Raw genomic sequence first — 57,671 nt, 5'->3', positions numbered from 1 at the left:
CGTGCATTCGCGCCAGTTGCCGTTCCAGCATCGACGGATACGGCTCCATCAAGCGTTCCACGCAGCAGGCACCCTCGGGGCTGACAATCGGCCGAATACGCGCACGCTGGCGAATCAGCGGGTCATCGCTGATGCGTCGTTCCACCAGCAGCAGGTTGCGGCTGTGTTGCGACAGCGCCAGGGCGTCCTGGGCGGTTTCCGTCAGCAGCAGGTCGATCTGGCTCAGGCCGAACAACTCATCGCCCAACGTAAGACCCAGCTGCAGTTGCAAGGTAATGCCACTGTCGGCCACCTCGATCTGCAACTGATGGCCCAGGGCCCGGAGCAGCTCGCCACAGCAGATGGCGTTGGTCAGGTAGTCATCACCGCTGTCTTCGGTGTGGAAGAGCATCAGGGTGCTGCCGTCGTTCAGCGTGTGCAGATCGCTCTCATACAACGAGGCGGCCTGGTCCAGGCAATCGCGGTAACGGTCCAACAGTTCCGTCAGGCGCGCGCGCGGCAGGCGCCGCAACTGGTCCTGGGCACCCAGCTGTACCGCCAGCACCGCGCTGTGCTGTGGCTGGCTCGGCACGACCGGCTGTGGCTTCACTGCCGCGCCGCTCTCGGGCCGTGGGCTTTCCCGCAGGTCGGCGAACGGGTCTTCGTCGTCGTCCAGTTCGTCTTCCACGTTGCTGACAATATGCCGCGGAGCCGGCTTGGGTGTCGGCGCCGCCGCGGTCTCGTCGAAGCTCGGGTCGCGCAGGTTGCGGACCTGGAACTCCGGCTCGACGTCCTCTTCTTCCTCGACGTAGTCATTCTCGTCGTAGTCGATTTCCGGCTCCGGCTCGGGCTCCGGTTTGACCGGGGCGAAGCGCGAATGCAACTGGCGCGCGAGATCGCCGATTTCATCCTGGCGCTGGGTCGCCGGGGTGTGTTCGTCCATGTCCCGCAGCCAGACCCGCAATTGCAGCAGCGGCGTGGAGATATGCCGGCCCAGGCGCAGGCTCAAGGCCAGGGCCAGGGCCAGCAGGATCGCACTGAGAATGCCCATGCTTTGCAGGCTGATGGTCATCGGCTGTTGGAATTGCGCCATGTCCAGGCTGATGCGCAGATGCCCGGCGGTCACGTCCTGGAAGGTGATCTTGGTCTGGTACAACCCTTCGGCTTCACCCAGCAGGCCGTTTTTCGGACGCTGGCCGGCTTCGGCGAGGATGCGGTTATCCACGCTGTAGATGGCCGCGTGGGCCACCAGCGGGTTCTTCGTCAGGTTGTTCAGCAGCACGTTGAGGCTGAGGATGTCGTTGGACACCAGCAGTTCCGTGGCAGAGGTGGCTGTCTGGGTGGTCAGGCTCTGGCCGAGGGCATCGGCCTGCTGGTGCATGGCTTCCTTGAACTGCAATCCCATCACGCAGGCGTAGATGACCAGCGCCAGCGCGACGAGGATCACGTTGTGGCTGGCGATGCGCAAGGCGAGCGGTACACGGCGGTGACGCAAGGCCCGGAAGATCAGCAGGAAGAAGTTATCGGTTTTGACTGGCGTGGGCCGGTTCACTGAGCTCGGCTCTTTTGTCCGTGAAGTTGACGCGCAGTATAGCGAGAGGCCCTAGACCGGCAAAGCGCTGGCTGTGCCCGATGGTCAGTGAAAGTGGGTAGAATGCGTTTTTTTTAACGAGCGGGGGTGCGCTTTGCGCGAAATCGTCCTGATCAGCATCACCGGAGAGGACCGTCCGGGTCTGACCGCAGCCATTACTGGCGTGCTGGCACAAGGTGCTGTGAACATTCTCGATATCCGCCAGGCGGCTATCCACGGCAGTCTGGCGTTCGGCATCCTGGTCGAGTTTGCGGACGCCGCGCGGGCCGCGTCGATACACCTGGACATTGAGGCCAGCCTTCCCGGGCGCGCGCAGCAGGTGCGTTTCAGTCGGTTTTCCGAGGCTGAGCATCAGGACTGGCTGGCGACATCGGGCGGCAAGCGCCATGTCGCGACCCTGATGAGCCGCCAGGTCACCGCCGAGCAGTTGCAGCGGGTGATTGCGATCACGGCGCGCCACGGTCTGGAAGTCGAGCGGATCGACCGTTTGTCGGCGCACACGCCGTCCGCCGCCCCGTCGGCCCTGAGCAAGAGCTGCTTCGAAGTCTCTCTGAACGGCGAATTGACCGATCCGCAGGCCTTGCGCCGCGAGTTCCTGAACGCGGCCCAGGAGCTGAATGCCGATATCGCCCTCCAGGAAGACTCGCTGTTCCGTCGCCACCGTCGCCTGGCGGTGTTCGACATGGACTCGACCCTGATCGAGGCCGAAGTGATCGACGAACTGGCCAAGGCGGCCGGCGTGGGCGAACTGGTCTCGGCCATCACCGAGCGGGCCATGGCCGGCGAGCTGGATTTTCGCGCCAGCTTCAAGGAGCGCCTGGCGCTGCTCAAGGGCCTCGACGTCAGTGTGCTGGACGCCATCGGCGCCTCGCTGCGCCTGACCGAAGGCGCCGAAGTGCTGTTCGCCGAGTTGAAGCGCCTGGGCTACAAGACTGCAATCCTGTCGGGGGGCTTCACCTATTTCGCCAAGCAATTGCAGGCGAAGTTGGGTATCGATTATGTCTTCGCCAACGAACTGGAAGTGGTGGACGGCAAATGCACGGGCGTGGCCATCGAGCCGATTGTCGATGCCCAGCGCAAGGCCGATCTGCTGCGTGAGCTGGCCGAGAAGGAAGGCCTGAGCCTGGAGCAGACCATTGCGGTCGGTGACGGCGCCAATGACCTGCCGATGCTGGCGATTGCCGGATTGGGCGTGGCGTTCCGCGCCAAGCCGCTGGTCAGGCATTCGGCCAAACAGGCGATCTCGACACTGGGCTTGGATGGGGTGTTGTATCTGCTGGGCGTGCGGGATCGCTGAAGCCGGCTACAGGATTTTCCACAGCGAGCCGAAGTCGTCTTCGGCAACGCCCAGGCCACCGGCACTCGGATCGGTCTTGGGTGTCACCGGTTGTTCGAGCAGGCGGTACTCGAACTGATTGAAGCTGCCGGTGCTGGCCAGACGCTTGTTCAGCCCGGCCCGGCGTTCTTCACCGTTGCTGTTGATGATCACCTTGTGTCCTTCCTGGAACGGCAGGCGTGGTGCCAGCAGCGTGGCCGGTACGCCGATGGCGCTGATTTCCGGCAATAGCAGGGCCCGCAGGTACTGACTGTGGCCTTCGCCGCCGCGCAACAGTTGCAGGCCGCAAGGCTGGGCATGGGGCGCCACCAGCTCGATGCCCATCTGCGTGCCGCCGCTGCGCACCTGGCGGATCCAGCGCACCACGGCGACACTCCAGCCCTGGCTTGAGGGGTCCTGGACCCCGACCATTTCCCCTGCCTGCAATTGCGCGGGTACTTCCTTGGGCCAGGCCAGGCAGTAGCCGCCGGGGCTGTGGTTGATGATCTGCAGGCCATGGGTCGGGAAATCTTCGGCGCTATTGAAAGCGGCCTGGCTGCTGTCGGCATCACTGACGTGATACTGGATTTCCTCGTAAGGCAGCAGGGTGTCGGCGCTGCCGGCGCGCTGGGCGTCGAAGGCGTGGTTCCAGGCATCCTTTTCCGCGCTGTTGGACAACTGCACGGTGAATTGCGCGGCCTTGCTGGCCGTCGGGATCTTGAGGATATCGCTGAAGGAGCGCTGGCCGCCGAGGTAAAAGTGCAGCGCGCTCATGCCGACACACAGGGTCACGGTGCCCTGGCCCGGGGTGCGCTGGAAGGTCCGTTCGGCGGCTTCGCCCCAGGCGGCGCTGAGGTGTTGCAGTACGTCGAGGCTCAAACCGCTGGGGACTTGCAGGCGCGATTGGCCGCGCAGGTCGGCGGGCAGCGCGAGGTAGTCCTTGATGGCCTCGACCAGGGGCAGCGTGTCGATGCCGATCAGGTTCGGCAGTTGCTCGACCGCGAACAGCGACGTGTAGCGTGGCGGCGCGTCGCTTCCGGGGGCGACGGAGAACAGGCTGGACGCCTGCTCGGCACCTTGCAGCCGGACCTGGGCGCTCCAGGGTTCGAGCACCTCTGCCAGCCGGGCAATGTTGTTCTGGCGCATCTGGTTACTGCGCGCGCACCCCAGCAGCAGGGCGACAATATAGGTATTCTCGACGCTCAGGGGCAGCGGCTGACTGGCCTGTTCGTCGAACACCGGCGTGTTTTGCACTTGATGGGCAAGGGCCACCTGATAGAGCTGGTGCACCTCGAACCAGAGGCCTTCCGGTACCGGGCAATAGAGTTGGCTGGCGCGCACCAGCGGGCCGTTGAGGCAATGCAGCGCCCGTTGCAGGGCGGTGGTCAGCAGGGTGCGGTCCTTGCCACCCTTTGAGGCCACGCGCATGGCGATCTGTTTGTAGCCGATGGCCAGGTGGTTTTGCAGGGCCTGGCAGAGATTGGCGACTTTTCTCGGGCGTTCGTCGAGGACGATGGACTGGTTGAGAAAGTGTCGTTCCAAGTGCTTGCAGACGTAGTACACCTCGGGGCGCAGCAGTTCCAGCAGCTGCAGGCGGTTTTCGCTGGGGGTGAGCAACAGGTTGAGTTCGCCCAGGCCCTGATACAGCAGGCGAGCGGTTTCCCCGAGATTGGCTTTCGGCAGGCCGGCGATCCAGCGCTTGAGGTCGCGCGGTGTCGCATCGCAGAAAGACAGGCTCAACTGCGTAGGCGTCGGTGCGCGCAACAACAGATGGGGACTCGGATTGCTCATGTAGCGGTCCAGCTCCGGCAGCGAAACAACCCGGGCCCACTACAGGCCAGGATGACAAAAAAACGATGGCAAAATAATGCCACACCTCTAGCAGGGCCGCGGGACATTTGCAGCCTTACCGGTCCAATCCGACTGTGACCCGCTGTCCCTGCCCTGGTCTTTCGGGCTTGCGAAGGCAGCTCGCAAGCCGTAAGGATCCAGTGTACATCAGGCCTGGATGGGAGCGCCGAGGCCTTGGCCCATGCGCACGGGCGAGCCCGCGACCAGCCCTTCAGTCCATTGTACCTGCTGTGGCCCGAACAGCACGATGGCGGTGGAGCCCAGTTTGAAACGGCCCAGCTCGGCGCCTTTTTCCAGATGAATGGGCTGGCGCGCGGCTTCGTCGTAGCGCACGGTTTTCAGTTCGCGCTTGGGCGGTGTGACCAAGCCGGCCCAGACGGTTTCGATCGAGGCGACGATCATCGCACCGACCAGGACCACGGCCATCGGTCCGCGCTCGGTATCGAACAGGCAGACCACACGTTCATTACGGGCGAACAGCTCCGGGACGTTTTCCGCCGTGGTCTGGTTGACCGAGAAAATCCGGCCTGGCACGTAGACCATTTCCCGCAGGGTGCCGGCCAGGGGCATATGCACCCGGTGGTAGTCCTTCGGTGACAGATAGATGGTGGCGAAGTCGCCGCCCATGAACGGTGCGGCGGCGGCCGCGTCGCCACCGAGCAGTTCCAGCACGCTGTAGCTGTGGCCCTTGGCCTGGAACACCCGGCCGTGTTCGATCGGACCGAGCTGGCTGACCGCACCGTCCGCCGGGCAGAGAATCGCCCCCGGGGTTTCATCCAATGGACGGGCGCCGTCTTTCAAGGCGCGGGTGAAGAAAGCATTGAAGTGCTCGTAGGCGGTCAGGTCCTCGACCAGCGCCTGGGACATGTCCACCTGATAGCGCTTGGCGAACCAGGCGGTAAAGGCGTTCTTGAACCAGCGCACGCGGCATTCGGCGATGCAGCCGGCCAGGCGCGACAGCAGGTGATGGGGCAGCAGGTACTGGCTGAGGATGAACAAACGCTTTTTCATCAAGAATCCTTGGAAATTTCAAATCTCTACGGGGGTGTCGGGGTGGTTGCCCCATTCGCCCCAGGAGCCGGCATAACCTTTGACGCGCGGGTAACCGAGCGACTTGGCGACCAGGTAGGTAAAGCCAGAGCGATGGTGGGTCTGGCAGTGGGTGATCACTTCCTTGTCCGGGGTGATGCCCAGGTCGGTGAGGATCTGCGGCATGTCGCGGCGGATGCGCAACTGGCGCTCCTTGTCCATGCCGGCGGTCCATTCGAAGTTCACCGCGCCGGGGATGTGCCCACCCTTGGCCGCGAGGACTTTCTCGCCGCTGTATTCCAGCGGGCCGCGGGCGTCCCAGATGGCCAGGTCGGCGGCACCGAGGCGGCTTTGCAGGTAGTCGCGGGTGGCGGTGGGTTCGTCGTGCAGGGTCAGGGTGACGGGGCCGCCGACGCTCGCGGGGATGTCGCTGTCGACGGGCAGGCCTTCGCCCAGCCAGGCGTGCAGGCCGCCATCCAGATAGTGGTAACGGCTGTGACCGATCACGTCCAGCAGCCAGATAAAGCGTCCGGCCCAGCCGCCGCCTTCGTCGTCATAGACCACGTAGACCGCGTTCGGGTTATGCCCCAGTTCGCCGAACAGCGCTTCGAGCAGTGCCTGCGGCGGCATCAGGCCGGGGGCCGGTGGCTGGCCCAGTTGGGTGCGCTTGGGATCGACGAAACGGGCACCGGGAATATGCCCGCTGGCATAACGGGCGCTGCTGGTCAGGTCCACCAGGATCAGCTCGGGGACGTCGAGGCGGGGCAGCAGGTCGCCGGGCTCGATCACCAACGGCAAGCCAGAGAAGTCAGGCATGTGAGGTCTCCAGGGCGCAAAAAAGGGAAGATTGTAACGCAGCGTCAGGCGCCACGGTTGGTAAAGGCGTGCAGCGCCTTCTCGATGCACTGTGCGGTTTTGCCGAAGGCCTGCACGGTCATTTCCGAGAAGGGCCCGCCGCCCTGGTCGGCCACCACCAGCATGATCACCCGGCCATTATTGCTCAGGGAGCGCAGCAGCATGTGTTCGCCGGGAAACTGTGCCCGCAGGTTACCGGGCAGCAGGGCGGAGAACTGGGCGTTGTTGGCCGGGGTCAGGCGAATCTGCGCCGGCTGGCTCAGCAGTCGTTGCAGGACCGGGCTCGAGCTGACCTGCAGCACCAGGCTGGCTGACTCTTTCGCCAACCCGGCGATCTGGTGCACCCGCAGGGTGCTCTGGGTCCGGTCGGCCATCAGGATCATCACCCGGCGCATGCCGCAGGTGCTCAGGGCGTCGCGGGCGATGCCGGTCAGGTGCATGGCATTGGTGAACCGGCTGGGTTCGGCGAGCAGTTCGGCACAATGTTTGCGCCAGAGGGCCAGGGCTTCGGGCGAAGGATCCACTGCCGGTAGCAGGCCGCTGTGGACGCGGCGCATGCTGCCGCGCCAGATCAGGGCTTCGGCCGGGTGCCAGAGATCCGGCATGCTGTGCTGGTTGGCGCTTTGTGCCGCCTGCTGGTGCAGTTGTTGCTGCAACTCATCCATGGGCTGTTGCAGGTACAGGCTGGTCAGGTATTGCCAGCGCAGATGGTGCGGACTGTCCCAGGCCTGTTGCGCCGAAAGGGCCAGGCCGTTGGCCAGCAGCACTGTATTGGCGGGTTGGTTCAGCCAGCGACGCAGCTCCGGATCGGCGTCGAGCTGCTGTTGCTGGTGCAGGCGGTGCTCGCTGTCACGGGCGATGTGCAGCGCCCTGGCCAGGGTACGCAATTCGGTTTTCAGCAGATGATAGCCCTGGGTCACCCAGTTCGGCAGGCGCCAGATATCAGCCATTGCCTGGCACAGGTCGAGCAGGCGTACGCCGAACAGTTCCTGTTCGACGGCCGCGGCCGATTCATTCTTGTGAATCACCCGCAGCTCCCAGTCTTCGAGCAGGTTGGGATGCGTCAGGGCCAATGGCCAGAGGGGCGAGAGAAACAACAGGCTGCCCCAATGGATGTCCTGCCAGAGCCGCGCCAGGCGCGCGGCGAACAGGCCGTTGGCCTGTTGGCTGGCGTGCTGGCTGATCAGTTGGAGCTGACGCAAGGCGATGGGAATCTCTTCCGGTGCCTTGGCCGGCAGGCGCGCCAGCAGCTCCTCGGTGCGTTTCAGGCCCAGGCGATTGATCGCCACCTCAAGGTTTTCCGCAGGCTCGGTCATGCTGCCATGGGTGTGCTGGTTGGCCTCGCAGATCACACTCAGCGCCAGGGCCGGGCTGTCCTGCATAAGCTCGGCGATATCGCGCAATGAGCTGCGATTGTCGCGGATGGCGCGGCAGACCCGGTCGTGACTGTCCTGGGGGACGGGCAAGCGCACGGCTTGCAGCAGCTTGACCCAGCCCTGCAACGTGTTGGGTTTTTGTGTGGAGACAGTCGTTTCGTTAGCCATATTCGAGCGCGATCATCATCACTGTTAACAGGCCCGTAATGGGCTGGGCAGGCGCCGCGCAATCGACCGTGCAAGCTGGCACATGGCCGGTTTTCTGGCTTTTCGCCTGAACTGGCTATAGTCTGGCGCAGATTCGCCGATAAGGAGAAGAAGAGATTTATTAACTTCCGAATATGACCTTGAACCCGACTCAGTAAGTGCTCTCTACCTATGGCTAAAATTATCGGCATCATCGTCGTATTCGCGAGCGTGCTCGGCGGGTACGTGCTTTCCCACGGCAAGATTGCCGCGCTGATCCAACCCTTCGAGGTGATGATCATCGGCGGTGCGGCCTTCGGTGCGTTCCTGCAGGCCAACCCGGGCTACATGACGATGCACGTGGTCAAGAAATCCTTGAGCATGTTCAGTTCGCGTTTTACCCACACCTTCTACCTCGAGGTCCTGGGGCTGATCTACGAGATCCTCAACAAGAGCCGTCGCGAAGGCATGATGGCGATTGAAGGTGATATCGAAGACGCCGCCGCCAGCCCGATCTTCGCCAAGTATCCGGCGGTGCTCAAAGACGAGCGCATGACCGCGTACATCTGCGACTACTTGCGGATCATGTCTTCCGGCAACATGGCGCCCCATGAACTCGAAGGGCTGTTCGACATGGAGCTGTTCTCCATGAAGGAAGAACTCGAGCATCCGGCCCATGCCGTGACCGGCGTCGCCGATGCCATGCCCGGCTTCGGTATCGTCGCGGCGGTACTGGGGATCGTGGTGACCATGGCCTCCCTCGGTGAGGGCGACCAGAAGTCCATCGGCCTGCACGTAGGCGCGGCACTGGTGGGTACCTTCTTCGGTATTCTCGCCGCCTATGGTTTCTTCGGCCCCTTGGCGACTTCCCTGACCCACGACGCCAAGGAAGAGCTGAACATCTACGAAGCGATCAAGGCTTCCCTGGTGGCCTCGGCTTCCGGCATGCCGCCGTCGCTGGCGGTGGAGTTCGGGCGCAAGGTCCTGTATCCGAAGCACCGTCCCAGCTTCGCCGAGCTGGAACAAGCGGTTCGCGGTCGCTGAGTCATGGAAAACAATCAGCCGATCATAATCAAGCGCGTCAAGCGCTTTGCCGGTGGGCATCACGGCGGCGCCTGGAAAATCGCCTTCGCCGACTTCGCGACGGCGATGATGGCGTTCTTCCTGGTGCTGTGGCTGCTGTCCACCGCGACCCCGGAACAGAAGATCGCCATCGCCGGCTATTTCAAGGACCCGATCGGCTTCTCCGAGAGCGGTACGCCCTACATCATCGACCTGGGCGGTTCGCCGGTGCTGGCACCGGACAAGACCCTCAACCCGGAAGTCAAATCCGAGCCACAGCCGGACAAGGTCAAGGTCGACACCGACCAGGTCGAGAGCATGGCCGAGCAGGTGGAGAAAGAGCGCCTGGAATTGCTGATGCAGGAGCTGCATAAAAAGGTTGATGAGAGCCCTGAACTGCAGAAATTCAAGGACCAGATCAAGTTCGAGATCACTCCGGATGGCTTGCGTATCCAGATCATGGATGCGGAAAACCGGCCGATGTTCGACTCCGGCAGTGCGCGCCTGAAGCCTTACTTCGAAGATATCCTGCTGGCCATGGCCGATACCATCAAGGCGGTGCCGAACAAGATCAGCGTCAGCGGCCACACCGATGCCAAGCAGTACGCCGGTACCGGCGGCTTCAGTAACTGGGAGTTGTCGGCCAACCGCGCCAACGCGGCCCGCCGTGCCCTGGTGGCCGGCAGCTATCCGGACACGCAAGTGGCGCGGGTGGTGGGTTACGCCTCGTCGTCACTGTTCGACAAGGCCGATCCGTTCAATCCGGTCAACCGCCGTATCGATATCGTGGTCCTGACCAAGAAGGCCCAGAAGGCCATCGAAGGTGAGCAGGGCTCGGATGATGCCCCGCCGGCCACGACCCCGACCGAGGGCCAGGGCGCACCGGGTGAAGTGCCCGCCGATCCGAACGCGTTGCCGGCGGACAAGCAACCGCTACCGGCTCATGAGCTGCGGCAACGCTTGAACATCTTCGAGGACGGTGTGCTGAAGATGGATGAGCCGGGCAAGCCCAAGACAGGCTCATAAGTCAGACAACAAGGCCGCGATGATCGCGGCCTTGTTGTTTCGGTCAACTCAATAGCTGTCTTGCGGCAGGCTGGCGATGATCGAGCGGTAGCTGTTCATCCGCTGCTGCTGCACACGGCCGTCTTCCAGGGCCTTGAGCAGGGCGCAGCCGGGTTCGCGATCATGTTTGCAATCGCGGAAGCGGCAGGTGCCGATCAGGTCGTTGAACTCGATAAAACCCGCCTCGACATCGGCGCGGCTGACGTGACCCAGGCCGAACTCGCGAATCCCCGGGGAGTCGATCAGCTCACCGCCGCCCGGGAAGTGGAACAGCCGCGCGGTAGTGGTGGTATGGGTGCCCTGGCCGGACAGCTCGGAGAGCGGGCCGACACGGGTGTCCACCTCGGGCAGCAGGCTGTTGACCAGCGAGGACTTGCCGACCCCGGACTGGCCGACAAACACACTGATGCGCCCGTCCAGTTGTTGCTGGAGCTGTTCCATGCCGTTGCCGTGATGGGCCGACACTTCCAGCAACGGATAACCCAACTGCCGATAGACCGCCAGCAACGCATTCAGCGCCGGGGCATTCTGCTCGTCGATCAGGTCGAACTTGTTCAGCAGCAGCAGCGGTCGGATACCGGCATGCTCGGCCGCCACCAGGTAGCGGTCGATCAGGTTGGCATGGGGCTCGGGCAGCGGCGCGAAGACAATCACGATCATGTCGACGTTGGCCGCCACCGGCTTGAGCTGGCCACGGCTGTCCGGGCGCTTCAGTTCGGTGGTGCGCGGCAGTTGCGCGACGATCACGCCGATGCCCTGGTTGCCGGCACGCCAGACCACCTGGTCGCCGGTGACCAGCGCCGGCAGGTTGGCCCGCAGGTGGCAGCGGAACACCTGGCCCTTGAGCTCGCCTTCCAGCGCCTCGACTTCGACCTGCACGCCGAAGTGCGCGATCACCAGGCCCGTCTGCTCGGCCCCCAGGTCGCCGCCTTCCAGTGCCTCGACGGCCTGGGATTCGCGTTTGGCGGCGCGTGAGGCGCGTTCGCCCTGGATCTTTTCGATGCGCCAGTTCTGGCGGCGGTTGAGCTGGCGTTTGGCCATGGGTGTTCCGTGTCGTTGAATCGGCGGGGAGGGTCAAGCGGTCGCGAGTTTAGCACGCCCGGCAAGCGCGGCCTGCGCTAAACTGTGCGGCTACGCCGAGGAGCCAACCCATGCAAAACCCACAGAACCTGATCTGGATCGACCTGGAGATGACCGGCCTGAACCCGGACACCGACGTCATCATCGAAATGGCGACTATCGTCACCGACAGCGACCTCAACACCCTGGCCGAAGGTCCGGTGATCGCGATCCATCACAGCGATGCGATCCTGGCCGGCATGGACGAGTGGAACACCCGTCAGCATGGCGGTTCGGGCCTGACCCAGCGCGTGCGTGACAGCCGTATCGACATGGCCGAAGCCGAGGCGCAGACCATCGCCTTCCTGGAACAGTGGGTGCCGAAAGGCAAGTCGCCGATCTGCGGTAACAGCATCTGCCAGGATCGACGCTTTCTCGCGCGTCATATGAAGGCCCTGGAAAACTATTTCCACTACCGCAACCTGGACGTGTCCACCTTGAAAGAGTTGGCCGCACGCTGGGCGCCGGAAGTGCGTGACAGCTTCCAGAAGGGCAGCACGCACCTGGCACTGGACGATATTCGCGAGTCGATCGCCGAGCTGCAGCACTACCGCAAGCACTTCATCAAGTTCTGAGTCACACCGATGATTAGCGCGCTGCGCCCTTTTGGGGCGCGGCGCAAATCAGTAGACTGCCGGCCTTCACCTGCCCGGATCGCCATCATGTTGCTGATGCTCTACCTCGTCGCCATTACCGCTGAAGCCATGACCGGCGCCCTGTCGGCCGGACGTCGTGGCATGGACTGGTTCGGCGTGGTGCTGATCGCCTGTGTCACCGCCCTCGGCGGCGGTTCGGTGCGCGACGTGTTGCTGGGGCATTACCCGCTGACCTGGGTCAAGCACCCGGAGTATCTGGTACTGACCTCGGTCGCGGCCTTGGTGACGGTGTTTATCGCGCCGTTGATGCGTCACTTGCGCTCACTGTTCCTGGTGCTCGATGCCCTGGGCCTGGTGGCCTTTACCCTGATCGGCTGCATGACCGCCCTGGAAATGGGGCAAGGCATGATGGTGGCTTCGGTCAGTGGGGTGATCACTGGGGTGTTTGGTGGAGTACTGCGAGATATTTTCTGCAACGATATTCCCCTGGTCTTCCGCCGTGAACTCTATGCCAGCGTCTCGTTCGCCGCCGCCTGGTGTTTCCTGGGTTGTACCTATTGGCAGTTGCCCAGCGAACAGGCGATCTTGATCACACTGTCCGGTGGTTTTCTGCTGCGCTTATTGGCCATTCGCTTTCACTGGGAAATGCCGAAGTTTGTTTATAACGATCAGGCCTGATAGTGGACCTATATATCTATTGTTTGATCTCTTATTGTTGATCTGTTTCGCAGGCATCGGATCAATAAATTCCGTTTTTATTTAGAAAAGGACTGCGCGTAGCCTTGTGACTCATCAGGAGTAATAAGGATATTGCGATGCTTGAGTCTTTTCCACCTGGCAGCCTCCCTTCGCGCCCCCTTGCGCAGGGCGGAAAGCTACTGTTCGACCCGGACCTGAATCACTATGAGATTTCGGGTGGTGTCTTGAACAAAGACAGCCTGATCTATCTGGAAACGGTTCGGCGCACGTTGAAGAAGTATGATGTTTCTTTACCGGGTCTTTACCTGCAGGATAGGGAAGTCTATGCGGCCCTGGGCGAAAAGGCCTATCTCCTGGGGCGGATTTATACGCAAGGAGTGAATGAGCGGCGCATTATTTATCCTTGCTTTAGAGAACGTTTTGTATTCGACTTCATGCAGGAAATATCGACCTTTTCTCTCTGGAAAGAAATGAGTGAGGAGTCAAAGGCGGAGTATGCAGATCTCAAGTCGAAATTGATAAAGGCGCCCGCCGCCGAAGAACAGCGGATCAACTTTGTGCTGACCCAGGATTTCACGACCCAGGCCAGTCTGGAGGGCGGGGATTTCAGGGGGAAAAAAGAAGAGCTGGGGTTTCTGAATGGACTGCTTTCTCTTTACCAGGTGGGCGTCGCACAGGCAAGGATGAGGGCATTGCGAGGGGTGGTCCTGACGGATGCCGGGGTGTCGACTACGAAAAACAGTCGACGCAAGCGAGCCGTCGGGCATTCGTTGAATCTCCTGGTGGGTGATGATGTTGCCGATATCAGGCTCTATCAGGTTATCGCTTCGCAAAGTGTTACCGACCGTGCGTCCATGCAGTTGCTTTCCACCTACTACAGGCGATGGAAAGGGCGTATCAAGACACGGAAAAACTTTATTGACTTTTTGTCAGCCATCAATCTTCGCTCAATTCCCCTTGGTTACCTTAGCGGGCTTCACCAATTAACGGCATTGAGAGAGCATAACCTGGCCCAAACGCTTCTTTCTCTACCTAACGTAAACTCTGCTGAATGGCGGCGGGTGTTGCTCAGTGTCCACGAGGAGTTTACGACGGTTAGAGGAAGAATCCTGGCCGGTATACTCAGTCCTGGCGCTCGTCCGTATTTAACCTGGGACGCGGCTTATACCCTGAGCAATAGCCGTCTGCTGATAGGCTATGCTTCTTCCACCACGGGGGGCCTGCCTTTTGATGGGGTTCTCAACATTATAGGGCATGGCATCGATATAGAGAGCCGTGTGCTCGGGGATGCAGAAAAGGTCGCGGGTTGGCTATACAGCAATTTACTCGCGACCTATGCCGAGGCCGGGTTTAAAAAATTAAAGGTTGTCAATTTTCAGTCTTGCCATATTTCTCAAAGTCTGGCCACCCACATCACGCTTCTTCTTCTGGAGAAGGCGCTGCCTCATTTTGAAACGGACAAGATTCCCAATGTGCTTGTCGTCAGCAGTCCCACCGCGCCTCTTGTATTAACCGCCGAGCCACCCCTCGGACATCTGTCGAGTCGCTGGCAAGCGCAATATCTGGTTTTTCCGGGTCACGTTCTCAAGGCGTTCAGGTATCTCATCAATACCTACCCCACTATTCAGTTGGCGGTCAAAGAACATTTTGAATGGCCGGGTCATGATCCCGATTTGAGTAATCCTTCATTCATTGAGTACTTGAGGAGTACCAATGTTCTCAAGGTGAGTCGGATATCTCCCATCGCCGGTTCTGAGCTGGAAAACGTATCGCTCAGGTATTTGAGGGGGGTTGTAACGGAGTATTTTAATGTTCGGCAGCGCGGTGTTGATGAATATACCCGGCTCATCAGCGAACATTTTCCCGAAAACGTTGACGCAATTCGCTCATTGGTCACGGTCGCCTCTATAGCGGAGGGATCACAGTTATTGCCCGTCGGTGAAGTCAAGACAATCAGGAAAGTAGTGTTTTTTCTGGCGAGTTTGAAGCTGGCCAGGGCGCGACGTGATTTCGTGGGCGGCTATAATCTGTATACAAGCACGAAATTAAAATTTCTGATCGACCCTTATGATCCTGTCGGTCCGTTAAAAATAAGGAGTTTTACGGATGTGATTTTCAGGCTGTGTGGTAGCCCGGTACCTAGCAGCGAGACGAATTACCAGCTTGCTTACAGGAAGATGTTTTTACTTGATAAGCAGGATTACTTCGAGATGACCAACATCAATATCGATGCGGCCGCTCGTGAGTTTTTCAAGAATATACCCTATGTCAATTTCACTCCGGCGGTGTTCCATTCTTTTCAAGAGGCGAGTCCGCAGTCGAATACTATCGTGGTGGACGCGGCCCTGCGGCAGGGCCTTGTGGGCAGCGAACAGTTTGGCGTGTCGACGCGGGATCTGAGAGCGGTGCTCGAGTCGGGCGAGGAAAACAGAATTCTTCCCGCCATCGATCAGCTGGAAAACAGCCTGAAACGAAAGAAGGCGCTGGTGCAGGACTCGGCGTCCTTGAGAAGCCTGCAAGAGACCCAGGAAAACCTCGGCCGCGCGAAAACCGCCATCGAGAAAAAGCAACTGTCCCCCACCGTCCTGAAGAGCACCGCGCGGGTGGCCGCTGGCTCCAGTCGATTGCTCGGGGCCTTCGGCGTCTTCGTGGACTTCCGCACCCAGCCCTTCCACTTGGACTTTTCTTCGGTCAAGTCGAGCCTGTTCACTACCAGCGACTCACTAGCGGTGGTCAAGGGGGTCTTTGATTTCACCACCGACATCGGGCCGGTACTCGCCTTGCGCCTGGCCTCCAGCGCCTCGCGAGCGCTCTGGCAGCCCCGGCTTGATCATCTGTTCTTCAAGATGAACAAGGTGCTGCTGCCCCTGGATGTACTGTTCACGGCGGTCAGTCTGTATCGCAACATCGAAGGCGCGCGGTTGGCGAAGACCGCGGAAGAGCAGGCGCTCTATATCACCATGACGGTGATCGATGGGGCCTCGTTTGGTGTGAGCCTGGCGGGATTTATCCTGATTGGCGTGCCCGGGGTAGGAGTCGCTCTGATCCTTGTGGGCATGGCCCTGGCCGTTGTGAATATCCTCTTGAATGCCATCGTCAGCCTCGCCCAGCTGGAGAATTATCGCTGGGATGAGAAGGTGGGGCTGTTCTTCAGTAATCTGTTCGGCGCCTCGACGCTGCCGGGGATCCTGACCCAGCAGCAGATGCGCCAGGCGGCGGATCGGCTGTTCGAGGGGAATGCCGATCACACGCAAGGCGCCATCAGCAGCGGCTTGTCTGAAGAAGGTATCGATCTTCTTCTGACGCCGATGATCAATGACGTGGACGATCAGGATCAGACCAACCCGATCAAGGACATCGGGATGGTGAGCCAGGACACCAGTGTTCGCCAGCAGCCCAGGGGCTACACGTTGTCGCCGGCGGGGCTTGGTCCGGCTGATTTGGCCGTTTGGTCGGATGCCAAGGGCAAGGGCAAAAGCGAGCAGGTCTACAAGGGCTGGTACCTGCGCCGTCGGGAGGCTCGCCGGGGGCGAGAGCGCAAGCTGATGGTGACGATGCCTTCCACGCCGAGCACACGGCTGGAGGTACTGGATTTCGGTCCGACACCGACGATCCTGCTGTTCGGTGCCACGCCTCATCTGCTGCTGGAGGCCAATCCGTTCGGCTGGGCAGCGGGAGAGTCTCCGCAGGAGCAGGCCCTCAACAAATACCAGGTCAGGCTGCACCCCGAGACCGCCTACACCCTGCAGTTCAAAAAGAGCGTACTGACCTCAAAAGACTTTGACTCGAACTTTGGCAGCCGAACGGAGTTGACCGTGCCCGAGGGGGCGTTCCTGCGTTTGCCTCAAGTGAGCCTGGACCTGTCCGGCCAGGAGGATGCCCGCGAAACGCTGGCGGAGTTGGACCTGTCCCTGCCTTCGCTGGAGGTCGTCAAGTTCAAGGACAAGAGTACTTTCCGGCTCGACCTGGTGAATGCCGCTGACCACGGCGCCTGCGCGCTGGAGCAGGTGGTGCGGACCGTCCAGCTGCCGGCCTATATCCGCTTCAAAAGCGGAGAAATCCACCCCGTGATGGCGGTGGTGGGGGAAGGCTCACGGATCACGCTGAGAAACTCGACGGGACGTTCGCTGCTGCTGCTAAGGCGGGAGGTTCGCCGTTGCGAGATTGAGATACAGGCATCGGTCAGCGGTTTTGCAGTTTCCGTTTAGATACGAATCTGACGGTTCAATAAAGTTTAAGCACTTTAAGGGAATATAAGTGATGAGTGACAGGAAAGTAATAAAGATTACCGGGCATGCCGCCGCGACGGACTCGAAGCTGGAAAAGGTCGAGTTGATTCTGACGGATACTTCGCTGAGATATTACGACCTCATCACCCGGCTGGATCCACGGGTAACATCTGTTAACAGGCAATCGTTCAAGGTGGAGGATCGTGATCAAGCCAAGCTGCAGGTGTCGTTGGAAGGCAATTTTTTTGTCAGCGAAGTCAAAGATGATGAGTTGATTCTAAGAAAGAACATAGAGAATAATTTAAAGCTCATTCTGCAAAACCAGACCCTTACCTTGAATCCCGATCTCTATTACGGGAATCGTTTATATAATGTTCTGGAAATGGATTTGCCGGAACTTCTTATTCCCGGGAATAACCAGCCGGTGATGTTGGGGAGCGCCGCCAGTCGGCCCTATGACTCGACAGCGCTGGTATTCAATGCAGAGAAGGAGGCGGATCTCGATCGGTATCCAGGCGACACCCTGGTCAATTACGAAATCAAGCTGACCCGGCATGACGGGCAGCCGACGATCCCGACAACAGGGTATCTGAGTTTTGAGGAGATAAAGAAAGCCAAAGCAAAAGGTTTCGTTATTCTTCCGAGTGTTCCGACGTCAGCCTTCCATTTGAGCTCCCTGCAGTTTTCCTACCGTATTACGACGCGTGGGGGCGCTCGGATCAGCTCTTTGGAGGACGAAAAAAAAGATTTCCTGCTGATCATGGCTCGCGCGTCAAGCCATCAGCTCATCGATATGAAGGCCATCAACAAGACCCATAGCCTCGACTTTTTGGAGATGAAATGTCTTTTGAATGGCCAGGACCTGTTCAAGTATTTGAATATCGCCGTTCCTCGGTTCAGGGTCTTTTATGATTCGGGAAGTGAGGTGTCCTATAATAGTGTGCACCACCTTGAACTTTCGACGGCGGTCAAGAAAATAGAGCATGGACTGCTGATTGACATGGCGTCGCTCGCATCGGTTACTTATCTTGATCAGAAATCTTTTTTACGCATGAAGGGATTGGCGTATTTTGAACAGGCACCACCGGAAATCGTCAATTTTTCCTATGAAATGCTCGACGCACATTATCAGCCGTTGAGCGAGGAACCCTATGTAGGTCGTGGTCACTTTAGAAAAGTCATCGAAGACGCTGCCGCGACGCGATTGTTCAATTTGGACAGGCAGGGCGATCCCTACTTTTTTCAGTTGGATATCAAGGACCCTTTAAAAGAAAATACCTCGGTTTGTTATTATCGAATCCTTCTGACGCCTCTCTTTCCCTCGGCGGCAATGGATCAGGTATTTTTCTCCGAAATTGACTTTTACTTTGATCGCGCGCTGACATTTTCAGCGATTGCACAAGGGGCGGATCTCCCCCATGAGGACCTGGATATAGATCCCGTGGTCGAGGATTCCAAGCTGGAAGCGTTTCTTGAACAACATGTTTTGGCCTATACGGAGATTCCTTTCTCTTTTGAAAGAATGGCGAAAGATGTGTTCATGCGCGGGGGCTTTCCCGAAGCGGTGGCGAAGAATGTCTCTGTTCATGGCTATTCGAAAACCGGAAGAAAGCTATTCAGTAGCGCCTGGCTGAAAAAGGCCAGCCTCGAAGAAACACCCGCCTGGTGGCAGGGTGTGGAAATACTGGTGCTCTGTATCTGGATGAAAAAGAGTGCCCTTTCGGCAACCCCTTCACCTTACACATACCGCGCGGAAAGGGAGTTTGAAGGGGGCACTTATGACGCACCGTATTTTCTGACCGTCGAAGGGAAATTCAATCCGTATACCTACATTCCCTGCCTGAAAGGCAACCATGAATATGAACTGGATCCGCTCTTTTCCAACATCCTGTATGTGGGGCAGGGGCGCAGCAAGGTTCAAGGTCGCGGCTCACCGAATACGATTTATCTGATGTGGGACTCCCACACCACCTTTGATTTCGCCGCGGAGGAAGACCTTCGCAAGGGCATGGCGCCTTCTCGTCTGAAGCTGATGGGGGTCGAACTGGAGCACATCACGATGCAGGTCCCGGGGCCGGAGGATGAGCGTTGGGGGAGTATCGTTTTAGAGTGGGCCGTGCTGGTCGATCCTGAAAAGGAGCTGGCCGCGACCCAGGATTCCGTGCTTCTGGCCAGGTTGGGGGGGCGCCAGACGTCGCTCAAGGAAGGCTCGTTGACGCTGGTCAATTTCTTGAAGGAGCCGATCGGCGAGTTTCTGGAAATCGAGATAAGGGGACGCCGGTACAGCCTGGAAGTGTCGCAAAACGACGGAAAGGTCCATTGGCGGCGACACGTTGACCTCAGTCGTGAAACGCTGGGTGAGAAAACCGTTCTGCGTCAGTGGAGTGGCAAGACAGAGTACGTGTTGCGCAACAGCATTCTGGGGCAGGCCAATACGCCCCTTTATCCCAGCGAAGACGGTCAGGATATTTTGATCGCGCGGGGTGACGTGGCCTATCTGCATGGCGGTCGGCATGAAACCCAGCTGGTCGGAAATTTACCCGAGAACTTTTTCTACCTCAACCAGGGTGGAACCGACAATGTGATTGCCAACGGTTATAGAAATACCATTGAAATTTCCGACGTATTGGGCGGGGACAAGGTGCTCTTCCTGTCTACAAAGAAGGAGGCGGTCAACTTTATTTCAGCCCCTGCTGTCAGTTTCAGAACGGCGCAAATAAAAGAGGATGACCTGTTCTTTTTTCTGGAAACGGACGAGCACCTGCTGACGATTTGCTTGAAAGGCATTCTGGCGTGGCAACGCTCCGCGCAAAAACGACTCAGCCTGCTGTTTGAGGAGGGGATGTTCAGCGCCGATCAGTTGATTGAGTTTTTGAAACAGTCGGAGTTGAGTCATCGAGAGGAGGCTTATCGGTTCCAGTCGGCTCTACCGGAGCCGGCTCTTCAACAAGGCTTTACTCAATTGGCCGATAGGGTGGCTGAGGATAAGCACTCCAAGGCGTATCTGAAGGATCAGATCAACCGGTATGACGTGGTCGAAAAGGAATAAGGAGAAGCCCTGATGTCTGCGCAAGTCAAGTTATTGGAGATGAACGAAGACCGTTATAAGGTAGCGTGCCCTTTTTATGGAGAAAAGGACTATGCCTTCACGTTCAAATTTACCGCTGTTCACGCGGTCTGGCAGGCCCATGATGCCGATTCCGCCAGTCTTGTCGCCAAACCGAATATCTGGATGGGCGAAGAGAAAGAAGATCATTATGTTATTGAACAACGGCCAGGGGCTGCTGAGCAACGGGTGCTTTCTTATCGGCTAGGCCGAAGTTTTACATTGGTCTGCCTGAACGATCAGTTGTATCTGATGCTCAGGGTCTGGGAGGAAGATAAGGAGGGCAAGGTTTCAGCGGCGAGTCGGCGTAATAAAAGCGCGGTGAAAGTCGCCACCCGCATGGTCTCGGGAAAAGTCGAGCCGCTGATGTTCTCCCATCAGGATCCCTGTGTCATCAAACTGGAAACCAGGGAGGGGCTCTCGACCGTCAAGGTATGGAACACTAAAAAAAACGCGGAAGCGCCCTATATCCTGAGTGATTTCGGTGACGCATTTAATGATTTTTTCTCTGGTTTTAGTGAGTTTCAGTTCAATACCATTCCCGTGGCCATTAAAAATGGTCAGCACTCCTTGCGCCTGGAGAGAGTGGCGGCCTGGGTGGGCAACGCCCAGCCAGAGGGGGTGGAAAATTTCAGGGATTATCTGGAAGAAAAAGATCAGGTATTGAAGTGCTTTGGATATCGGCAATTACCTCTGGAACGCTTGTCTGCCTATTATCCGTTTCAGAAAAACAGATGGGGCACACTCAATGACGAGCTGTTTTACGCCGTGGAAAATACCCATTTCGATATCGAAACGACTCAGGGGCTGTGCTTTGATGCATTTAAAAATAAAGTCTCCCTTTCTTTAACGCCTTCGGCAGGCCAAGGGGCCTCGGGCAGTTTTATGTTGAATGTGTTGTTGAAGGAGCCGAGGTTGTTTGAGATCACGACGGTCGGCTCGTTGATTGATACGTGGAGTCGCAAGGAGCCGGTCTTTTCAACGCGGCAATACGGGTTGAACTTTAAGAAAATTGTGGAGGACGTGGAGCGTTTTGATCCGGCCGCGACCTTTGTTCCCGGTGCTCACTATAAAGATCGAACCCTTGCGGAAATGATCAAGATCGGCGCATTGGCGAGCAGGCTTCCGCTCTTTATGGAACAGCTGCGGGTGTCGAATTTTGAGGTGACGGGGCAACTGAAGGCAACCATGAGTCAGCTTCAGGCCAAACTGAACGAAGATAAAAAGGCCCTTTACACCCGTCGAGCCGATATTGGCGTTCTCACCTGCAAGACCTCCGTACCACAGAACAGCATCGTATTCACTGTGCAAATGCTAAGGCGAATGAAGGTCGACTCAGCGACTGGGGAACTGAGTCATGAAGAGAAAATGGTTTTCCATGACGACCAGGGTAACGACCGTGGGGCGATAGACTTGAAGGATTTCCCGTGTTTCCTGCTGCTTTCTCTGAGTGATGATCGAAAGGCCTTCAATGTATGCGCTGCTCGTACTGACAGCGATCTTTCCCGCGGGCTGGACGCTTCTTTGACGTATGCGATTGCCCCCACCGCCGATCAAACCAAGCCTCAAGACAATCAAACCATCAATGAAGTCATGCTGACGCTCGGCCTGGGAAGTACAGGGGGAGGCGGCCCGATGATCTCGATCAAGGATTTGAGTTTTTGGCGTAGTGCATTGTGGCGCCGTGAGGGGGTGCTGACGGTCGGGGATAAGGTCGACAAGGACTATAACGTGAAAACATTGGCCCACTTAAGCTTTTCCGGTTCGCTCAATCCTCTGGTCGAACAATATAAGAAATCTTTGAAGGTTTAGGTGGGTGTATGCAAAAGTTATCGTTTGACTACAGCCTGAATCAATATGAGATATCAGGCGCTGGGCTGGACAAGGAAAAGCTGGCCTATCTTGAGTCCATCCTGAAGGTCTTGAAGCGCTACGCGGTTGTTTTTCCAAGTCTTTATTTGGAGGATACAACGATCAGAGCAACGCTGGTCGGGAAGACTTACACCCTGGGCGAAATCTATACCCAGGGGAGCGGGGAGCAGCGAGTGATCTATCCCTGTTTTCGACATCAGTGGAGCTTTGATTTTACCCGGGATATTCAGTCCTTTGTGCTTTGGCAGGAGATGAATGAATCGCTGAGAGCGACTTATTCGGAGCTTGAGTCGGATTTGTTGACCGCAAGAGAGGGCGTTGCGCACGCGCGGGTCCATTTGGCCTTGCTCAAGGATTTCATCGCAATGGCCAAGGTCGAGGGCAATCACCTGACTGAAAAGCGGGAAGAGTTGAGCTTTTTGAAGGGGTTGATCTCACTCTATTATCTGGGTGTCGTCCAAAAAAAATGGCGGGTGTTTCAGGGTATCAACTTACCGGTGAGCCCCTCCCGACCGGGTGTGCGTGTGAAACGTGCTGTGGGCACGTCGCTCAATCTGCTGATTGGTGAGGATATTGCCAGTACCCTGCTGTATCAATCACTTATAACCTATGAAAATCAACATCCGTTGACGCTGATCGATTTTTATTTTTCCTACAAAAATAGAGGTGCGTTGAAAGATTCCGATGATTTAATCAAGTTCTCCATTTCGTTTAAAGAGGTATTTCGACGGATCTATGGCAGCGAATGGCAGATCAGTGCAATCGCTTTTCCCACCATTGTCGATGTCTTGAACCCCAGTGCGGCAATCCCCATGGATCCAGAGGACGCTCATCGATATATCGGCAATCTGGATAAGGAGTTTGTACGTTTCAGAAAGGAAAATCTGGATCGGTTGATTGGGCTTGATCAGGACTTGGGCGTCCACAGCATCAGCAGCTACCATCAGGCGCGATCACATGATATCGATACGTTCTTCGGTCGCGGCCGACCCAGCCCGATTAATGTCCTATCGATTGATTACATCAGCCCACGGGCGGCAGGTGCTCCGTTTGACGGCATCATCAACATCGTCGGTCATGCGGATATTTTTGGTTTGGCCGGCGTCTCCAGTGCTGAGAGAGTAGCCGGCTGGATATACAGTAATGTTACGAGCGTATTTGGAAAGGAGCCTGCCAGGTTCAAGGAAATCAGGTATCTTAATTTTGCCGCGTGTAATTTCCCCAAGGCCATGGCGGAGTATGTCGCGGCGCTTTTTGTCGAGCGCTGCCTGGAGGCGGGGCGCTTTAATGTACGGGGCGGGGACGGTGTAGAAAGACGCTGGATCCCGAATATAACCGTTATTTGCAGTCCTCACGCTTCTTTGGTGGCGTCCGCAAGCTCAGGCCTGGTACCGTTCAATGCGACGGATATCAAGGATAGAATGGCTCCTCTTCCTGGTGTCGTGCTAAGAATCATGAAGGAGATGCAATCGGCCGAGTTTATTGATTTTATATCGAAGACTGGCGCTTGGGATTTTGCTGCGCCCGCGGTTCAGCGCTTCTTGCAGGAAACCCATGTGTTTTCCGTCGCCGGTCTGGTCAAGGAGGCTTTTCAAGGCGGTGTTGTATCAGAGGCTGAGTTTGACCAGGCCAAGCAGGAAAAAGCGTCTGGTTATAGTGTTTATGAGCGCGACCTGGAAGAGGAACGAAAGAGGAGAAGGGCTGAGACAGTTGCGATTGGTGAAATGCCGTCGTTGCTGCTTGGGCCTTTGGCAGAGGCGCGGCATATTGCCCGCATGGAACACTTGGCTTATGAGATGGTTTCCATCAGGCCCAAGGGCGCGGAAGCGTTTTTACGGGTCAACACATTTGAAACCATGCGCCAGTTGCACGAGTATTATGCGGAAATAAAAAATCGCTATCTCTCTCGCAAACCGGATGGAACCATTGATGCCGATGCGAGGGTCAATAGTCAACAGTACAAGAGAGCCTTGGAGGATTTGAGAGCAGAAAACAGAATCAAGATTCTGATTGATCCGTTCGATCCCGGATATCATTACAAACGGCAGTTGATACTCAAGGGCTTTCGTGAGCACTTAGGTATTGTCTATAGGGAGTTCCAGGATTTTCCGTTCTACAGTGCGCATTACTCCCCGCTGTTTGGCGTGCAACCGGATAATTACGCAACGACCTCTTACTATAGTCAGCAGTTGGCGCAGATTCTCTTTTCCGTTACCAAGCAAGAGTACAGGGAGATGACAGGCATTGAGGTGGATAGGATTCACCTGTCGCCTGAAAGTAGTGTGCCGGACTCTATCTTCAGTGATGCTCAGCGGCACTTTAACGCTTCGACCACGAGGGTGATAGTGATTGGCGAGCCCCTCTATCGCAGTCTCTTGGGCAGTGAACAGTTCGGTGTGTCGACGCGGGACCTCAGGGCGGTGCTCGAATCAGGTGAGGAAACCAAGATTCTTCCCGTCATCGATCAGCTGGAAAACAGTCTGAAACGCAAGAAGGCTCTGCTGCAGGACTCAATGTCCTTGAGGCATCTGCAAGAGACCCAGGAAAATCTCGGCCTTGCCAAAACCGCCATCGAGAAAAAGCAGCTGCCCCCCGCTGTCCTGAAGACCACCGCGCGCGTGGCGGCCGGCTCCAGTCGATTGCTCGGGGCTTTTGGGGTCTTTCTGGACTTCCGCGCCCAGCCCTTCCACCTCGACTTTTCTTCGGTCAAATCGGGCTTGTTCACCACCAGCGACTCACTGGCGGTGGTCAAGGGGGTCTTTGATTTCACCACCGACGTCGGGCCGGTACTGGCCTTGCGCCTGGCCTCCAGCGCCTCGCGAGCGCTCTGGCAGCCCCGGCTTGATCATCTGTTCTTCAAGATGAACAAGGTGCTGCTGCCCCTGGATGTGCTGTTCACGGCGGTCAGTCTGTACCGCGACGTCGAAGGCGCGCGGTTGGCGAAGACCGCTGAAGAGCAGGCGCTCTATATCACCATGACGGTGATCGATGGCGCCTCGTTTGGTGTGAGCCTGGCGGGATTTATCCTGATTGGCGTGCCCGGGGTAGGGGTGGCTCTGCTTCTTGTGGGGATGGCCCTGGCCGTCGTGAATATCCTCCTGAATGCCATCGTCAGCCTCTCCCAGTTGGAGAACTATCGCTGGGACGAAAAAGTGGGGTTGTTCTTCAGCAACCTGTTCGGCGCCTCAACGCTGCCGGGGATCCTGACCCAGCAGCAGATGCGTCAGGAGGCCGATCGATTGTTCACCGGCTTGCGGGAAGAGGGCATTGATCTTCTTCTGACGCCGATGATCAATGACGCGGACGATCACGATCAGACCAACCCGCTCAAGGATATTGGTGCGGTCAGCCAGGACACCAGCGTTCGCCAGCAGCCCAGTGGCTATACGTTGTCGCCGTCGGGGCTGACCTCGGATGACTTGACGTTCTGGGCGGATGCCAAGGACAAGGAAAAGACCGAACAGGTCCATAAGGGCTGGTACCTGCGCCGCCAGGAGGCTCGCCGGGGGCGAGAGCGCAAGCTGATGGTGACGATGCCTTCCACGCCGAGTACGCGGCTGGAGGTGCTGGATTTTGGTCCGATACCGACGATCCTGCTGTTCGGCGCCACACCTCACCTGTTGCTGGAGGCCAATCCGTTCGGCTGGGCGACGGGTGAGTCCCCGCAGGAGCAGGCCCTCCACAAATACCAGGTCAGGCTGCATCCCGAGACCGCCTACACCCTGCAGTTCAAAAAGAGCGTACTGACCTCAAAAGACTTTGACTCGAACTTTGGCAGCCGAACGGAGTTGATCGTGCCCGAGGGGGCCTTCCTGCGTTTGCCTCAAGTGAGCCTGGACCTGTCCGGCCAGGAGGATGCCCGCGAAACGCTGGCGGAGTTGGACCTGTCCCTGCCTTCGCTGGAGGTCATCAAGTTCAAGGACAAGAGTACTTTCCGGCTCGACCTGGTGAATGCCGCTGACCACGGCGCCTGCGCGCTGGAGCAGGTGGTGCGGACCGTCCAGCTGCCTGCCTATATCCGCTTCAAAAGCGGAGAAATCCACCCCGTGATGGCGGTGGTGGGGGAAGGCTCACGGATCACGCTGAGAAACTCGACGGGACGTTCGCTGCTGCTGTTGAGGCGGGAGGTTCGCCGTTGCGAGATTGATATACAGGCGTCCGTCAGCGGTTTTGCGGTTTCTGTTTGAATCTCCAGGTCAGAGCGGGACTGGACCCAGGGCACTGCGCTCGGCATGTTGGCGCAGCGCCCACTGCACATGCTCCTGGACCAGTTCCGACGGATGGTCCCGGCGGGTATTGAGGGCTTCAAGCACGGGGATCGTCGAGGGCGCATTCCCCAGCCCGACCGCCAGGTTGCGCAACCAGCGCTCATACCCCGCCCGGCGCAGTGGCGAGCCCTCGGTGTTTTTCAGAAAGGTCTCTTCGTCCCACAGGAACAGCTCGGCCAGCCCGGCATTGTCCAGGCTGTGTCGGGGCTTGAAGTCGCCTTCATCGGATGCGCGGGCGAAACGGTTCCATGGGCAGACGATCTGGCAATCGTCACAGCCAAACACCCGGTTGCCGATCAGCGGCCGCAACTCTTCCGGGATCGCGGTTTTCAGCTCGATGGTCAGGTACGAGATACAACGCCGGGCGTCCAGCACATAGGGCCCGACAAACGCCGCCGTCGGACAGATATCCATGCATGCCGTGCAGCGCCCGCAATGTTCTGTGGCATGGGGAGCATCCACTGGTAGAGGCAGGTCGACAAACAGTTCGCCGAGAAAGAAGTAGCTGCCGGCCTTGCGATTGAGCACCAGGGTGTTCTTGCCGATCCAGCCGAGCCCGGCCTGTTCGGCAATGGCCTTTTCCAGCACCGGGGCGCTGTCGACGAAGGCGCGGTAGCCAAAGGGGCCGATAACCTGCTGGATACGCTCGGCGAGCTGTTGCAGGCGCTTGCGGATCAATTTGTGATAGTCACGGCCCAGGGCATACCGCGAGACATAGGCTTTTTCCGGTTGGCCCAGGCGCTGGGCCATCTGCGTGTCGCCCGGGAGGTAGTCCATGCGCAACGACACCACTCGCAACGTGCCGGGCACCAGCTCGTCGGGGTGTGAGCGTTTGCTGCCGTGGGCGCCCATGTAATCCATATCGCCGTGATAGCCGGCATCGAGCCAGCGTTGCAGGTGCCGCTCATGCTCGCCCAGCTCCAGACCGGCGATGCCGACTTGCTGAAAGCCCAGTTCACGGCCCCATTCCTTGATGGATTGGGCGAGGGCGGGGAGGTCGACGCGATTTACAGGCATGAGACAGGAGAAACCTAGGCTTTGGTGCGTATAATTCTGCCAGACATCAGAGCTCGACGACGCATGCCGCAGACCAAACCGCCTTTTTCCGATATTCAGTCATTGACCCTCGCCACCCTGCCGAGCCTTCCCGCACGAGAACTGGACGCCCACAAAGGGCAGTTCGGTCATGTGCTGTTGGTCGGCGGCGACCGGGGTTTTGGCGGCGCCATTCTGCTCGCGGCCGAAATGGCCTTGCGCGGCGGTGCCGGGCTGGTATCCCTGGCGACACGTCCGGAACATGTGGCGGCGTCCCTGGCTCGGCTGCCGGAGGTGATGGCGCTGGGCATCGAGTCGGCCAATCAGCTGATGACGGTGCTGGCCCAGGCGGGCGTGCTGGTGGTCGGCCCGGGGCTCGGTCAATCCGCGTGGAGCCGCAGCCTGTTGTCACTGGCGGCCAATGCCGGGTTGCCGCAAGTCTGGGATGCCGACGCCCTGAACCTGCTGGCCACGGGCAGCTTTACCTTGCCGGCGGACAGCGTGATCACCCCTCATCCAGGCGAAGCGGCACGCTTGCTGGGGATTTCCACGGCCGCTGTACAGGCCGATCGTCCCGCCGCCGCCCTCCGGCTGGCCCGGCAGTACCAGGCGGTCTGCGTGCTCAAGGGGGCGGGCAGCCTGATTGCCGCGCCGGACGGGCGCTTGTCGATCTGCGAACGCGGCCATCCGGCCATGGCCACCGCCGGGCTAGGCGATGTCCTTTCCGGTTTGCTCGGCGCCCTGCGCGCCCAGGGCTTGCCGGCTTACGACGCCACCTGCCTGGCGGTATGGCTGCACGCCAGTGCCGGCGAGCAGTCGGGTAAAAACGGCCGAGGACTGGCGGCCAGCGATCTGATCCCGGTCATTCGACAGTTGCTGGAGGAGCAATCACCGTGTCTGAACTAACCCTTCAACTGCCGGATGAAGAGGCCATGGTCGCCTTCGGCCGGAAAATCGCCGAAGTCACCCGTGGCATCGGGGTGATTTTCCTCGAAGGCGATCTCGGCGCCGGCAAGACCACCTTGTCCCGGGGCATCATTCGCGGCCTCGGCCATGCCGGCGCGGTGAAAAGTCCGACTTTTACCCTGGTTGAACCGTACGAAATCGCTGATATCCGCGCCTTCCATTTCGATCTGTATCGCCTGGTCGACCCGGAAGAGTTGGAATACATGGGGATTCGTGATTATTTCGACGGCGCGGCCCTGTGCCTGGTGGAGTGGCCACAGCGGGGCGAGGGCTTTTTGCCAAAGCCCGACCTGGCCATTACCATTAGCCCGCATAATGGCGGTCGTTCGCTGTATCTGTTGTCCCAGGGCGCCCGAGGCGACTCCTGGTGTGCCGAACTGGCATTGGAAATCAAATAAATGATGGGGTTTGGTATGCGCATTCGCGCGTTGGTTGCTGTCGTGGGATTGTTGCTGGCGGCACTGGCCGTTGACGCCGTTGCGGCGACACAGGTCAAGAGTGTTCGCCTGTGGCGGGCCCCGGACAACACGCGCCTGGTGTTCGACCTCTCCGGCCCGGTCCAGCACAGTGTGTTCACCCTGACTTCTCCGGATCGGCTGGTGATCGATATCAATGGCGCGACCCTGGGTGGCCCGTTGAATGTGCCGACCGCCAACACCCCGATCAACAGCGTGCGGGCGGCCCAGCGCACACCGACCGACCTGCGGGTGGTGGTTGACCTGAAAAAGGCGGTCACCCCGAAGAGCTTCGTCCTGGCGCCGAACGCGCAGTATGGCAACCGCCTGGTGGTCGACCTGTTCGACAACCCCGCCGATGCCGCGCCACCCGCGGCGCCGACCCCGACGGTGGCAACCGTGCCAGCGGTCCCGGTGACGCCAACGGAACCGGCGATCAAGCTGCCGCCGGCGCCGGCGGGCAAGCGTGACATCATCGTGGTGATCGACGCCGGCCACGGTGGCGAAGACCCGGGTGCCTCCGGCTCCCGTGGCCAGCACGAGAAAGACGTGGTGCTGGCCATCGCCCGCGAACTGCAACGCCAGGTTGGCGGTATGAAGGGCTACCGCGCCGAACTGACCCGTACCGGCGACTACTTTATCCCGCTGCGCGGCCGTACCGAGATCGCCCGCAAGAAAGGCGCCGATCTGTTCGTCTCGATTCACGCGGACGCCGCTCCTTCGGCCGCGGCCTTCGGTGCCTCGGTGTTCGCTTTGTCCGATCGCGGCGCTACTTCCGAGACTGCCCGTTGGCTGGCGGACAGTGAAAACCGCTCCGACCTGATCGGTGGGGCCGGTAACGTCAGCCTCGACGACAAGGACAAGATGCTCGCCGGCGTGTTGCTCGACCTGTCGATGACCGCTTCGCTGACCTCCAGCCTGAACGTCGGACAGAAGGTCCTGAGCAACATCGGCCGGGTTACGCCGCTGCACAAGCAGCGCGTCGAGCAGGCCGGGTTCATGGTGCTGAAGTCGCCGGATATCCCGTCGATCCTGGTGGAGACCGGGTTTATTTCCAACTCCAACGAGGCCTCCAAGCTGGCCTCTTCGAATCACCAGCAGGCCCTGGCGCGCTCCATCAGTGCCGGTATCCGCCAGTTCTTCCAGCAGAACCCGCCACCGGGCACCTATATCGCCTGGCTGCGGGATTCCGGCAAGATCGCCGAAGGCCCGCGTGACCATCGCGTGGCACCGGGCGAGACCCTGGCCATGCTCGCCGTGCGCTACCAGGTCTCGGCGTCGACCTTGCGCAGTGCCAACAACCTGACCAGCGACGAGCTGAAGGTCGGGCAGAACCTGACGATTCCGGGTGCGGAACTGGCGGCCAAACAATGAGTGAGGCCTTGAACAGCAGTTCTCGTATCGAACTGCTCAGCCCGCGACTGGCGAACCAGATTGCCGCCGGTGAGGTGGTCGAGCGCCCGGCCTCGGTGATCAAGGAACTGTTGGAAAACAGCCTGGATTCCGGTGCCAAGCGCATCGATGTGGATGTCGAGCAGGCCGGCGTCAAGCTGCTGCGAGTGCGCGACGATGGCAGCGGCATCTCCGCCGACGACCTGCCGTTGGCCCTGGCCCGCCACGCCACCAGCAAGATTCGCGACCTGGAAGACCTGGAACGGGTGATGAGCCTCGGTTTCCGTGGCGAGGCCCTGGCCTCCATCAGTTCCGTCGCCCGGCTGACCCTGACTTCCCGCACCCGCGACGCCGACCAGGCCTGGCAGGTGGAAACCGAAGGCCGCGACATGGACGCCCGGGTGCAGCCGGCGGCCCATCCGGTGGGCACCTCGGTGGAAGTCCGCGACCTGTTTTTCAACACTCCGGCGCGGCGCAAGTTCCTCAAGGCCGAGAAGACCGAGTTCGATCACCTGCAGGAAGTGATCAAGCGCCTGGCCCTGGCCCGCTTCGACGTGGCCTTTCACCTGCGCCATAACGGCAAAAGCATTCTCAGCCTGCACGAGGCCCATGACGATGCGGCCCGTGCCCGGCGCGTGGCGGCGGTCTGCGGCGCAGGGTTCCTCGAACAGGCCCTGCCCATCGAAGTGGAACGCAACGGCCTGCACCTGTGGGGCTGGGTCGGCTTGCCGACCTTCTCCCGCAGCCAGGCGGACTTGCAGTATTTCTATGTGAATGGCCGCGCGGTGCGCGACAAGCTGGTGGCCCATGCGGTGCGCCAGGCTTATCGCGACGTGCTGTTCAATGGCCGGCACCCGACCTTCGTGCTGTTTTTCGAGGTCGATCCGGCGGTGGTCGACGTCAACGTGCACCCGACCAAACACGAAGTGCGGTTCCGTGACGGGCGCATGGTCCATGACTTCCTCTACGGCACCCTGCACCGCGCCCTGGGCGACGTGCGCCCGGAAGATCACCTGGCTGCGCCTGCCGCGGTGGCCGGCATGGTCCGGCCGACAGGGATCGAGGCCGGCGAGTTCGGTCCCCAGGGTGAAATGCGCCTGGCGGCCAATCTGCTGGAGCAACCCCAGTCGCAGCCTGCGTCCGCCTTTGCGCCGGCGGCCGGATCGGGCTCGGGGGCCGGTTATCAGTATCAGTACCGCCCGCAATCGACCCAGATGCCCGCCGCCGCCGAGGCCCAGGGCGTCTATCGCGAGTTTTTTGCACCGCTGCCCGACGCGGTAGCGTCTCCGACCCTGCCCGACAGCCAGGGCGATGTGCCGCCCCTGGGTTATGCGCTGGCGCAGCTCAAGGGCATCTATATCCTCAGCGAAAACGCCCAGGGCCTGGTGCTGGTGGATATGCACGCCGCCCATGAGCGGATCATGTACGAACGCCTGAAGATCGCCATGGCCAGCGAAGGCCTGAGCGGCCAGCCGTTGCTGGTGCCCGAATCCCTGGCGGTCAGCCAGCGCGAAGCCGATTGTGCCGAAGAACATGTCGGCTGGTTCCAGCGCCTGGGCTTCGAATTGCAGCGCCTGGGCCCGGAAACCCTGGCGATCCGGCAGATCCCGGCCCTGCTCAAGCAGGCCGAGGCCAATCGCCTGGTCCAGGACGTACTGGCCGACCTGATGGAATACGGCACCAGCGACCGGATCCAGGCGCACCTGAACGAATTGCTCGGAACCATGGCCTGCCACGGCGCGATTCGCGCCAACCGGCGCCTGGCCCTGGCGGAAATGAACGGTTTGCTGCGGGATATGGAAAACACCGAGCGCAGCGGCCAGTGCAACCACGGTCGGCCCACCTGGACCCAGCTCGGGCTGGATGATCTGGACAAACTGTTCTTGCGCGGTCGCTGATGATGGCTTCCAAGGCACTACCGCCGGCCATTTTCCTGATGGGCCCGACGGCGGCGGGCAAGACCGACCTGGCCATCGAGCTGACCAAGGTGCTGCCGTGCGAGCTGATCAGCGTCGATTCGGCCCTGGTCTACCGGGACATGGATATCGGCACGGCCAAGCCCTCGAAAGCGCTGCTGGCGGAGTTTCCGCACCGTCTGATCGATATTCTCGACCCGGCACAGAGTTATTCGGCGGCGGAGTTTCGCAGCGACGCCCTGGCGGCGATGGCCGAGATCACCGCGCGCGGCAAGATTCCGCTGCTGGTGGGCGGCACCATGCTCTATTACAAGGCGTTGCTGGAGGGCCTGGCGGAGATGCCGGCGGCCGATCCGCAGATCCGTGCCGAAATCGAGGAAGAAGCCGCACGTTTGGGCTGGCAGGCCCTGCACGACCAACTGGCGGTCATCGACCCGGTCTCGGCGGCGCGCATCCACCCCAATGACCCCCAGCGCCTGAGTCGGGCGCTGGAAGTCTATCGGGTCAGCGGATCGAGCATGACCGCCCACCGCCAGCGACAATCTGCGCAAAGTACTGACGCAGCCGCTTCGGGACGGCCGCAATTGCCCTATACTGTTGCCAACCTGGCTATCGCCCCGGCGAATCGCCAGGTTCTGCACGACCGAATTGCACAAAGATTCACACAAATGCTGGAACAGGGGTTCGTAGACGAGGTCGTAGCTCTGCGTGGGAGAAGTGACCTGCATGTCGGGTTGCCGTCCATACGTGCTGTGGGCTACAGGCAAGTCTGGGAGCATCTGGAGGGCAAGCTGACGTCAGCCGAAATGCAGGAGCGCGGCATCATTGCCACGCGCCAGTTGGCAAAGCGCCAGTTCACCTGGTTGCGCAGCTGGACGGATCTGCACTGGCTCGACAGCCTGGACTGCGACAATCTGCCACGCGCCTTGAAATACCTTGGGACGATCTCCATATTGGGCTGAGTCCTTGCAATTGCCGTCTATCCTTGGGGGAAAGGCGGTACAAGCCATCCATTTACCCATTTTTTATTATTGATCCTTAAAGGAGTGCGGCACATGTCAAAAGGGCATTCGCTACAAGACCCTTACTTGAATACCTTGCGTAAAGAGAAGGTCGGGGTTTCCATCTATCTGGTCAACGGTATCAAACTGCAAGGCACGATCGAATCCTTCGACCAGTTCGTGATCCTGCTGAAGAACACCGTCAGCCAGATGGTCTACAAGCACGCCATCTCGACAGTGGTGCCGGTTCGTCCAATTCGTCTGCCTAGCGCAACCGAAACCGAACAGGGTGACGCTGAGCCAGGTAACGCCTGATAGGAGTCTCCTTTGTTCTTTGAGCGCCACGGTGGTGGTGAACGGACCATTCTCGTTCACTTGGAAGGTCAGGACCCTGAGGCGCGCGAAGATCCGCAGGAGTTTCAGGAGTTGGCAGTATCGGCAGGTGCCGAGACCGTCGCGTTCTTCAACGTGCCGCGTCATCGGCCAACCGCCAAGTATCTGATTGGCACTGGCAAGGTCGAGGAGCTTCGCGACCTGGTCAAGGCCGAGCAGGTCGATATCGTGATTTTCAATCACATCCTCACGCCCAGCCAGGAACGTAACCTCGAACGTGTCTTCGAGTGTCGCGTGCTGGATCGCACGGGCCTGATTCTCGATATTTTCGCCCAGCGCGCCCGCACCCATGAAGGCAAGCTCCAGGTCGAACTGGCCCAGCTTGAGCACATGAGCACGCGGTTGGTCCGCGGCTGGACTCACCTTGAGCGGCAGAAAGGCGGTATCGGCCTGCGCGGTCCGGGTGAAACCCAGCTGGAAACCGACCGGCGCTTGCTGCGGGTACGCCTGCGGCAGATCAAGGGGCGCCTGGAAAAGGTCCGCAGCCAGCGCGAGCAGTCTCGCCGCGGGCGCAAGCGGGCCGATATCCCGACGGTGTCGCTGGTGGGCTATACCAACGCCGGCAAGTCGACGCTGTTCAATGCGGTCACCGAATCCGACGTGTATGCGGCGGACCAGCTGTTCGCCACCCTCGACCCGACCCTGCGCCGTCTCGAACTCGACGACCTCGGGCCGATCGTGCTGGCCGACACCGTGGGGTTTATCCGCCACCTGCCGCACAAGCTGGTCGAGGCTTTCCGGGCTACGCTCGAAGAGTCGAGCAACTCCGACCTGCTGCTGCACGTGATCGACGCCGCGGAACCGGACCGGATGCTGCAGATCGAGCAGGTCATGGTGGTACTCGGCGAGATCGGGGCCCAGGACTTGCCGATCCTCGAGGTCTACAACAAGCTTGATCTGCTCGAGGGTGTCGAGCCGCAGATCCAGCGCGATGAAGACGGCAAGCCACAGCGGGTCTGGCTCAGCGCCCGGGACGGGCAGGGGCTGGAGCTGCTCGAACAGGCGATTGCCGAGTTGCTGGGCAACGATTTGTTCGTCGGCACCTTGCGCTTGCCGCAGCGTTTTGCTCGACTGCGTGCACAGTTCTTCGAGATGGGCGCGGTGCAGAAGGAAGAACACGACGAAGAAGGCAGTTGTCTGCTGTCCGTCCGTTTGCCCAGGGCCGAGCTCAATCGAGTGGTCTCGCGCGAAGGGATGAAGGCGCCGGAATTCATCGAACAACACACTTTGCAATAAAAGCCTGGGAAAGCGGTTGTGCCGCGTTGACAGGCATTCTGTAGCATTGGTCGGCGCGCCGCGGGCGCGTCTTTGCTTTATCAGATGGAGAGCGCTATGGCTTGGAATGAGCCGGGTGGCAACTCGAACAATCAGGATCCTTGGGGTGGCAAGCGCCGTAACAACGGCGACCGCAAGGGGCCGCCGGATCTCGACGAAGCCTTCCGCAAGCTGCAGGAGAGCCTGAACGGGTTGTTCGGTGGCGGTAAGAAACGCGGTGACGATGGCGGTTCGGGCGGTGGCAAGGGCGGCGGTTTCGGCCTGCTGGGCATTGGCCTCGTCGTGCTCGCGGCCATGTGGCTGTACAGCGCGGTCTATGTCGTCGATGAGCAGGAGCAGGCTGTCGTGCTGCGCTTCGGCAAGTACTACGAAACCGTAGGGCCGGGCCTGAACATCTATTTCCCGCCGATCGACAAGAAGTTCCTGGAGAACGTCACGCGTGAGCGGGCGTACACCAAGCAGGGCCAGATGCTGACCGAAGACGAGAACATCGTCGAAGTGCCGCTGACCGTGCAGTACAAGATCAGCAACCTGCAGGACTTCGTGTTGAACGTCGACCAGCCGGAAATCAGTCTGCAACAGGCCACCGACAGTGCCCTGCGCCACGTGGTGGGTTCCACCGCGATGGACCAGGTGCTGACCGAAGGGCGCGTGCAGATGGCTGGCGAGATCAAGGAGCGTCTGCAACGCTTCCTCGACACCTACCGTACCGGTATCACCGTGACCCAGGTGAACGTCCAGAGCGCCGCCGCGCCCCGTGAAGTCCAGGAAGCCTTCGACGACGTGATCCGCGCTCGCGAAGACGAACAGCGTTCGCGCAACCAGGCCGAAGGTTATGCCAATGGCGTGGTCCCGGAAGCCCGTGGCCAGGCCCAGCGTATCCTCGAGGATGCCAACGGTTATCGCGACGAAGTGGTGTCCCGCGCCAAGGGTGAGGCCGACCGCTTCACCAAGCTGGTGGCCGAGTACCGCAAGGCTCCGGAAGTCACCCGTGAACGCCTGTACCTGGACACCATGCAGGAAGTCTTCAGCAACACCAGCAAGGTGCTCGTGACCGGTAACAAGAGCGGCCAGAGCAACCTGCTTTACCTGCCGCTGGACAAGATGATCCAGAGCGGTTCCGGCGCCGGTACGCCGGCCAAGGTGGTGGGGTCGATGGCCAGTGGCAACACTGATGTCACGCCGCACATCACCGAGCCGCAACCCACTCGCACCCGGGAGAGCCGCTGATGAGCAATAAATCACTGATCGCCCTGGTCCTCGGGGTCATCGTGGCAGTGGCTGCCTGGAACTGCTTCTACATTGTGTTGCAGACCGAGCGGGCCGTCCTGCTGCAATTCGGCCGTGTGGTCGAGGCCGATGTCCAGCCAGGCCTGCATGTGAAGCTGCCCTACGTCAACCAGGTGCGCAAGTTCGACGCCCGCCTGATGACCCTGGATGCTCCGACGCAGCGCTTCCTGACCCTGGAAAAGAAAGCCGTGATGGTCGATGCCTACGCCAAGTGGCGGGTCAAGGACGCCGAGCGTTTCTATACCGCGACTTCCGGTCTGAAGCAGATTGCCGACGAGCGTCTGTCCCGGCGTCTGGAGTCGGGCCTGCGTGACCAGTTCGGTAAACGCACCCTGCACGAAGTGGTCTCCGGTGAACGTGATGCGCTGATGGCTGACATCACCGCCTCGCTGAACGCCATGGCCGCCAAGGAGTTGGGTATCGAAGTGGTCGACGTCCGGGTCAAGGCCATCGACCTGCCGAAGGAAGTCAACCGCAGCGTCTTCGAACGCATGAGCACCGAGCGTGAGCGCGAGGCTCGTGAGCACCGCGCCAAGGGTAACGAACTGGCCGAAGGCATTCGTGCCGACGCCGATCGCCAGCGCCGTGTATTGTTGGCCGAAGCCTATCGCCAGTCGGAAGAAGCCCGCGGTGATGGTGATGCCCAGGCCGCCGCAATCTATTCCAAGGCCTACGGCCAGGACCAGGAGTTCTACGCGTTCTACCGTAGCCTGCGCGCCTACCGTGAAAGCTTTGCGGACAAGAGCGACGTGTTGGTGCTGGACCCGAGCAGCGACTTTTTCCGTTATCTGGAAAAAGCCAAGCCCTGATCCAAGACGTATCGTGTCCCCCCTCCGCCCGGCAGCTAAAATGCCGGGCGGGGTGATCCTTTCGGAAAACGGGTGTATGATGCGGCAGCCGGGAAATTCCCGGCTTTTTTGCGTCTGTATGTTTGATTGGCGGACGGCGGGTTGATCGACCCGACAGGTTTTTCGAGGAAAGTGGTAGGCGAAGCCGATTTCAGGCTGTTCGTCGCGTCGTTCTTGCGCGCGTGTTAACCATTTTCTGCTTCACTCAAGGCTCGCCTGTGGGCTTGCTGCCCAGATCATAGGGGAAAGGCGTTAATGGCAACGGTAGATCGCTGGCTTCTGCCAGATGGCATCGAAGAAGTACTGCCGCCTGAAGCGGCGCGCATCGAAGTGGCGCGGCGTCAGGTGTTGGACCTGTTCCAGAGCTGGGGCTATGAGTTCGTTGTCACCCCGCATATCGAGTATCTGGAATCCTTGTTGACCGGCGCCGGCCAGGACCTGGACCTGCGCACCTTCAAGGTGATCGACCCGCAGTCGGGTCGGCAGATGGGGTTTCGCGCGGACATCACGCCGCAGGTGGCGCGTATCGACGCCCACACCCTGCGTCGCGAAGGCCCGAGCCGCCTGTGCTACGCCGGCAGTGTGCTGCATGCACAGCCGCGGGCCCTGTCGTCCTCGCGCAGCCCGATCCAGTTGGGCGCCGAGTTGTACGGCGATGCCAGCCCGAGCAGCGACGTCGAAGTCATCAGCCTGATGCTGGCGATGCTGCAACTGGCCGATGTGCCGGATGTACACATGGACCTCGGTCACGTCGGTATCTACCGTGGCCTGGCTCGCGCCGCCGGTTTGTCCGGTGAAGTGGAACAACAGTTGTTCGATGCCCTGCAACGCAAGGCGATCGATGAAGTGATCCAACTGACCGAAGGTTTGCCGGCCGATCTGGCCGCGATGCTGCGGGCGCTGGTGGATCTGTGTGGCGGCCGCGAAGTGCTGGTGGCGGCCCGTGAGCGCCTGGCGGGTGCCCCGGCGCAGGTCGCTGCGGCGCTGGATGACCTGCTGGCGATTGCCGAGCGGCTGTCCACGCGCTTCCCGCAATTGCCGTTGTATTTCGACCTGGGCGAGTTGCGCGGTTACCACTACCACACCGGTGTGGTGTTCGCGGTGTTCGTTCCGGGTGTCGGCCAGGCCATCGCCCAGGGCGGTCGCTACGACGATATCGGCGCGGACTTCGGCCGTGCACGTCCGGCGACAGGCTTTTCCACCGATTTGAAAACCCTGGTGACCCTGGGGCGTGCCGAAATCGAGCTACCGTCTGGCGGTATCTGGATGCCTGACAGCACGGATGCGGCACTCTGGCAGTTGGTCTGCCAGTTGCGCGGCGAGGGTCAGCGTGTGGTCCAGGCCTTGCCCGGACAACCATCGGCCGCCGCCCGCGAAGCGGACTGCGACCGGCAATTGATTCAGCAGAACGGGCTTTGGCAAGTATTGCCGCTGGCTTCTTGAGTTTTCCCGCCGGCGGCTGCCGGCACCAAGTTTGCGCGAATGAGGACAAGTGTTATGGGTAAGAATGTCGTAGTCCTGGGCACCCAGTGGGGTGATGAGGGCAAAGGCAAGATCGTTGATCTGCTGACCGAACATGCTGCCGCCGTGGTGCGCTATCAAGGTGGTCACAACGCTGGCCACACCCTGGTGATCGACGGTGAGAAAACCGTCCTGCACCTGATCCCGTCGGGTGTACTGCGTGAAGGCGTCCAGTGCCTGATCGGCAACGGCGTGGTGGTTGCACCGGACGCCCTGCTGCGGGAAATCACCAAGCTGGAAGAGAAAGGCGTACCGGTGCGCGAGCGCCTGCGTATCAGCCCGTCCTGCCCGCTGATCCTGTCCTATCACGTCGCCCTGGACCAGGCGCGCGAAAAAGCCCGTGGCGAGCTGAAGATCGGTACCACCGGTCGTGGTATCGGCCCGGCGTACGAAGACAAGGTCGCGCGTCGCGGCCTGCGTATCGGCGACCTGTTCCACCGCGAGCGTTTTGCCGCGAAGCTGGGCGAGTTGCTCGACTATCACAACTTCGTGCTGGTCAATTACTACAAAGAGCCGGCCATCGACTTCCAGAAGACGCTCGATGAGTGCATGGAATACGCCGAGATGCTCAAGCCGATGATGCTTGACGTCACCGCGGAGCTGCACAACCTGCGTCGTGCCGGCAAGGACATCATGTTCGAAGGCGCCCAGGGTTCGTTGCTGGACATCGACCACGGTACCTACCCGTACGTCACCAGCTCCAACACCACCGCCGGCGGCATCGCCACCGGTTCGGGCGTGGGTCCGATGTACCTGGATTACATCCTGGGCATCACCAAGGCCTACACCACCCGTGTCGGTTCGGGTCCGTTCCCGACTGAGCTGTTCGATGACGTCGGTGCCTTCCTGGCCAAGCGTGGCCACGAATTCGGTGCAACCACCGGTCGTGCCCGCCGTTGCGGCTGGTTCGATGCCGTGATCCTGCGTCGCGCCATCGACGTCAACAGCATCTCGGGCCTGTGCCTGACCAAGCTGGACGTGCTCGACGGTCTTGAAACCATCAATATCTGCGTGGGTTACAAGAACGAAAACGGTGCGGTCATCGACGCGCCGACCGATGCCGACAGCTATATCGGCCTGGAGCCGGTGTACGAAGAAATGCCGGGCTGGACCGAGTCGACCCTGGGGGCCAAGACCCTGGAAGAGCTGCCAGCCGCCGCTCGTGCTTACATCAAGCGCGTCGAAGAATTGGTCGGTGCACCGATCGACATTATTTCGACAGGTCCGGATCGCAACGAAACCATCGTTCTGCGTCACCCGTTCGCCTGATAAGCCGTTGATGTAGATCACAAAGACCCCCTTTTGGGGGTCTTTGTCGTTTCTGCCTGTTGTTCGGCACGGGCCTTGCTGGGATTATCCTCTAAAAAGGGTGCTATCAAATTAATGGCGCCAAAGTCGAGGAATCTCCAGTGTCGGCCGTTCTCTCACTGTTACAAAGCCGTCTATTGCGGCCTGTGTTCGTTACCCTGGGTATCGCTCTTTTGGTGCAGGTGCTGGTGGCGGTCGCTCTGACCCGAAGCACGGTCACTGCGCTGGAGGCTGATCTGGGCGCTCGCCTGGGTATCGACAGCCAGAAGCTGTCCGGGGAGCTGGAGCAGGCGGGCAAAGAGGTGACGTCGAGTCTCGATAGCCTTTCGGTCAATACGCGCCAGCGTCTGAACAGCGGCTTGTCCTCGCGACTGAAGGATGAGCAGGCCCAGTTGCGTACGGCGTTGGAGAAGGATCTGCAGGATTCGGCCAACGACATGGCGCAGCTATTGGCTTCCGTGGCCCCGCGAGCCATGTGGGATAACGATGTACCGACCCTTTCCGAATTCGCCCGTCGCGCCCAGCGCAATCCGAATGTTCTGTTCGTGGTCTATGACGATGCGGCTGGCGAACACCTGACCCGCTACCTGAACCGTGAAAACCCGATCAACCAGGCTCTTTTGGCCAAGGGTGAGGGTGAGCGGGCGCTGGACAAGGTGCTCAGTGCGGCGAAGAACGATCCATCGGTCTACTACGTCGAAGCGTCGATCAGCCCTAACGGTGTGGAGATCGGCAAGGTGCGGATGGGGGTTTCCACAGCCTCGGTCGAGACCGAGCTGAAGGCGCTGGACCAGCGTTTCACGGCCTTGATCGCCAGCAGCGACAAGCTGGTGGGCGATAGCCTGCAAGGGGCGTCGGCGGACAGTTCCAAGGCCATGCAGGCGCGCTTGCAATCGGCTCAGGCCACCGCTTCGCAAATGCAGGCCAATACCACTGCAACCGTGCAGGATGCGGCGCAGACCCTGCGTTGGCGGATCGGCATGGGTCTGGCCCTGGTCGGTCTCGGCGTGCTGCTGTTACTGGCGGTGGTGCTCGGGCGGCGGGTGGTCAACAAGCTGCATCTGCTGATTGCAGCTTTGAATGACCTGGCAGCCGGGGAGGGTGATCTGACCAAGCGTGTCCAGCTCAACAGCAATGATGAAATCGGTGACATGGCTTCGGCGGTGAACCGTTTTGTCGACAAGTTGCAGCCTATCGTGCGGGAAGCGGGTGATGTGGCCCAGCGTACCGGCGTGGAAATCGGCCAGATGACTTTGCGCAACGCCGGTGCCGATGCCGCCGCGAATTTGCAGCGTGACGAAGTGGCGCAGAGCTTGCGCGAATTGTCGAAGATGGCCGATGACGCGCAGACCGAAAGCCATGCGATGCAGGCGGCGTTGAAGCAGGTGGTGGATATTCGACAGGCGACCGATGAAAACACCCGGACTTCGAATCAGGTCGGCAATCTGATCGAGGCCCTGGCTGGACAGGTGGATACCGGTTCCAAGGTAATCGAGCGGCTGGCGCAGCAGAGTGAGCAGATTGAAGTGGTGCTGACGGTGATTCACGGGATTGCCGAGCAGACCAATCTTTTGGCCCTGAACGCGGCCATCGAGGCGGCGCGGGCGGGTGAAACCGGTCGCGGGTTTGCCGTGGTGGCGGATGAGGTGCGAGCGTTGGCGAGCAAGACGCAAAGCTCCACCGGCGATATCCAGGCGCATATCGGTGCTTTGCAGCAGGGCGCGCGGGAGGCGGTGGCGGCTATTGGACAGGCGGGGCGTCAGGCCAGTGAAGGTTTGGCGGTGTTGCGCAGCAGTGTGAAGTTGCAGCAGAGCGTGCAGTCTTCGGTGGAGCAGGTGCATGCGGCGATTGGTCTGGCGACCAAGGCGGCGGCCCATCAGGCCGAAGGCGCGCATGCGGTGCGTGGGCGGGTCGAGGTGATCCATGCCCAGGCCGAGCGCGCGGCGCAGGCGGTGGTGGAGACCACGGCCAGCGGCAAGGTGCTCGACAGCCTGGCGGGGCAGCTCAAGGCGAGCCTGGGGCAGTTCCGGGCCTGATCAAATTTGTGGGGGTGCGGCTTACCCTGATGCAAATGGCCGCACACGGTCCCTGTAGGAGCAGGGCTTGCCCGCGAAGGGGGCCTTCAGGTCGCCACGGGTCTCGAGGGTGACCCAGCTGCGAGGTTGTCCGCGAAGCTTTTAGCGGTCTTGAGGGCCCTTTCGCGGGCAAGCCCTGCTCCTACAGAGCGGTGGTGTTTTTGGGTTGTGGGGTCAGGAACGCAAAAACCCGCTTTCGCGGGTTTTTGTGAGATTTCAGAGTGATACTCTGAAACTTGAATTGGTGCCCAGAAGAAGACTCGAACTTCCACGACCTTGCGGTCACCAGCACCTGAAGCTGGCGTGTCTACCAATTTCACCATCTGGGCAGCATCAGCAGCGTTGCGCGCCGTTGATGGGTCGCACTATACGGAGAGCCTTTTGATCTGTAAACCCCTGTTTTTGCTTTTAATTAAATCTCGGGTGCGGCTCGGTATCCGCCAGGGGCGGGTGGTGGAGTCGGAATATTTGCAGGAGGCAGAAACGCAAAAACCCGCTTTCGCGGGTTTCCGTGAGATTCCAGAGTGTTACTCTGAAACTTGAATTGGTGCCCAGAAGAAGACTCGAACTTCCACGACCTTGCGGTCACCAGCACCTGAAGCTGGCGTGTCTACCAATTTCACCATCTGGGCAGTATCGTCAACGTCTCCGTCGTCGATGGCGCGCACTATACGGAGGCGCCTTTTAACTGTAAACCCCTGTCATGAAAAAAACCAAAAAAAACGCTTCAATGTGCATCAGCCGGCATTTTTCACGCGGACAAATGGGTTTTAAGGCCGCCTGTGTGCCTGAAATTTCCCGTTTCAATACGCGTATGCCAAACTAACCCGCATATAGACAAGGTGAAATTTATCTAATGGCCGATTGGCAGTCCCTCGATCCCGAGGCCGCTCGTGAAGCGGAAAAATACGAAAACCCCATTCCTAGCCGCGAGCTTATCCTGGCGCACCTGTCCGAGCGTGGATCGCCGGCCAGTCGCGAGGAGCTGGTGGATGAGTTTGGTCTGACCACTGAAGATCAGATCGAGGCTCTGCGCCGCCGCCTTCGTGCCATGGAGCGCGATGCGCAACTGATTTACACCCGCCGCGGCACCTACGCGCCGGTGGACAAGCTCGACCTGATCCTCGGCCGTATCGCCGGCCACCGCGACGGTTTCGGCTTCCTGATCCCGGACGACGGCAGCGACGACCTGTTCATGAGCCCGGCGCAAATGCGTCTGGTGTTCGATGGCGACCGTGCCCTGGCGCGGGTGTCCGGCCTGGATCGGCGCGGACGCCGTGAAGGCGTGATCGTCGAAGTGGTGTCCCGTGCTCACGAGAGCATCGTCGGACGTTACTTCGAAGAGGGCGGTATCGGCTTCGTGGTCGCGGACAATCCGAAGATCCAGCAGGAAGTGCTGGTGACCCCGGGCCGCAACGCCGACGCCCGTGTCGGTCAGTTCGTCGAGGTGAAGATCACCCACTGGCCGACGCCGCGCTTCCAGCCCCAGGGCGATGTGATCGAAGTGGTGGGCAACTACATGGCGCCCGGCATGGAGATCGATGTCGCGCTGCGCACCTACGACATTCCCCACGTCTGGCCCGAGGCCGTGCTCAAGGAAGCCGCCAAGCTCAAGCCGGAAGTCGAGGACAAGGACAAAGAGAAGCGCGTCGACCTGCGCCATCTGCCGTTCGTCACCATCGACGGCGAAGATGCCCGCGACTTCGACGATGCGGTCTACTGCGAAGCCAAGCCCGGCAAGCTGCGCCTGTTTTCCGGCGGCTGGAAGTTGTACGTGGCGATTGCCGACGTTTCCAGCTACGTGAAGATCGGTTCGGCGCTGGACACCGAGGCCCAGGTCCGCGGCAACTCGGTGTACTTCCCCGAACGCGTGGTCCCGATGCTGCCTGAGCAGCTGTCCAACGGCCTGTGCTCGCTGAACCCGCATGTCGACCGCTTGGCGATGGTCTGCGAGATGACCATCAACAAAAGCGGACAGATGACCGACTACGTGTTCTACGAAGCGGTGATCCACTCCCATGCCCGCCTGACCTATAACAAGGTCAGCGCGATTCTGGAGCAGCCGAAGACCACCGAAGCGAAGAAGCTGCGTGGCGAGTATTCGGAAGTGGTTCCGGACCTCAAGCAGCTCTACGCCCTGTACAAGGTGTTGCTGGCGGCCCGTCATACCCGTGGCGCCATCGACTTCGAAACCCAGGAAACGCGGATCATCTTCGGTTCCGAGCGCAAGATCGCGGAAATCCGTCCGACCACCCGCAACGATGCCCACAAGCTGATCGAAGAGTGCATGCTGGCGGCCAACGTGGCCACCGCCGAGTTCCTCAAGAAGCACGAGATTCCGGCGTTGTACCGGGTGCACGACGGTCCGCCGCCGGAGCGCCTGGAAAAACTCCGCGCTTTCCTCGGTGAGCTGGGCCTGTCCCTGCACAAGGGCAAGGACGGTCCGTCGCCGAAGGATTACCAGGCGTTGCTGGCCAGTATCCAGAGCCGCCCGGATTTCCACCTGATCCAGACCGTGATGCTGCGCTCGTTGAGCCAGGCGGTGTACAGCGCCGATAACCAGGGCCACTTCGGCCTGAATTACGAGGCCTACACCCACTTCACCTCGCCGATCCGTCGTTACCCGGACCTGCTGACGCACCGCGCGATCCGCAGTGTCATCCACTCCAAGCAGGACACCCCGCACGTGCGTCGTGCCGGCGCGATGACCATTCCGAAGGCGCGGATCTATCCGTACGACGAGGCGGCGCTGGAGCAGTTGGGCGAACAGTGCTCGATGAGCGAGCGGCGTGCCGACGAAGCCACCCGTGACGTGGTGAACTGGCTCAAGTGCGAGTTCATGAAGGATCGCGTGGGCGAGTCGTTCCCGGGTGTGGTCACTGCCGTGACCGGTTTCGGCCTGTTCGTCGAGCTGACCGATATCTACGTCGAAGGCCTGGTGCATGTCACTGCCTTGCCGGGCGATTACTATCATTTCGATCCGGTCCATCACCGCCTGGCGGGCGAGCGCACCGGTCGCAGCTTCCGTCTGGGCGACACGGTGGAAGTGAAGGTCATGCGCGTCGATCTCGACGAGCGCAAGATCGACTTCGAAATGGCCGAGAAAACCCTCAGCGCGCCGATCGGTCGCAAGAAACGTGGCACCGAAGCCACCGCTCCTGCCCCCGCGCCTGTCGCGAAAGCGCCGGAGCCGGCCAAGGCCGGGCGTCGTGGCGCGGTGGCGAAGAAGTCGGACGAGGCTTATCGCCCCAGCGATGCAGCGGCGAAAAACGCCGAAGTGCGCCGCAGTCGCGAACTGAAGCAGGCGTTGTTGGCCGAAGCCAAGAACGGCGGTAAAGGCAAGACCGAGGGAAAGCCCGCGCGCGGGACGTCGTCGGAAAAACCGAGCAAGCATCGTAAAGGCCCGCCAAAAGCGGGCGCTGGTCCCGCGAAAAGCGGCGGGGCGCGTAAACCCAAGGGCAAGTCATGAGTCAGTTGGAAAAAATCTACGGCGTCCATGCCGTAGAGGCGTTGTTGCGTCATCACCCGAAACGCGTCAAGCAGATCTGGTTGGCCGAAGGCCGCAGTGATCCGCGGGTCCAGGTGTTGCTGGGGCTGGCCGCGGAAAACCGCGTGTCGGTCGGCCAGGCCGAACGCCGCGAGATGGATGCCTGGGTCGAAGGCGTGCACCAGGGCGTGGTGGCGGACGTGAGTCCGAGCCAGGTCTGGGGTGAGGCAATGCTCGACGAGCTGCTCGATCGCACCGAAGGCGCACCGTTGATCCTGGTGCTCGATGGCGTGACCGACCCGCACAACCTGGGTGCTTGCCTGCGCACCGCCGATGCGGCGGGTGCGTTGGCGGTGGTGGTGCCCAAGGACAAGTCGGCGACCTTGACGCCGGCGGTGCGCAAGGTGGCTTGTGGCGCGGCGGAAGTGATTCCGCTGGTGGCGGTGACCAACCTGGCGCGGACCCTGGAAAAACTCCAGCAGCGCGGCCTGTGGGTTGTCGGCACGGCGGGCGAGGCGGAGCAGGAGTTGTACCAGCAGGACCTGACCGGCCCGACCATCCTGATCATGGGGGCCGAAGGCAAGGGCATGCGTCGCCTGACCCGCGAGCATTGCGACTACCTGGTGCGCCTGCCGATGGCGGGTAGCGTCAGCAGCCTCAACGTCTCCGTGGCCACCGGCGTGTGCCTGTTCGAAGCGCTGCGCCAGCGCAGCGTCAAGGCCGCCACCAAAAAGGCCTGATCCGCACCTCCCTTGCAGGAGTCGGCTTGCTGGCGATGAACGATTACGCGGTCTTCCTGAAGCACCGCGGCGTCTGCATCGCCAGCAAGCCGGCTCCCACAGTGATCGCATTCACCTCGGTTGTGATTCAAGGGTCAAGGCGGCGGTGCTTGTTGCGATGGGTTGTTCAAATAATCACCAATTGTCTTGCGCCCCTCGCCCCCCTTCTCTACAATTGCGCCCCTTGCCGTGATGGCTGGCGCATCCGTGCCTACTCCAGGCAAGACACACAAGTGTCATTCACTCCTTGTCTGACCGTTTTTGAGCGGCAGGCTACAACCCGTAAGGAGCATTCATGCGTCATTACGAAATCATCTTTTTGGTCCACCCGGATCAAAGCGAACAAGTCGGCGGCATGGTAGAGCGTTACACCAAGCTGATCGAAGAAGACGGCGGCAAAATCCACCGTCTGGAAGATTGGGGCCGTCGTCAACTGGCCTATGCAATCAACAATGTTCACAAGGCTCACTACGTGATGCTGAACGTTGAATGCACTGGCAAGGCCCTGGCCGAGCTGGAAGACAACTTCCGCTACAACGATGCTGTGATCCGTAACCTGGTCATCCGTCGCGACGAAGCCGTTACCGGCCAGTCCGAGATGCTCAAGGCTGAAGAAAACCGCAGTGAGCGCCGTGAGCGTCGCGACCGTCCTGAGCACTCCGACGCCGATGGCGTTGAGGGTGATGACAGCGACGCCAGCGATAACGCTGACGAGTAATCCACGGACCTTTTGAGGAGCCAATTACATGGCACGTTTCTTCCGTCGTCGTAAATTCTGCCGCTTCACCGCTGAAGACGTGAAAGAGATCGATTACAAAGATCTCAACACCCTGAAAGCCTACGTATCCGAAACCGGCAAAATCGTTCCAAGCCGTATCACCGGTACCAAAGCTCGTTATCAGCGTCAGCTGGCCACCGCTATCAAGCGCGCCCGCTTCCTGGCCCTGCTGGCCTACACCGACAGCCACGGCCGCTGAGACCGGGCAGTCGACACGCAGTAAAGGATTGAATGCATGCGCGCCTTAGCTGGTTTCATCATGCGCGGACGTATGCAGGCCATGCTCGTCGTGGCCGGATCTGCGGCATTGCCGCTGTTGTTCTGGTTGAGTGCCGCCGCCGGGTGCCTTGTGCTCCTGCGGCGCGGTTCGGACGCCCTTGGCGTCATTGGTCTGGGTGTGTTGTCGGTGCTGCTGTTCTGGCACTTCAACATCCAGAAAGACCCCACGGCCCTTCTGGTGCTGCTCGGGTCTTGCAGCCTGGCGCTGGTTTTACGCGCCGGCTACTCCTGGAACCGCGTGCTGCTGGTCAGCATGGCAGTAGGGTTGGTATGTGCGGTGAGTCTGGGGACGATTTTCAGTCCCTTCATCGAAGGGTTGGCGCAGACGTTTGAACAAGTCGTGCCGCTGGCTCTCGGTGAGGTCTACCAGAAGTTGTCGGTAGATCAGCGAGCGTTCCTCGCGTCACTGGCCGTGCCCCTCTTGATCACCTCGACGGCGATCTCGCTGCAGGTCTTTAGTGTGATGTGCCTGATTCTTGGGCGCTATTGGCAAGCGTTGTTGTACAACCCCGGTGGTTTCGGACGCGAGTTTCGCGAAATCCGGATCCCCAAGAAGGTGGCGCTGTCGCTGCTGGCCATCATGTTTGTCGCGCCGTTTATCGGCCTGCATGCATTGATTCTGTTGCCGCTGTGCAGTGTTCCGCTGGTCTTCGCCGGCCTGTCCCTGATTCACGGGCTGGTGGCGAAGAAGAAACTGGCCAGTTTCTGGCTGGTGGGGATGTACGTCACGCTCGTGCCATTCATGCACTTGCTCGGTCCGTTGCTCATGGTATTGGCCATTGTCGACAGCCTGATTGATTTTCGCGGACGCCTGGCGTCGAAAGAGGCCGATAACGGTTCCGCGAACGGTGAAGGTTAAAAGTTAAGAGGATTTCCACATGCAACTGATCCTTCTGGAAAAAATCGCCAACCTGGGCAACCTGGGCGATAAGGTAAACGTTAAGGCCGGTTACGGTCGTAACTACCTGCTGCCATTCGGCAAAGCCACCGCTGCGACCGCTGCCAACCTGGCTGCGTTCGAAGAGCGTCGTGCCGAGCTGGAAAAAGCCGCAGCAGACAAGAAAGCTTCGGCTGAATCGCGTGCCGCCCAACTGGCTGAGCTGGAAGTGACCATCACTGCCACCGCCGGTGACGAAGGCAAGCTGTTCGGTTCGATCGGCACCCACGACATCGCTGATGCCCTGACCGCCTCCGGCGTTGAAGTGGCAAAAAGCGAAGTTCGTCTGCCGAACGGCACCATCCGCAACGTGGGTGAATTCGACGTGGCCGTGCACCTGCACGCCGAAGTCGAAGCAACCGTACGCGTTGTCGTGGTGGCTGCTTAAGCAGTACCCAATCGTCTGGCGACTTGCGCGCCAGACGGTTAACATCGGGCACGACTCTGTTCATTCAGGTCGTGCCCTTTGTTTTTTGGGCAACGCCCTTTTGCAAACCCCCTGATTCCAAGTGGCCATGAACGATATCTCCGCTCCCGAGCAATACGACCTGCAAACCGCCGCGCTGAAAGTGCCGCCCCATTCCATCGAGGCCGAACAGGCCGTGCTCGGTGGTCTGATGCTGGACAACAACGCCTGGGAGCGCGTGCTCGATCAAGTCTCGGACGGCGACTTCTATCGACATGACCACCGCCTGATCTTTCGCGCCATCGCCAAGTTGGCCGATCAGAACATGCCGATCGACGTGGTGACCCTGGCCGAGCAGTTGGACAAGGAAGGGCAGACCTCCCAGGTCGGCGGCCTGGGTTACCTGACGGAACTGGCGAAAAACATTCCGTCGGTGGCCAACATCAAGGCCTACGCCGCGATCGTTCGCGAGCGGGCGACCCTGCGCCAGTTGATCGGCATCAGCACCGAAATCGCCGACACCGCGTTCAACCCGCAAGGTCGGACCGCGGCGGAGATTCTCGACGAGGCCGAGCGGCAGATTTTCCAGATCGCCGAAGCGCGGCCCAAGACCGGCGGTCCGGTCAGCGTCAACGACCTGTTGACCAAGGCCATCGACCGGATCGATACGCTGTTCAACACCGACAATGCCATCACCGGCCTGTCCACCGGCTACACCGACCTCGACGAGAAGACCAGCGGCCTGCAACCGTCCGACCTGATCATCGTCGCCGGTCGTCCGTCCATGGGCAAGACCACCTTCGCCATGAACCTGGTGGAGAACGCGGTACTGCGCAGCGACAAGGCGGTGCTGGTGTACTCCCTGGAGATGCCAGGCGAATCGCTGATCATGCGTATGCTGTCCTCCCTCGGCCGGATCGACCAGACCAAGGTCCGTGCCGGTCGCCTGGAAGACGACGACTGGCCACGGCTGACCTCGGCGGTCAACCTGCTCAACGACCGCAAGCTGTTCATCGACGATACGGCCGGTATCAGCCCGTCGGAAATGCGCGCGCGGACCCGTCGCCTGGTGCGTGAACACGGCGATATCGCCCTGATCATGATCGACTACCTGCAGTTGATGCAGATCCCCGGCTCCAGCGGCGACAACCGGACCAACGAGATTTCCGAGATTTCCCGGTCCCTCAAGGCCCTGGCCAAGGAATTCAACTGCCCGGTGGTGGCCCTTTCCCAGCTCAACCGTTCCCTGGAGCAGCGGCCGAACAAGCGCCCGGTGAACTCCGACTTGCGGGAATCCGGAGCGATCGAGCAGGACGCCGACGTAATCATGTTCGTGTACCGCGATGAGGTCTATCACCCCGAGACCGAACACAAGGGCATCGCCGAAATCATTATCGGCAAGCAGCGTAACGGCCCGATCGGTTTTATCCGCCTGGCCTTTATCGGCAAGTACACGCGCTTCGAGAACCTGGCGCCGGGTAGCTACAACTTCGACGACGACGAGTAAGGGCGTTACGCCGAGGACCGGACTTGGGGGCGTTGTCCCTTTGGCGCTAATGGCTGCGCGGTAAAATCTCCAGCGTACGAATCTGTTCCCAGGTGTAACCGTGATTCAGGCGTAATTCGTCGAACTCGAAGATGGCTTGGCTGGCGAACAGGGCCGTGATGAAGTAGCGATTTTTTTCGATGCGCCCGTCACGGCCCTTGACGTCAACCGCAAATGCGACCGACTCCACGTTGTAGCCTGTCGCGGCTTGTCGAATGGGAACCCCGTTGCGGTATTCGTAGCGCGTATTGATTCTCGACAGGATGTTATCGCCGGACAGGCAGGGTGCGGCCGGTTCTGGTCGGTCGTCGCGAAAGCGGATCAGGTCATGCGTGGAGTCCTGCCGGACCGCGGTCGCGAAAGGGTCCCGGCGATGGTGGCTGACGATCAGCGGAATCAGCATGCCGCCATAAACCCCCAGTATTTCACCTCTGCGCAGGTAATGCCTGGCGGAAACCAGAAACCTCCCGACCAGATGCTCTTCTTGCGCAGAGCGCAGGTCGTCGTGTTCGAATCGGGCTATTTCCAGCTTGTCTTCGTAGAGTTGTGCGACCTTTTCATAGCCTTGCCATTGCAGATAAGGAACGATTTGTTGAGCGCGAGCCTTTGACTGGCGGCTCCCTTCAGCCTTGGAGTAGTGAATGGCGAGAATGGTCATGGGGTACCCGTCCAGGTCACGCAAGGGATAGCGACCGTTGTCGACGCGGTCGTAGGTGAGGGGGGAGTTCAAATGGGATCGGTAGGATTTTCGGCTGCGCATGCGCTGTCGTTCAGCTTCCGTGAAGGTCTTGTCATCGCCCGGGCTGGACGGCGTAGCGCCGTGTTTCTGGACCGACAGGCTGCCTCCCGGTGTGAGGTCGGGGGGCTCAGTGCCTTGAGGCAAGACCCACTCACCGTCAGTCTTGCGTTGCAGTAACGGTTGATAAAAGCTGTAGGGCGTCTTGGCGTTCAACAGTCGCCAGCCCTCGGGGGCCTGCCTGACCGGATAGTAGCGGTCACCGTTGCGGATGTAGTGCAAGTGAGCGTGGGCGGCCAGGGGCTTGGTGTGGAGATTCCAGTAAATGCCGCCGTTGCGCAGCTCCAGGCCCGACACTGTTGTTCCGCGCACGGCGAAGCTCTCCGGGACCCGCGTGCTGGTGTTTGGCTCTGGCTGCCCTGGTGCATGGTTCGGGACGCGCAGGGCCGGCGTCTGGCTGCGTAATGTCGAGGCGTTCCTGAAGACGGCCTGTTTCAGATCCATCGCCGCGCGCTTTTCGTCCAGGTTTATATCGAGTGTGCTGTTCAGGGCTTGCTGCGTCAGTTTCGGCATCGCCAGCCAGGCACTTGTGTACAGGTCCTGCAGACCGGATAGCGTACTGCCCTGCTGGTCTTGAAGTTGGTAGAAAGCGCCCGTTTTCTTCAGGCGCCTGTAGGTCAGGCTGTCGTGCTCACCGATGGCCTCCAGGGCGGTGTCGATGTCTGGGTCCCACAGTTCAAGACGAATATCCTGCGGCCAGGTTTCCAGGGTTTCCAGCAGTGAGAAAGCCAGTCGATCACTTTGCTGAGTGTGTGGCCAGCCCGGATAAAGGCCTTCGAACACCCGTGAGATGCGAACCTGCTCCAGGGCTCGCTCAATCTCCCTTTTTAGCGTCGGCTCTGTTTCGGGCGCGCCTTGTGCCTGTATGTCCAATGAGAAAATAACGTCGGCCAGATGACTTTTGGGGAGTTCGGCGTGCACTTGGCGTATTTGTCGTTGCGGCGCTGTGTCGGGTTGTTCTGTCTCGATATACAGGTGTTCGAGCAGGGCCAGGCTTTTCAGTTTCGCCTGGGCCACCAGCTTCAGCGCCAATTGGTTCAGTTGCTCAAGAGGCGCAATAGTGTTCTCCAGCAACGAGTCGATTTCTTCCTGGTCGAGCGCCTCGAGCACCACGTTGAGCAGCGTTCCAGCCATTCTCATACCCGCGCCATACTGGACAGTCACCTGCGAACCACTGCGCAAGATCTCCAGCATTTTGTCCCTGGGCCATCCGGGCAGTCTGGTCAGCAGATATAACTGGATCCTGGGAGACAATTCCGAGACCACGTTGCCCTTGGCCCGCTCGAGATCGAAGTGCTCGATTTCCTGGAGGATCCACAGGCGCTTGAGGCTATCGAGCAGCAGGGGTGGTGTCCGACGGCTGTAGTGATGAATCTGTCGCAGCGTGTAAAGGTGTGTGCCGCTGAACGTCAGGGCAGCGTTCGCAAGCGATTCGGACAGTCTGGCGGCGCGTGGCCCCAGGCGTGCGATCAACTGCTGTTTCGACCAGGTCAGGACTTTCTCGTGGATCGTCCGCCAGGCGCCGACGCCGTTGTGCCGCAGGGGGGGCGAGTAAACGTCCGGATAACCGATCAGCACGATATGCCAGCGGTCGGTGTCTTCATTGTGCTCGACCTTGTAATACTGCTGGTCCAGTTTCAGGACGGTAGCCTGCGCCCATGGGTACAAGCCCAGTGAGTTTGCCTGCCAATGCTCATCGGATGGCTTGATCGCTGATTGATAAGGTGTCAGGTCGGGCTTCCAAAGGCGCGTGCGGCCCTGAAAACGGACACGGATCAACTCGGGCAGCCCGTCTACCACGGTGGCTGTCCGGCTGTTTTTCACCGTCTCGGCCACATTCAGCAAATGGATCAATCCGGCGTTCACTTCCCTGGGGCTCCAGATAAAGAGGTCCTGATAGACAGTGGCGGCGAGCTGGCTGCCTGGCGGTGTCAGCAGGGTCTGGCGGAATCGGGGAATGAAGTCCTTCAGGCCGAACAGCAGGTCCAGGCGCGCCGTGTGGTATTCATCCAGCAATTGTTCGCGTGTTGTGGCATTGGCCTGTGCGCTGGGGGGCGCCAGTCTGCCGACGTCGCTTTCAAGGCGTTGCAGTCGCTGCCAATGAATCTCTTCGAACAGCTCGCCTTCAATCCTTGAAAGACTGATGAGACGCCTCAACTGGGCAGGCGAGCGTCCACTGGCGGCTTTGCTGATCTTTGCCGTCAACAGGCTGCCCTGATAGTCAATCGGCATGAGTCGGCTGATCCATTGCCGGAAATCCGCCGAGCGCATTTGTTCCAGGTAATCCTCTTGAAACTCGACAAGGGACGGATATTCCTTGAGCGCGGACTTGGGGTGTCCAGGACAGTAGATGGCGCAGGGGCCGGTGTTGTCGTCCGGATCGGAAGCGAAATGAATGACTCCGGGTAACGTGTGGCCGAGCCATTTGACTTGTTGATAGCGCGGAAGCTTCCCGGTTCTTTTTCTGATGGGCAGCAGAAAGTATTTCAAGCGGGCCGCACACGCGTCGGAGATGTCGTTTTTCATGAAAGCCATCCATAACGAAACGTTGAATCGGCTCCACTCATGGTGCACAAAATGCTCGCGCTTGTTATCGAAGAGGATGATCTCGTCGGCTGGGCGGTCCAGGTCCAGTATCTGCTTGAGGTGATGGTGGTATTTCAACCCGAGGTCGAGATGGCGACAGAACCGGGCAAACGTCTTGGGAGTGAGGCTGCTTTTCAGGCCTGCTGCTTTTCCCGAGGGATAGATGGCCGATCCGCTACCGAAAGCGTTGTCGTGGGTTTCCCATTCCTCGAAGTTGTAAAGCGCGGCTTCCAGCAACGAGTGTTCGGGACTGGCGTCGTAGATGGGGATACCCAGAAAGCTGTCCTTTTTCCAGCGTTTGGCCAGGGTGGCGACCTGCATGTCGGTGAGATCGCGGGAGAGGGGGCTTATGCCGAGTTCCAGAATGGGCTCGGCAAAGATCTCCAGGCTTTTGAGTGGGCTCAGTATGTTCCTGACAAGGAGCCTGGACGCATTGTTTTCCAGCATGGCCGAGCGCAGTCTGGCGAATTGTTCGGCGGTGGCGTTTTTCAGCCAGGCCGGCAGGCGGGACCTGATGAAGGTGGCGTGGAGCAGCACCTCGGGATCGTTTTCTTCCGACGTCGTGGGCATGGCGCGGCTCATTCCTGGCTTGACGGTGGCTGGCTGGGGCTTGGGGTTTCCAGGCTCGTCTCGGGCGCGGCGAAGGTGATGCGTGTCCCCGCTTCGCTATAACCGTAATTCCAGCGCAGCTCTTCATCGGCGGGAACGTCCCGGGTGGTAAAAAAACCGCTCAGGACGAAGGGTTCCAGGCGTCCCTCGGCGATCTCCACATCGACGGGGAAGGTTGCCCCTTCGACGTTGTAGCCGCTGCCGGCTTGCCGGACCGGGAGGCGGCCCTCGTATTCGAAAATGGAATTGATGCGCGAAATGATGTTGTCCCCCGTCAGCACCAGCCGGTCCCATGTCGGCTTGTCGGGAAGGGGGCCGGGCAGCACATCGATCACGAACGGATCCCGGCGGGCATTGCTGACGTGAAACGGGATGAAGTTACCGCCATACACGCCGATGGCCTCCCCGGCTCTCAACGGCTTTCTGGCCACCACCATGGCTTGGCCGATCATGCTGCTTTCCTGGGGAAACTTGGCATCTTCCGCGGTGAACTGCCGCAGCAGCAGCTTCTCCTCGTAGAGCTGGGCAACCGCTTCATGATTCTCCCATTTCAAGTACGGCAGGATATCCTTGGCCTGGTAACGCACTCCCGAGTCGGTGATTTCGCTCATGTGCTGGATTTTTCTGATGCGCAGCGGATTACCCGACAGGTCCCGCAAGGGATAGCGGCCATTGTTCACGCGGTCATACTCGCCCATCCGGTTGGGCTGGCGCTGATAGGACTTGATGGCTTTCATGCGCAGCAGGTCTTCGCGGGTGAAGGGCTCTGGTTTGACGTACTCAAGTGCCGACACCATGGTCGTTTCACTCTCCACAAGCTGGATCTTGCTGTGTCCCGGACCTGGGGCACCGCCTTTCAAGCCGATGGAGGTGTTGATTTCCCAGTGCCCGTCCCTGCGCCGCAGCACCGGGCGATAAAAGCGAAAAGGGTTGCGGGCGTCGATCAGTTTCCAGCCAAGAGCTGAAGGCTCGACCTGGTAATAGCGCTCGCCTTCCTCGATGTAGTGTCGGGAGAAGGCTCCCCGATACAGGTCGTCGCCCAGCGCCGTCAGGTCGCTCGGTGGCGTTTTCTGCGCGAAGTGAGTATCCAGTGGGCGGCCGGGTCGGTAAGGCGGTGAGATCGGGGAGGCCGGAATCCGCCGTACGCTCGTCGGCGAAGCCCCCAACTGAGTGATTTTTTGAATCAGCGATTGCTTGAGGGGGCGGGTTCGATTCGCGCCGCTGAAGCCCAGGTTGTCGAGTTCGGTTTCGGGTAGGGCGTGCCCGATGGCCGAGTAGAGGTCGCTCGGTGCCAGGATCTGCTTGCCGTCGGCATCGTAGACTCGATAACGCGAGTCTTCACGGAGCAGGCGCCTGACGGTCGCTGCGGAGTCGTTCCCGACACTGGCGATCGGCGGGTCGGCCAGTGTGTCCGAATACAGCTCCAGGCGAACGTCGCCTGACCAACCCGGTAGGGCTTCAAGGGTCTGGAACGCCAGTTGGTCCGAGGCCGGGTTGAATGTCGTGTGCAGATAAAGGCCTTCATGAAGTCGGGCGGTATCCACGTTCTGCATGGAGAGCTCGGCTTCGTTTTTCAGATAGGACAGCAGGCTTTTCTGGTTCAGGATTTGTCGGGCTTCGACTGGGTTGATTGATTTTTCCAGGGCTTGCACATAGCTTTTGGGCAGGTTCGGAAAGTCCTGTCGGATCTGCTCGGGCAACGGTCCTTCGACCTGTTCGCTCTGTTGATAAAGGTCCTCGAATTGTTCCGGTGTATGTTGCTCGGCAGTAAAGGAAAGGGCCGGGCTGTCGTTGTTCGGGGGGCTTCCCTGCAATCGCTGATGCTGGATTTGCCGGTCGAGCTGGAAGCGTTTCACGGTATCGATCAATTGCGCCGGCGGCGCCTGGTTCTCGCGATGAAGTTCAAGCAACAGGTTCGAATCGCTTGCGCTGGCGTGCAGGATCGGCGCCAGGTCTTCGGGCGGGGTGCCTGCTGCGCCCGGCCCCAATCGTCTGAGCCGCTTCAGGTCGCTCCAGTCTTGGGGTTTTTCATGCAGGGTACGCCAGGCCCCGCTGCCGTTTTGCAACAAGGGCGGTGAATACGCCCAGGGGTCGTCGGGGTGTCGAATCGACCATCCGGACGGGGGCGCGACAGTGCCGACCTCATAGAGTTGTTCATCCAGCGATAGATAGTGCTTGCCTTGATGGTGATACAGGCCCTGTTCATCGGGGAGCAGCGTTTCAGGGAGTTCAAGGGATTGGCGATAGGGGCCCAGGTCCGCTTTCCACAAGGCAAAGCGGTTGGACGACAGCTTGACCGGCAGCAGCGAGTTGACGAAACGCCCGGCCTTGACGGCACCCGCGCTGGCGCCCATGAACGCGACCTGTTCGGCGACGTCCATCAGGTAGTTGAGTGCTTCCACCTTTTCGTCGCGCCTCCAGGCGTCGAATCCTTGATAGGCCTCCTTGATCAGTTGTGCCCCCGTGAAGATCAGCAGGACGTCGCCTATCACGGGGATGAACGAGGCCGCGAGGAGCAAGGCACTGAGGCCGGCCTTTGCGTAGGCCGCCCGCAGTTCTTGACGGGCTTGGGTATCGATATCCGCAGTGGGGACCACAACCTCCCGCCCATGTCGCTCGATCTGTCGCACGCGCTGGTCGCGCAGGCTTTTGAACACGTTGCCTTTGATGGGGTGCAGCGCCAGAAACACAGGCTCGGCCCACGGAATGGGACCGGTCTTCGGCGCCCATTTTTGCCGCAGGGCCCGTCCGATCATCTGGTCGAGCAGCTTTCCCTGATGGCTGAGCGGGAGGAATCGTGAAAAGAACTGCCGGTAGCCGGGCGACAGCAGCCTGCGGTTCAGTTCGTCTTCAAAATCCTTGATTGAGCCGTAGCGTGCCAGGGGGCGGATCGGGTCCTGGGGTATGTAGACGGTGCACGGACTTGTCCCGTCTTCGGCGTCCAGGCCGATCACCAGCACCTCGCTGACGTCCATGCCGAGGAACTCGAGCTGCGAGCAGGGTTGGGTGCCATAGCGGACAACATAACGATCGTGCAGTACGTCGAGCAGTGCCCGCTGGCAGGCTGTCGAGATCTCTTGCTGGATGACGGCCAGGTGTATCGCTACGGCGAAGGCGTCCTTGTAACTTTTGATCAGGACATCCTGGGTGGTGCCGTCGACAGTGCCGTCGGGTTGGGTGGGCACCGCAAGAATGGAGCGCAGGTGAATCTGATACAGGCTGCCGAAGTCCAGGTTGCGACAGACCAGGGCGAACTCCTCGGGTTTGATCGGGGGTTTGCCGTCTCGGGCCCCTGGTGTCAGGTAAATCCCCGAGCCGGCACCGAAGGCGTCGGCGCTGGTCAGCGATTCGTCGAAATTGTGCAGGGCCGCGGACAGCAGTGTTTGCTCGGTGGTCGTGCCCTGGACCGATATCAATCCGAAGAAATAGTCGTTTTTATGCTCGTGAACAAAAGTCGCCTGCTCGACATCCAGGGTGAGTTGGAAATTGACGGTGATGGCGTGCTCCAGCAACGGTTTGACGAATTGCACGGGCGATTGCAGTTTGGCCATCATCTGCCGGACTTCATGTCGGGAATTGCTGCTGGCTATCAGGCTCTGGCGCAAGGCGTCGCGTTGTTCGCGGGAAGCCAGGAGCAGCCAGGGGGGCAAATGATCTTTGATCACCTCGAAATGAGACTGTTGGTTCGGGAGCGGGGGAGGGGATGGAATCATGACGGTAGCCTTGCCGGGTTTTTGAGGCTCCAGCTAACGACAAGGTGGATGTATGGCTGCACTAGATAGTTGTCGGCCTGTG

38 protein-coding genes and 2 tRNA genes (1 of these 40 cut by a window edge) are annotated in these 57,671 nt (G+C 60.0%); 29 read left to right on the top strand and 11 right to left on the bottom strand.

Annotated features, from left to right (window positions below; translation table 11 throughout):
* On the bottom strand, positions 1-1,531 hold the 5' portion of the coding sequence (locus M5C56_RS09250; RefSeq protein ID WP_103496869.1) for an AhpA/YtjB family protein. 23 nt of this gene lie to the left of the window's left edge; only the first 1,531 of its 1,554 coding nucleotides appear in the window; the start codon lies at positions 1,529-1,531; its stop codon lies beyond the left edge, outside the window.
* 133 nt (positions 1,532-1,664) lie between these two features.
* Here M5C56_RS09250 and serB point away from each other — a divergent pair, with 133 nt between their 5' ends.
* Positions 1,665-2,867, top strand: a complete 1,203-nt coding sequence (gene serB, locus M5C56_RS09245) for a phosphoserine phosphatase SerB (protein ID WP_103496868.1) — start codon at positions 1,665-1,667, stop codon at positions 2,865-2,867.
* Between the two features lie 6 nt (positions 2,868-2,873).
* Here serB and M5C56_RS09240 read toward each other — a convergent pair whose 3' ends face one another.
* The 4 genes from M5C56_RS09240 to M5C56_RS09225 form a co-directional block, all read right to left on the bottom strand.
* Entirely contained in the window at positions 2,874-4,676 is a 1,803-nt protein-coding gene (locus tag M5C56_RS09240) for a molecular chaperone (RefSeq protein ID WP_103496867.1), read from the bottom strand.
* Between the two features lie 207 nt (positions 4,677-4,883).
* The gene (gene asd, locus M5C56_RS09235; RefSeq protein ID WP_103496866.1) at positions 4,884-5,747 is read right to left on the bottom strand and encodes an archaetidylserine decarboxylase; all 864 of its coding nucleotides are present in this window, start codon (positions 5,745-5,747) and stop codon (positions 4,884-4,886) included.
* Between the two features lie 18 nt (positions 5,748-5,765).
* Entirely contained in the window at positions 5,766-6,581 is an 816-nt protein-coding gene (locus M5C56_RS09230; RefSeq protein WP_103496865.1) for a rhodanese-like domain-containing protein, read from the bottom strand.
* A gap of 44 nt (positions 6,582-6,625) precedes the next feature.
* Positions 6,626-8,164, bottom strand: a complete 1,539-nt coding sequence (locus M5C56_RS09225; RefSeq protein WP_103496864.1) for an HDOD domain-containing protein — start codon at positions 8,162-8,164, stop codon at positions 6,626-6,628.
* A gap of 210 nt (positions 8,165-8,374) precedes the next feature.
* On the opposite strand from M5C56_RS09225, the gene motA reads away from it, so the two are divergent.
* Both motA and motB read left to right on the top strand, forming a co-directional pair.
* Positions 8,375-9,226, top strand: coding sequence for a flagellar motor stator protein MotA (gene motA / locus M5C56_RS09220; RefSeq protein ID WP_103496863.1), 852 nt, complete (start codon positions 8,375-8,377; stop codon positions 9,224-9,226).
* Positions 9,227-9,229: 3 nt separating this feature from the next.
* Positions 9,230-10,270 carry a flagellar motor protein MotB gene (gene motB, locus M5C56_RS09215; protein ID WP_103496862.1) on the top strand — a complete coding sequence of 347 codons (1,041 nt, stop codon included), beginning with the start codon at positions 9,230-9,232 and terminating at the stop codon, positions 10,268-10,270.
* 48 nt (positions 10,271-10,318) lie between these two features.
* On the opposite strand, the gene rsgA is transcribed toward motB, so the two are convergent.
* On the bottom strand, positions 10,319-11,350 hold the full coding sequence (gene rsgA / locus M5C56_RS09210; protein ID WP_103496861.1) for a small ribosomal subunit biogenesis GTPase RsgA: 1,032 nt from the start codon (positions 11,348-11,350) through the stop codon (positions 10,319-10,321).
* Between the two features lie 110 nt (positions 11,351-11,460).
* On the opposite strand from rsgA, the gene orn reads away from it, so the two are divergent.
* The 6 genes from orn to M5C56_RS09180 all read left to right on the top strand — a co-directional run bounded on the left by orn (position 11,461) and on the right by M5C56_RS09180 (position 26,117).
* Positions 11,461-12,003, top strand: coding sequence for an oligoribonuclease (gene orn / locus M5C56_RS09205; protein ID WP_103496860.1), 543 nt, complete (start codon positions 11,461-11,463; stop codon positions 12,001-12,003).
* An 84-nt stretch (positions 12,004-12,087) separates the two neighbouring features.
* Positions 12,088-12,702, top strand: a complete 615-nt coding sequence (locus M5C56_RS09200; RefSeq protein ID WP_177101505.1) for a trimeric intracellular cation channel family protein — start codon at positions 12,088-12,090, stop codon at positions 12,700-12,702.
* 137 nt (positions 12,703-12,839) lie between these two features.
* The gene (locus tag M5C56_RS09195; protein ID WP_247263108.1) at positions 12,840-16,931 is read left to right on the top strand and encodes a hypothetical protein; all 4,092 of its coding nucleotides are present in this window, start codon (positions 12,840-12,842) and stop codon (positions 16,929-16,931) included.
* A 52-nt stretch (positions 16,932-16,983) separates the two neighbouring features.
* Entirely contained in the window at positions 16,984-20,001 is a 3,018-nt protein-coding gene (locus M5C56_RS09190) for a hypothetical protein (protein ID WP_103498189.1), read from the top strand.
* 12 nt (positions 20,002-20,013) lie between these two features.
* Positions 20,014-21,870 (top strand): hypothetical protein, encoded by a 1,857-nt coding sequence (locus M5C56_RS09185; RefSeq protein ID WP_103498190.1) that lies wholly within the window; start codon positions 20,014-20,016, stop codon positions 21,868-21,870.
* A gap of 8 nt (positions 21,871-21,878) precedes the next feature.
* Positions 21,879-26,117: a hypothetical protein gene (locus tag M5C56_RS09180; protein ID WP_247263107.1), complete on the top strand. Its 4,239-nt coding sequence runs from the start codon at positions 21,879-21,881 to the stop codon at positions 26,115-26,117.
* Positions 26,118-26,126: 9 nt separating this feature from the next.
* Here M5C56_RS09180 and queG read toward each other — a convergent pair whose 3' ends face one another.
* A complete protein-coding gene (queG, locus tag M5C56_RS09175; protein WP_103498411.1) occupies positions 26,127-27,215 on the bottom strand; it encodes a tRNA epoxyqueuosine(34) reductase QueG in 1,089 nt (362 codons plus the stop codon).
* Between the two features lie 63 nt (positions 27,216-27,278).
* Here queG and M5C56_RS09170 point away from each other — a divergent pair, with 63 nt between their 5' ends.
* The 12 genes from M5C56_RS09170 to M5C56_RS09115 all read left to right on the top strand — a co-directional run bounded on the left by M5C56_RS09170 (position 27,279) and on the right by M5C56_RS09115 (position 41,634).
* Entirely contained in the window at positions 27,279-28,139 is an 861-nt protein-coding gene (locus M5C56_RS09170) for an NAD(P)H-hydrate dehydratase (protein ID WP_103498410.1), read from the top strand.
* The gene (gene tsaE, locus M5C56_RS09165) at positions 28,127-28,597 is read left to right on the top strand and encodes a tRNA (adenosine(37)-N6)-threonylcarbamoyltransferase complex ATPase subunit type 1 TsaE (RefSeq protein WP_103498409.1); all 471 of its coding nucleotides are present in this window, start codon (positions 28,127-28,129) and stop codon (positions 28,595-28,597) included. The genes M5C56_RS09170 and tsaE overlap by 13 nt, the downstream gene beginning before the upstream one ends.
* A 3-nt stretch (positions 28,598-28,600) precedes the next feature.
* On the top strand, positions 28,601-30,028 hold the full coding sequence (locus M5C56_RS09160) for an N-acetylmuramoyl-L-alanine amidase (RefSeq protein ID WP_218586074.1): 1,428 nt from the start codon (positions 28,601-28,603) through the stop codon (positions 30,026-30,028).
* An 8-nt stretch (positions 30,029-30,036) separates the two neighbouring features.
* Complete coding sequence (gene mutL, locus M5C56_RS09155; protein WP_247263106.1) at positions 30,037-31,944, top strand: DNA mismatch repair endonuclease MutL; 1,908 nt, start codon at positions 30,037-30,039, stop codon at positions 31,942-31,944.
* Positions 31,944-32,924 (top strand): tRNA (adenosine(37)-N6)-dimethylallyltransferase MiaA, encoded by a 981-nt coding sequence (miaA, locus tag M5C56_RS09150; RefSeq protein ID WP_103498406.1) that lies wholly within the window; start codon positions 31,944-31,946, stop codon positions 32,922-32,924. The genes mutL and miaA overlap by 1 nt, the downstream gene beginning before the upstream one ends.
* A 93-nt stretch (positions 32,925-33,017) precedes the next feature.
* Positions 33,018-33,278, top strand: coding sequence for an RNA chaperone Hfq (gene hfq, locus M5C56_RS09145; RefSeq protein WP_040063849.1), 261 nt, complete (start codon positions 33,018-33,020; stop codon positions 33,276-33,278).
* 12 nt (positions 33,279-33,290) lie between these two features.
* The gene (gene hflX, locus M5C56_RS09140; RefSeq protein ID WP_103498405.1) at positions 33,291-34,592 is read left to right on the top strand and encodes a ribosome rescue GTPase HflX; all 1,302 of its coding nucleotides are present in this window, start codon (positions 33,291-33,293) and stop codon (positions 34,590-34,592) included.
* A 96-nt stretch (positions 34,593-34,688) separates the two neighbouring features.
* Positions 34,689-35,861: an FtsH protease activity modulator HflK gene (gene hflK / locus M5C56_RS09135; RefSeq protein ID WP_103498404.1), complete on the top strand. Its 1,173-nt coding sequence runs from the start codon at positions 34,689-34,691 to the stop codon at positions 35,859-35,861.
* Entirely contained in the window at positions 35,861-36,730 is an 870-nt protein-coding gene (gene hflC, locus M5C56_RS09130) for a protease modulator HflC (RefSeq protein ID WP_103498403.1), read from the top strand. The genes hflK and hflC overlap by 1 nt, the downstream gene beginning before the upstream one ends.
* A gap of 294 nt (positions 36,731-37,024) precedes the next feature.
* On the top strand, positions 37,025-38,212 hold the full coding sequence (locus M5C56_RS09125) for an ATP phosphoribosyltransferase regulatory subunit (RefSeq protein ID WP_103498402.1): 1,188 nt from the start codon (positions 37,025-37,027) through the stop codon (positions 38,210-38,212).
* A 54-nt stretch (positions 38,213-38,266) separates the two neighbouring features.
* The gene (locus tag M5C56_RS09120) at positions 38,267-39,559 is read left to right on the top strand and encodes an adenylosuccinate synthase (RefSeq protein WP_103498401.1); all 1,293 of its coding nucleotides are present in this window, start codon (positions 38,267-38,269) and stop codon (positions 39,557-39,559) included.
* Positions 39,560-39,699: 140 nt separating this feature from the next.
* Positions 39,700-41,634: a methyl-accepting chemotaxis protein gene (locus tag M5C56_RS09115; RefSeq protein WP_103498400.1), complete on the top strand. Its 1,935-nt coding sequence runs from the start codon at positions 39,700-39,702 to the stop codon at positions 41,632-41,634.
* A gap of 281 nt (positions 41,635-41,915) precedes the next feature.
* Here M5C56_RS09115 and M5C56_RS09110 read toward each other — a convergent pair.
* Positions 41,916-42,002 (bottom strand) — tRNA-Leu (locus M5C56_RS09110).
* Here M5C56_RS09110 and M5C56_RS09105 point away from each other — a divergent pair.
* Entirely contained in the window at positions 41,977-42,216 is a 240-nt protein-coding gene (locus M5C56_RS09105; protein ID WP_247263105.1) for a hypothetical protein, read from the top strand. The two genes, M5C56_RS09110 and M5C56_RS09105, sit on opposite strands and share 26 nt — an antisense overlap.
* Before the next feature lie 2 nt (positions 42,217-42,218).
* Here the strand turns inward: M5C56_RS09105 and M5C56_RS09100 are convergent.
* Positions 42,219-42,305, bottom strand: a tRNA-Leu gene (locus tag M5C56_RS09100).
* Between the two features lie 224 nt (positions 42,306-42,529).
* Between M5C56_RS09100 and rnr the strand changes: the two genes are divergently transcribed.
* The 7 genes from rnr (at position 42,530) to dnaB (ending at position 49,846) form a co-directional block, all read left to right on the top strand.
* The gene (gene rnr / locus M5C56_RS09095) at positions 42,530-45,142 is read left to right on the top strand and encodes a ribonuclease R (protein WP_103495654.1); all 2,613 of its coding nucleotides are present in this window, start codon (positions 42,530-42,532) and stop codon (positions 45,140-45,142) included.
* A complete protein-coding gene (rlmB, locus tag M5C56_RS09090) occupies positions 45,139-45,900 on the top strand; it encodes a 23S rRNA (guanosine(2251)-2'-O)-methyltransferase RlmB (RefSeq protein ID WP_100939697.1) in 762 nt (253 codons plus the stop codon). The genes rnr and rlmB overlap by 4 nt, the downstream gene beginning before the upstream one ends.
* A gap of 334 nt (positions 45,901-46,234) precedes the next feature.
* On the top strand, positions 46,235-46,657 hold the full coding sequence (gene rpsF, locus M5C56_RS09085) for a 30S ribosomal protein S6 (RefSeq protein WP_040063859.1): 423 nt from the start codon (positions 46,235-46,237) through the stop codon (positions 46,655-46,657).
* A 28-nt stretch (positions 46,658-46,685) separates the two neighbouring features.
* Positions 46,686-46,916, top strand: a complete 231-nt coding sequence (gene rpsR, locus M5C56_RS09080) for a 30S ribosomal protein S18 (RefSeq protein WP_002551829.1) — start codon at positions 46,686-46,688, stop codon at positions 46,914-46,916.
* 36 nt (positions 46,917-46,952) lie between these two features.
* Positions 46,953-47,855, top strand: a complete 903-nt coding sequence (locus M5C56_RS09075) for a hypothetical protein (protein WP_103495656.1) — start codon at positions 46,953-46,955, stop codon at positions 47,853-47,855.
* Positions 47,856-47,874: 19 nt separating this feature from the next.
* Positions 47,875-48,321 (top strand): 50S ribosomal protein L9, encoded by a 447-nt coding sequence (rplI, locus tag M5C56_RS09070; RefSeq protein ID WP_017125059.1) that lies wholly within the window; start codon positions 47,875-47,877, stop codon positions 48,319-48,321.
* Between the two features lie 127 nt (positions 48,322-48,448).
* Positions 48,449-49,846: a replicative DNA helicase gene (gene dnaB, locus M5C56_RS09065; protein WP_103495657.1), complete on the top strand. Its 1,398-nt coding sequence runs from the start codon at positions 48,449-48,451 to the stop codon at positions 49,844-49,846.
* Positions 49,847-49,892: 46 nt separating this feature from the next.
* Here the strand turns inward: dnaB and M5C56_RS09060 are convergent, their stop codons facing one another.
* Positions 49,893-53,837, bottom strand: coding sequence for a DUF6543 domain-containing protein (locus M5C56_RS09060; protein ID WP_103495658.1), 3,945 nt, complete (start codon positions 53,835-53,837; stop codon positions 49,893-49,895).
* An 8-nt stretch (positions 53,838-53,845) separates the two neighbouring features.
* The gene (locus M5C56_RS09055) at positions 53,846-57,526 is read right to left on the bottom strand and encodes a DUF6543 domain-containing protein (protein WP_247263104.1); all 3,681 of its coding nucleotides are present in this window, start codon (positions 57,524-57,526) and stop codon (positions 53,846-53,848) included.
* Between the last annotated feature and the right edge of the window lie 145 nt (positions 57,527-57,671).

This window comes from Pseudomonas sp. MWU13-2862 (genome assembly GCF_023242495.1).
GTDB classification, from domain to species: Bacteria; Pseudomonadota; Gammaproteobacteria; order Pseudomonadales; family Pseudomonadaceae; genus Aquipseudomonas; species Aquipseudomonas gingeri_D.
This window is presented reverse-complemented; position numbering and strand designations above follow the sequence as displayed.

Bases quoted from the DNA above. Each gene is read 5' to 3' on its own strand.
- queG (WP_103498411.1), bottom strand. From the start codon at position 27,215: ATGCCTGTAAATCGCGTCGACCTCCCCGCCCTCGCCCAATCCATCAAG.
- M5C56_RS09160 (WP_218586074.1), top strand. From the start codon at position 28,601: ATGGGGTTTGGTATGCGCATTCGCGCGTTGGTTGCTGTCGTGGGATTG.
- M5C56_RS09180 (WP_247263107.1), top strand. From the start codon at position 21,879: ATGCAAAAGTTATCGTTTGACTACAGCCTGAATCAATATGAGATATCA.
- M5C56_RS09230 (WP_103496865.1), bottom strand. From the start codon at position 6,581: ATGCCTGACTTCTCTGGCTTGCCGTTGGTGATCGAGCCCGGCGACCTG.
- hfq (WP_040063849.1), top strand. From the start codon at position 33,018: ATGTCAAAAGGGCATTCGCTACAAGACCCTTACTTGAATACCTTGCGT.
- M5C56_RS09240 (WP_103496867.1), bottom strand. From the start codon at position 4,676: ATGAGCAATCCGAGTCCCCATCTGTTGTTGCGCGCACCGACGCCTACG.
- M5C56_RS09125 (WP_103498402.1), top strand. From the start codon at position 37,025: ATGGCAACGGTAGATCGCTGGCTTCTGCCAGATGGCATCGAAGAAGTA.
- dnaB (WP_103495657.1), top strand. From the start codon at position 48,449: ATGAACGATATCTCCGCTCCCGAGCAATACGACCTGCAAACCGCCGCG.
- rsgA (WP_103496861.1), bottom strand. From the start codon at position 11,350: ATGGCCAAACGCCAGCTCAACCGCCGCCAGAACTGGCGCATCGAAAAG.
- M5C56_RS09190 (WP_103498189.1), top strand. From the start codon at position 16,984: ATGAGTGACAGGAAAGTAATAAAGATTACCGGGCATGCCGCCGCGACG.
- rplI (WP_017125059.1), top strand. From the start codon at position 47,875: ATGCAACTGATCCTTCTGGAAAAAATCGCCAACCTGGGCAACCTGGGC.
- M5C56_RS09075 (WP_103495656.1), top strand. From the start codon at position 46,953: ATGCGCGCCTTAGCTGGTTTCATCATGCGCGGACGTATGCAGGCCATG.
- M5C56_RS09060 (WP_103495658.1), bottom strand. From the start codon at position 53,837: ATGCCCACGACGTCGGAAGAAAACGATCCCGAGGTGCTGCTCCACGCC.
- M5C56_RS09225 (WP_103496864.1), bottom strand. From the start codon at position 8,164: ATGGCTAACGAAACGACTGTCTCCACACAAAAACCCAACACGTTGCAG.
- hflK (WP_103498404.1), top strand. From the start codon at position 34,689: ATGGCTTGGAATGAGCCGGGTGGCAACTCGAACAATCAGGATCCTTGG.
- motB (WP_103496862.1), top strand. From the start codon at position 9,230: ATGGAAAACAATCAGCCGATCATAATCAAGCGCGTCAAGCGCTTTGCC.
- M5C56_RS09120 (WP_103498401.1), top strand. From the start codon at position 38,267: ATGGGTAAGAATGTCGTAGTCCTGGGCACCCAGTGGGGTGATGAGGGC.
- rnr (WP_103495654.1), top strand. From the start codon at position 42,530: ATGGCCGATTGGCAGTCCCTCGATCCCGAGGCCGCTCGTGAAGCGGAA.
- rpsR (WP_002551829.1), top strand. From the start codon at position 46,686: ATGGCACGTTTCTTCCGTCGTCGTAAATTCTGCCGCTTCACCGCTGAA.
- miaA (WP_103498406.1), top strand. From the start codon at position 31,944: ATGATGGCTTCCAAGGCACTACCGCCGGCCATTTTCCTGATGGGCCCG.
- motA (WP_103496863.1), top strand. From the start codon at position 8,375: ATGGCTAAAATTATCGGCATCATCGTCGTATTCGCGAGCGTGCTCGGC.
- orn (WP_103496860.1), top strand. From the start codon at position 11,461: ATGCAAAACCCACAGAACCTGATCTGGATCGACCTGGAGATGACCGGC.
- asd (WP_103496866.1), bottom strand. From the start codon at position 5,747: ATGAAAAAGCGTTTGTTCATCCTCAGCCAGTACCTGCTGCCCCATCAC.
- M5C56_RS09170 (WP_103498410.1), top strand. From the start codon at position 27,279: ATGCCGCAGACCAAACCGCCTTTTTCCGATATTCAGTCATTGACCCTC.
- rpsF (WP_040063859.1), top strand. From the start codon at position 46,235: ATGCGTCATTACGAAATCATCTTTTTGGTCCACCCGGATCAAAGCGAA.
- M5C56_RS09195 (WP_247263108.1), top strand. From the start codon at position 12,840: ATGCTTGAGTCTTTTCCACCTGGCAGCCTCCCTTCGCGCCCCCTTGCG.
- hflC (WP_103498403.1), top strand. From the start codon at position 35,861: ATGAGCAATAAATCACTGATCGCCCTGGTCCTCGGGGTCATCGTGGCA.
- rlmB (WP_100939697.1), top strand. From the start codon at position 45,139: ATGAGTCAGTTGGAAAAAATCTACGGCGTCCATGCCGTAGAGGCGTTG.
- M5C56_RS09185 (WP_103498190.1), top strand. From the start codon at position 20,014: ATGTCTGCGCAAGTCAAGTTATTGGAGATGAACGAAGACCGTTATAAG.